The following is a 57,671-nucleotide window of genomic DNA, read 5'->3' as shown; positions in this document are numbered from 1 at the left end:
ATGAAATGAGCGATGTAAAACACGCTAAGTTAATGATTTTGGGTTCCGGCCCAGCAGGCTATACGGCCGCAGTATACGCAGCACGTGCGAATTTAAACCCTGTAATGGTTACCGGTATGCAAATGGGTGGGCAACTAACCACCACAACGGAAGTCGACAATTGGCCAGGTGATGATCAAGGTGTTCAAGGCCCTGAACTAATGGAGCGTATGCGCAAACACGCAGAACGTTTTGAAACAGAAATTATTTTTGATCATGTGAATAAAGTCGATCTGAAAAACCGCCCTTTCCGTTTAGAAGGTGACAGCGGCGTTTATACATGCGATGCGCTGATCATTGCCACCGGGGCCAGTGCTCAGTATCTGGGTATGGAAAGCGAAACGAAATTTATGGGGCAAGGTGTATCGGCCTGTGCAACATGTGACGGCTTTTTCTATCGTAATCAAGACGTTGCTGTTATCGGTGGTGGTAATACCGCCGTTGAAGAAGCGCTATATTTAGCCAATATCGCGAAGACAGTGACGGTGATTCACCGTCGTGACAAGTTCCGCTCTGAGAAAATTTTGTCTGATAAATTATTGGAAAAAGCCAAGAACGGTAACGTGAAAATTGAATGGTACTCTGAACTGGATGAAGTACTAGGTGATGATGCCGGTGTCACTGGGGTTCGCATTAAGAACAACCAAACGGGCGAAAAGAAAGAGTTGAATGTTGCCGGTTTGTTTGTTGCCATTGGTCACAAACCCAATACAGACATCTTTGAAGGCCAGCTGGACATGAAAGACGGCTACATCACGGTACAAACGGGTTCTCACGGTAACGCCACTCAGACAAGCGTAGAGGGCGTTTTCGCAGCGGGCGATGTGTCTGATCATATTTACCGTCAAGCCATTACATCCGCTGGTACAGGCTGTATGGCAGCGTTAGATGCCGAACGTTTCTTAGACTCGCAAGTCTAATATAAGACTCATACATTCTGATGGGCTGATACCCTAAGGGTGTACTGAGCCCTAATGAAGCGTAAGCACTGAGCATAAAAAAACCGATCTTGAGATCGGTTTTTTTGTTTTGCGCGTTGTAAAAGCGAATTATTTAGCGTTAAACGCTTCGATGCCTTCAACAATGGCTTTTTTCGCTTCTTCGATGCCAGCCCAGCCTTCAACTTTTACCCACTTGCCTTTTTCAAGGGTTTTGTAGTTTTCGAAGAAATGTTCGATTTGGTCGCGAAGAAGTTGAGGAATGTCTTGTACGTCTTGGATATGACCGTACTCTTTGCTTAGTTTCTCGTGAGGAACGGCAACCAGTTTAGCATCCATACCCGCTTCGTCAGACATGTTTAGTACACCAACTGGACGGCAGCGAATAACAGAACCTGCTACCACTGGGTAAGGAGTGATAACCAACACGTCAACTGGGTCGCCATCATCTGACAAGGTGTTGTTGATGTAGCCATAGTTGGCTGGGTAAAACATGGGAGCCGTCATAAAGCGGTCTACCACCAAAGCGTCCATTTCGTGGTCCACTTCGTATTTTACGGGTGTGCTTTGAGCGGGAATTTCGACGATAACATTGATGTCATTTGGGGCATCTTTACCCGCAGGAATTGTATTGTAGCTCATTGTTTTATCTTCCAATGGTTGTAAAAATTGTTGTAACTATGTCCGGCATTATAAAAGCTCAGTATGTAGGATGCCAGTTATCAAATCCCCAGACTCGATAAATATTTGCCCAATATTGCAAAAAAAGCGCATTAATTGCCCTTTGATCTCTTTAAGTGATTGCTTTCTTTCTAAATTTAGCTAGTCTTACTATGTGATCAAAATATAGTCGCGGAGACGAGAATGACGAAATCTGAGCTGATAGAGTTGTTAATCGATCAGCAATCACATTTGCCAGTGAAGGATGTAGAGCAAGCCATTAAAACTATGCTTGATCATATGTCCGATTCTTTGGCGAATGGTGAGCGCATCGAGATCAGAGGTTTTGGTAGTTTTTCCTTGCACTACCGTGCGCCTCGAATAGGTCGTAACCCGAAGACTGGAGAGTCTGTTGAGTTATCTGCTAAGTACGTCCCTCACTTTAAACCGGGAAAAGAATTGCGAGAGTTGGTAAACTCTCCGGATGATGGTATTAACGAACTCAACTAAATTTACATCTTTATACCTCGAATTTTCTTAGCTATGACGGCATAATGTCGCCATTCTAATTTAGTAGGTTGCTTTATGCTTAAATGGCTGAAAAGGGTTGTATTAATCATCCTGATTGTCTTCTTCTTGGCTGTCGGTGTGTTTTTTGCCATCCGAAATCCACAGCTTATTCGTCTTGACCTTGTTTTTTGGCAAGGGCCAGAGTTGAGTGTTGCTCTTTATTCGATATTATCTTTCTCTTTTGGGGCTTTCGTTGCCTTGTTGGTAAGTTCGATTAGTTATTTACGTTCAGAGCGTCAGGTTCGTTTGCTGAACAAGCGCCTTGATAAGGCAACTAAGGAATTGGATCAATTACGCAAAGCGTCCATTACCCAAGAATTGTCTTCAGGGAAGGAGTAGCGGCGTTGACCGAAGTTGGGTTATTTATTGTTCTATTTGTCGCGCTTTTTATCGGCTGGGCAATGGGGCGAAAGAATCCGGCGAAAAAGCCAAAACGTGAAAAGAAAAACGTACCACCTGATTATTTCCGAGGTTTAAATCACCTTTTAAATGACCAACAGTCCGAAGCCATCGATGCGTTTGTTGAGTCGTTAGAAATTAATTCTGATACGTTTGATATTCATTTAACGTTGGGCAGCTTGTTTCGCAAAAAAGGCGAGATACAAAAAGCCATTAACGTTCACCAAAGCTTGTTAGCGCGTCCTGAAATATCGTCTCGAGAAATGCGTATGGTGCAATTAGAGCTCGCCAGTGACTTTATGTCGGCGGGTTTATTGGATCGTGCCAGTCGGTTGTTGCTCAACATGGCAACGGCGTCTCGTAAAAGTGAGTTTCATCCCAAAATTTTAACCCTGCTGGTGGATCTATACGAATTCGAGCAAAGTTGGGACAAGGCCATTCAAATTGGCACTGAACTGGTCAAAGACTCGCCGAATAAAAAAGAAATCAAACGCTTGGCGCACTTTCATTGTGAGATGGCGCAAACGCTGTTTAAAAAAGATCAGCCAAAAGAGGCCTATCAACATTATAAACAAGCCTTGGGAGTCGATCCCAGTTGTGTTCGAGCAAGCATTGGAGCCGCAGATGTACTGAGCAGCCAGCGTCGTTACCGAGATGCCATTAAAGAGCTAAAGCAAGTGGCTGAACAGGATGTGGAATATATATCCGTCGTAATCCCTAAGCTAAAAGATTGTTATCAACGGGTGTGGGGCAGTAGTGGTTTTGTGAAGTTTCTACAAGAGCAAAACCAGAAAAAGCCTTCCGCGGCGCTTATCTTGGCATTGGCTGAACATTACATGGTAGACGACAAAGAATATGCCGAAATGTTTATGGTTGAGCAAATGCGCTCTCATCCCACGGTGAAAGGCTTTAAAGCGCTTATCAGCTTGCAAATGGATTTATCTCGTGGGCAGAATCAACAGCACCTTGAAGTATTGTATGAGCTGATTGATCAACTTGCTAACTCCAAACCTCAATACCAATGTCGTCAGTGCGGTTTTTCCGGTTATCAGTTGCATTGGCAATGTCCTAGTTGTAAAAACTGGGGGACGGTGAAACCCATACACGGTTTGGAAGGCGAATGATGTTACTGAAAACTGTCGACCGCATTGTTAGTGACCAATCAATTAACAGACATTGAACGAATAATAGTTGTAAAAAAGAGGACGATAAATGAACTGCCAATCCCCAATAGTGGTTGCCCTAGACTACCCAACCATGGCGCAATCTCTTGAGATGGCGAAACGCCTCGACCCAAGTCAATGTCGAGTGAAAGTGGGTAAGGAACTGTTTACCACAGCAGGTCCTGCCATTTTAGACGAACTCCATACACTGGGTTTTGAGATTTTTTTAGATCTTAAATTTCATGATATTCCAAATACCGTGGCCAATGCCGTGTGTGTGGCGGCCAAAGCGGGAGTTTGGATGGTCAACGTCCATGCTTCTGGTGGCCGTCGTATGATGGAAACCTCCGCCAATGCTTTACAAAAACTGGATCATAAAACCTTGCTGATTGCAGTGACCGTCCTGACTAGTATGGATCAGTCTGATTTAATCGAAGTGGGGATTGATCTAACGCCTGAGGAACATGTGAAACGTCTTGCAAGGCTGGCTCAGTCGTCCGGTATGGATGGTGTGGTTTGCTCAGCGCAGGAGTCTTCTATCTTATCATCAGAGCTTGGTAAGGACTTTGTGTTAGTGACACCAGGCATTCGTCCCGCGGGTTCCGAGCAGTTAGACCAAAAGCGCATTATGACCCCCACGCAAGCCATGGCAGCGGGAAGTCATTATTTAGTAATGGGACGACCTATCACTCAAGCGGCGGATCCGATTGCAGTATTAACACAAGTCAACCGTGAGCTTGGTGTTTGTTAATATAGACTATGAACAATACATAACGCCTGTCTTGTCATCTTAGTGGTAAGACGGGTGTTGTAGAAAAGGGGTGGCACATTGCCCCTTGAATTGATCAAAAAAAGCTTTTACCCTAAAAACGATCCTGACGTATTCATAATACTCAGGGTCGTTTTTTTATTGGCTGGATGCCGAATATTAACCAAAAAAAGGATGTTATTATGACCACGTTGTCTTTTTTGCGCACGTTACTTTTCCGTTCTCTTCTTCTACTCGCTTTGTCTCCAATGGCTTTGTTTGCCGCAACCCCTTTGAATATTAATGTGGCAACGGCCGATCAATTGGCAGCCGTTATGTCCGGTGTGGGTGAGAAAAAAGCACAGGCGATTATTGATTATCGTAAAGAACACGGTGCGTTTAAATCGGTTGATCAGCTTGTGAAGGTAAAAGGTATTGGTGAGGTATTGCTAGAGCGCAATAAAGCATTGCTGCAAGTGGCGAGCCCTGCTAATGCGAAAAGTGCGTCCTCTAAGCAGTAACCCATGATATCTAGTCGATCATTCTAGTATATCGACATCGCTAAAAAACAAGCCCAGCACGGTTTTAAAATAACCGGATGGGCTTATTTTTTATTATCGGCTAGGGTAATTGAAGTCTGGGGTTTTATTTATCCCCTTGTTCATCTCCACAGCACTTTTCCAACTTTTGTATGGCTTGGTGTTGTGTTAAAAATACCTCGCCGGTGAGGGTGTTGAGCAGCTGAGAGCCTTTTAATTTGTCCATCACCGGGCCTTTTACTTCCGATAGATGCAGCTTCACTCCTGAGTCAGATAAGCGGATGACGATTTTCTCTAAGCTTTGCATCGCACTGGCATCGATCATGTTCACAGCGTTACACATTAAGATTAAGTGTTTAACGTCGGTATTTTGGGAAACGATGGTTTGTAGTCGGTCTTCTAATACGCGAGCGTTAGCAAAAAATAGATTCTCGTCGATGCGAATAGTGAGAATATGAGGGTGCTTTTCGACCGCAAAACGCTGCTCATTACGGAAGTGCTCTGTTCCCGGCACTCGGCCGACAATGGCAATATGAGGATGGCTTGTGTGCCAAAGAAAGAACAAGAGTGATAACACCACACCCGCAATTAAGCCCGTTTCCATACCACCAAACAGCACAACGAAAAACGTCACCAATAAAAGAATGGCTTCTTTTTTAGAAAATCGCCAAAGGTGTTTTGCATCCTCTAAGCTAATCAGCTTTAACATCGAGATGGAGATGATGGCGGACAAAATCGCCGTCGGTAAGTAATAAAACAGCGGTGTTAAGAAGAGTAAGGTTAGCAGAATCAATAACGCTGAAATAATCCCTGTCATCGGGCTTTTTGCCCCAGATTCCGCATTCAATACCGTGCGTGAAAAACCGCCTGTAACGGGAAAAGCACCGCACAAGGCCGAGCCAATATTCGCCATTCCAAGTCCCATTAACTCTTGATTCGGATCGATGTCTTGACGGTATTTCGCGGCGTAGGTTTGGGCGACTGATACTGAGCCGACAAAGCCGACAATACTAATCAAAAACGCGCTGGGGAGCAGCTCTTTAAGTACGCCGAGATTCACCGCACTGATCTTGAGAGTGGGAATAGAGCTTGGTACCGCACCAATAATGCTAACGCCTAATCGATCTAAAGAAAAAACACCAACGGCAATCGTTGTGCAAGCCACTACCAATATGGCCCCTGATTTGCCAAAAAGCTGGACCGTTTTGGGAGAACAACCAAGGGTATTCAACAAGGAAGGGAAATACCGCTTCATCAGCACCAGAGCCGTCATAGATGCAATACTTAGCACGAGCGTAGGAATATTTGTGTTATGAATATGCTTGGCTAGGCTGCTCACTAGCGGAATGAGAGTATCGCCATAGGCATGAATGCCGAGGAGGTGCTTTACTTGCCCTAGAATGATTAACAGCGCAGAGGCACTAATAAAACCAGAGATCACAGGATGGCTCAGTAGATTGGTTAAAAAGCCTAGGCGCAAAACGCTCAATATCAATAACATCGTGCCTGATAGCAACGCCAGTAAAATGGCTATCGTGGCGTATTGACCTGTTCCCACGGTTGCAAAAGGCAATACGGCGGATGCCGTCATGACCGAGGTGATGGCAACGGGCCCAACCGCTAAGATGCGACTCGTGCCAAAAAGGGAATACAAAATAGAGGGCAAGATGCTGGCATACAATCCGGTGATCGCTGGTAGACCAGCTAGCATGGCGTAAGCCAAGCTTTGTGGAATGACCATGATAGTAAAGACGATACTGGCGATCGTATCAGCCTGCATATCCGCCGCTTTATAAGTCTTTAACCATTGCCAAGCGGGAAGTAATCGAACAAGCGTATTATTTTTCACAAAAATATCCTTTATGGCAACGAGTGCTCTTTTTTCACACTGCCTTTTTCATAAGTATTCCCACTACTTTTGGGTGATGTCTTTAGGCAGATTGATTGGGATTTTTAAATAACCTATACCATTGCTTTCTTGGGGAGGCATATTACCCGCACGCATATTGACTTGCACACTCGGCCAGATCAGTTTGGGCATATTGAGAGTGGCATCTTTTTGTTGGCGCATCGAGCAAAACTCTTCTTCGGTAATCCCTGAATGGATATGCAGATTATGATTTTTTTGTTCAGCGACGCTGGTTTCCCAAACATACTCATGGCGGTTAGGGGCTTTATAGTCATGGCATAAAAAGAGTCGTGTTGTATCAGGAAGGCTGAAAATCTTTTGAATAGACTGATACAAAACACGAGCATCGCCACCTGGAAAATCACATCGTGCTGTGCCGTAATCGGGCATAAAGAGTGTATCGCCAATAAAGGCAGCATCGCCAATTAAATAGCTCACACAAGCCGGTGTGTGACCAGGCGTGTGTAGTACACGAATAGAATCTTGACCAAATGGAAGCATGCTGGACTCGTTAACGAGAAGGTCAAACTGAGAGCCATCATGGGCAAAGCTATCATCGGTATTTAATAGCTTAGAGAAAGTGTTCTGCACTTGGGATATGTGCTCGCCAATAACCGTTTTACCCCCCAGTTGTTCTTTTAAATAAGAGGCGGCAGAAAAGTGATCCGCATGGACATGGGTTTCTAAAATGTATGCTAGCGTAAGGTTTTTGCCTTTTATGAACGCAATGATTTTATCCGCATTGAGTGTGCTGGTATGGCCTGATGCTGGGTCAAAATCCAAGACGGAATCGATGATGACGCAGGTTTGCTGATGACGGTCTTCAACGACATAAGAAGCGGTAAAAGTGGTCTCATCAAAAAAAGCCGTAATGGTATGAGTGGAAGAGGGCATGCCTGTTTGCCTTTTTAAATATAAAGTTATTCTATAATGTTATATAAGGATTGATAGTTAGTAAAGAGGCCGTTTGTTTGAGTGTTGCCGTTGAAATAAGTCGTTGGAATAAATGGCACGATTTCTCGGACGACAAGGGGAAAATTTGTTAATCTAATGAGTCGTTCCCATCACGAAGGAAGTAAGGTTGTGTCGCAAGAATTTGAAGTCGTTTCCTCTTATGCCCCCGCTGGTGATCAGCCAAAAGCCATTGAAAAATTAGTACAGGGAGTTGAGGCTGGCCTTGCCCACCAAACATTGTTGGGGGTGACAGGATCGGGTAAAACTTACACCGTTGCCAATGTGATTTCGCAAGTCAAGCGACCAACCATTGTCATGGCACACAACAAAACCTTAGCGGCGCAACTGTATGGCGAATTTAAAGAGTTCTTCCCGAATAATGCCGTCGAGTACTTTGTTTCTTATTATGACTATTATCAGCCAGAAGCCTATGTGGCTGCGTCTGATACCTTTATTGAGAAAGACGCCTCAGTCAACGAGCACATCGAACAGATGCGCTTATCGGCCACCAAAGCCCTATTAGAACGGGAAGACGTTATCATTGTGGCAACCGTCTCAGCGATATACGGTTTGGGGGACCCACAATCTTATTTAAAAATGATGCTGCACCTTGATCGTGGTGATCGTATCGACCAACGGGCTGTACTACGCCGTTTGGCAGAATTGCAATATAGTCGCAACGATATGGTGTTTGAGCGCGGTAACTTTCGTGTGCGAGGTGATGTGATCGATGTGTTTCCAGCCGACTCCGAAGACACCGCCATACGCATCGAATTATTTGATGACGAAGTGGATAACTTATCTATGTTTGATCCACTCACGAACAAAACGATTCGCAAAGTACCACGGGTGACAATTTACCCGAAAACCCACTATGTGACACCGCGCGAAACAGTAGAAAGTGCCATTGCACGCATTAAAGTAGAGCTCGACCAACGATTGGAACAACTTAAGTCCATGAACAAACTGGTCGAATTACAGCGCTTAGAGCAGCGCACTCGATACGACTTGGAGATGATGCAAGAGCTAGGCTACTGTTCTGGCATTGAGAACTACTCACGCTATTTATCTGGCCGAGAAGAAGGCTCGCCACCACCAACCTTATTCGATTACCTCCCTGCGAATGCGTTATTGGTCATTGATGAATCCCATGTGACCGTACCGCAGATCGGCGCCATGTATAAAGGTGACCGATCACGGAAAGAAAACTTAGTGGAATATGGATTCCGCTTGCCCTCAGCTCTCGATAATCGCCCCATGCGTTTTGAAGAGTGGGAACAAATTAAACCACAAACGATCTTTGTCTCCGCCACACCTGGTAAATACGAAGAGGAGCATCAGGATTGGGTCGTTGAACAAATTGTTCGCCCAACCGGTTTGATTGACCCGATTTTAGAAGTGCGTCCTGTGGCCACACAAGTGGATGATTTGCTCTCGGAAATCAACAAGCGTGCCCCCATTGGCGAGCGCGTGTTAGTCACCACCTTGACCAAACGCATGGCCGAGGATTTAACCGATTACCTCAACGACCATGGTGTACGCGTTCGCTATTTGCATTCGGATATCGATACCGTAGAGCGTGTTGAAATCATTCGAGATCTACGTCTAGGAGAATTCGATGTATTGGTGGGGATCAACCTATTGCGAGAAGGGCTTGATATTCCAGAGGTCAGTCTGGTTGCCATTTTGGATGCCGATAAAGAAGGTTTTCTGCGCTCAGAACGCTCCTTAATTCAGACCATTGGTCGAGCCGCCCGTAACGTGAAAGGGATGGCGATTTTGTATGCGGATCGTATTACCGGTTCCATGGAACGTGCTATCAGCGAAACCAACCGCCGTCGAGCCACCCAAGAAGCCTTTAATACAGAACATGGCATTGTACCAAAAGGGATTACCAAGTCCGTAGAAGATATTCTCGAAGGCGCTTACAACCCCGGTGCAGGGAAAGGCCGTGGTAAACAAACCAAGAAAGTGGCAGAAACCGCTAAAGATTATCAAGTTGAAAGCATGGAAGATGTGGCGCAAGTTCGTAAAGCCATAGTACAACTGCAAAAAGAAATGATCGTCGCCTCAGAAGAGCTTAAATTTGAATTGGCGGCGGGTTATCGCGATCAAATCCGTCAACTACAGAAAAAGCTGAAAGACGTGGGTGAAGGCTAAAGCTAAGGCTAAGGGAGAACCTGCTTGTCGCCTCTATTTATCTGAGTAAAATAGCATCAATCTGATGGCGCAAATAACAGTAACAACAAAAGAGGAAGTGGGGTATGGCGATAACATTAAGAAACTACAATATCGTTCGTGTGATCGACAACGGCGTTATCGTCAATTGCACAGTTATCAACATGTTCTACGACTACGTTACGGTTAAATTTAAAGGCCAAGAATACAAAGTGCCTTACCATTTGATTGACGAAGTGATCGGCCACGAACTACTGATCCCAGCCTAGTTTGTGTGTAAAAACAAAGATTTAAAAAAAATGAAACAAACCCTTGTCAAACCAAAAAGGCTGGGTATAATAGCCAACACTTTTTAGGACTATAGCTCAGTTGGTTAGAGCGCTACCTTGACATGGTAGAGGTCGGCGATTCGAATTCGCCTAGTCCTACCAAAATTTATACTTACTACTCAGTAAGTTACGAAAGCCGAACCTAGTGTTCGGCTTTTTTGTATCTGAATTGGGACCAAAAAGGGACCAGATTGATACCACTTTGATCCCATCTTTGTATTTTTGCTGCTTTTTAGTGACCTCTACCCTTTAAGCTAGTTTAATTTTTTGCGTTCTTAATCTTGTAATATTTTTAATATTTTGAATTGATTCGCAAGTTTTTCAATAAATCCATCTACGTGTAGAACTCCCCAATTTCGTGCTACAAAGTAGCCTTCGTTGTTGAAGATAATTTCGGGCTGTTTTTTATAGCGGTACTTAGAATATTTTTTTTCATTGTCTGTTATTTCATCTAAAGTTTTAAGCAACTGAAAACTACAGGACTTATCAGCTCTTAAAAATTCGAAAGCAGCTTGATCAAGCAAGCCATATTCGTTTAATGCCGTAACAGCTATGTAACCTAGATCAGATTTTTTAAACCCTTCTTCATACACTTCATTATTCATAAGCAGTGTATAAGTGGATCTGTCTTTATTTGATTCTTTGGCGGCTTGTATTTCTCTACGTTTCTCTCTAACTGCTATTTGATAGCTTTCAGTTTCGGGTAACGGAATGATCTGTTGAGAGTTGATGATGAGCTCATTATTTAGCTTAAAAAGTTCAAGTCGTATGCAGGTGATATCAAGGTCCATTTGATTCAGCCATAGAACTGATGTTGTAATCTCTTTTGAAAAATCCGCAGAGGTTAAAATAATACGAATACGGTTCGCGAATTCATCCCTTTTAGGCTCATCCCACTTTAGAAAGTCGAGTAACTTCGTTTCTGCATCTTCTATAGAGTCCAAATATTGGTCGTACGCATCAATGGCATTCTCCCACGTCATATTTGCAATCATTGCAGCGTAACGAATAGCTTGAAGCTCCATATGACCGCCATCAGAAGTGCGTTTGATTTCTATTACAACTAGGTTGGCATCGCTATCAACTGCTAGAAGATCTATGCGTCGGCGCGATTCTTCGAATTCTCCATACTCTTCTGAAATGACTAGTAAGTCACCTTCTAACACTTCAATATTCTCTTTAAGAAGTCGCTGTATATCTTGACGCTCTCTTAATGCTTCCTGTTCGAAAGCTGTTTTTCTGATTGGAGTAAGTGTGTTTTCTCCAATGTGGTAAAGTGCCATACAGCTACTCCTTTTTCTGTAATAGATATGTTTTATATGGTGATGCTTCTAAAAGGGCGATTTTTTAGCTACACCCGTAACATTCATTAATGGTGACAATGTCTGTAGCACATGATTTATCTGCACTGTAATCGCTTCCCAAGTTGTCCATAGTGGATATCCTTTAGTGGTGACAAATAGGTAATTATGTCACCACTAATTTAGCCAATAGTATTTTCCATTTGTTCAATTTAAGCAGCAGTTGGTTTGCCAACTGCTGTCATTAGTTGGTCGAAATTCGTCACAACATCGTATTTCACTTTATCGCCCGCACCAGCTTCTTCTAGTTTCTTGAAGAATTTTCTAGCGCAGTCTATCTTCCTGCCTTCGATGCCTCGTAAATCAAGTGACGACATAGAGCCTTTGGTTTCGGCAATAAAATAAACATGCTTTACCGAGCCTTCTTTAAAAGAGATCGCCCAGTCTGGGTTGTAATCACCAACAGGCGTCGGAATAAAGAAACCGCCCGGTAGTTTGGCATAAACGACAACCTCTTCACTCACATCCAGTCTTTCAGCAAAGTCTTTTTCAACTTTCGAGTCGGTTATCACATAATCATAGATATGGCGTTTTAGCGGCTCTGTGGCTTTACTGAAGTCTTGCTTGCTTTGTGATGCCGTGAAGATATTGGAGTCAAAGGTTTGATCTGTTTCATCATAGCTAAGCTTATTGATAATAATGCTCGCCTTTTGCTCTTTGATAAGACGCGATACTTCAGAAATAAATTGTTCGGGGTTCTTCTTAAACAAACCAAATTTATAGTCTTCAATTCCTGTTAAAATATCCGCTGCCGTTTTACGGGTTAAAACCGTGGCCTCGCCTATTTTACCCAGCAGGTCATATTCCACCCTTGAATGAACACTGCCGCTGGTTTTATCATCATAACTTTCTTTAATGGCAAAACCCTTGCCATCCCTTAAGGCACCATCAGTAATGCCGCTATTCATTTCACCTGATTCAACACGATACGTTAGCTCAGTGACTTTAAGCTCTTTATTGATCGCAAAAATAGCGTTATCAATCAGCTCTTGAGAATCAAAGTCTACTTTATAGACCGCTTTCTTGTTAATTCGATTCCAAAGCTCTTTAAATTCTTTCTTATTAAAGTTGTCATTCAACGGGTTGGTTTTGGGCTTGCGGCCATCACCAAAATCAGGCATTTGATTAACATCGAATACGCCATCAACCAGTTTTAAAATGGCTTCGGTATAAGGTTGTAACTCAGTCGGTAAATCAGGCAACTTTCCTTCGGATTTGGCAGAATGATATTCTGGGGTTATTTCATCGGCATCGTTAGTAAAGTCGTTTTTCATTAAATAGCGATAGATTTGATTCGCCATTATCTCCGTGACAACTATCTCACCCGAATCCGTTTTTAAGGTCTTGCCATTAAAGTATTCTTTATCTGCCTTACGCGGTCTTGCGGCTAGGGTATCTGCAATCTCAGTTTGCAGATTAGTCACGAAGTCTTGATAGCTTTCGCTGGCAACCACTGTCAGTACGTTTATATCGTGAACCGTTGACGGTTGATCTTGTCGATCACCACTTTGATTAACAGAAATACGCAAACCACGGCCGACCTCTTGGCGGCGTGAGATGGTGTTGTCACTGTTTTTAAGCATGCACAGGGTAAATACGTTAGGGTTATCCCAACCTTCACGTAGTGCCGAGTGAGAGAATATAAAGCGCAGGCTTTTCTTAGCAAACGCTTCTTCACCATCGGTAGGCTTTGGTAACGACAGTAAAGCCTCTTTATCTCTCAGGATTAAATCATAAGCATCAATATCGGTGCTTTGTGTCTTTTCTGACTTGGCCGATTTAACGCTATCAACCATCTTGCCTTTTTTATCGATAGAGAAGTAACCCTGATGCGTAGCCTCAACTTGAATGTTTTTTAGGTAAGTGTGATAGTCAGGGTTAAGTTCCAATTGATCTAGTTTATAGGCAATTTGCTCGGTGTATTCTTCCTCAAATATCGTCGCATATTGGCCTTTATTATCTGGAACATCGTAATCACGATATTTGGCCACTTCATCAATAAAGAACAGAGATAACACCTTAATGCCTTGCTTAAACAACTGCTCTTCTTTTTCTAGGTGGGCCTTAATGGTTTCACGAATCTGAATACGGCGGCGCACAGCTTCATCTACGTCACCAAAAGCATCGCCAGCCGTTAATATCACGCCATTGGTAAATTCAACGGTATCGGTATTGGCGTTTATATCAACGACGACATAGTGCTTATATTGATCAAGCTCACCACTTTTAATATAGAGATCATCGCCTTTGCCAATGAGTTTTCGTTTCTTTTTAATCACACCCGTCTTTAATTTTTCTTCAATCTCTACCCAGGCTTTAGGTGCCTGTTTTGAAATTTCGATATTCTCTAAATACAAATAAGATGCCGTGCCACCTTGACCCTTTACACTGATACCGCGCACCGCAATTTTCTTAACCAGCTTTTGGTTGTAGGCATCCAGCGCATCCAATCGGTGAATCTTTAAATGATTGGTTTTATGGGTAGCCGAATAGCGAATCACCATTAGTGGCTTGAATTTAGCTAACGATTCAAGGGTTTTGTCACCCTCCATCTTTTGTGGTTCATCTAAGAATAAGATGGGACGGTTGGCGCTGATCACATCGATGGGGCGGCGCGACTGAAAGTCATCTAGCTCTTCATAAATACGCCGATTATCTTGGCCCGTCGCATTAAATGCCTGAATATTGATTATCATCACATTAATGCCACTGTCTGACGAGAAGCTCTCTAGCTCGTGCAGCTGCTTGGAGTTATAGGTGAAGAAGCGAACCTTCTTACCATAACTGTCAGTAAAGTGGTCAGCAGTAATTTGCAGCGATTTTGTCACGCCTTCACGAATCGCAATACTGGGCACCACAATGATGAACTTACTCCAACCGTATTTTTGATTCATTTCGAACATGGTTTTGATGTAACAGTAAGTTTTCCCCGTTCCAGTTTCCATTTCGACATCTAAGTGCACAGGTGCGATGGCGCGTGCATTTTTCAAATAGGCTGCTTTGACTGGCTCAATCGTTTTTTTCTTATCGTTCTTTAGCGTAAATTCAGTCAGCGATGAACTTACCGGCAAGTTTTGACGACTTTGTACTTGCTGTATATTGCGCAGCAACTCAGCCTCATCGAGCTTGATATCCGGGTTACGAAAACCTTCATCACTGTCGATAGCTAGATTTACTTGCTGGCCAGCGCTATTAGAAACACCTTTATCTAAACGATAATTGAGTGGATTGATTTTCGGCTGACCTTGAAAGCAATCGACCACTGCTTCAACCGCTGCGGTTTGGTAAGTTTGGCTTTTAAATTTAATCTTCATCGCTTATAGCCCCTTATATCGCTTTGATATCGGTGGCCGGAGCCAGCTGTTTGAAGATTTGCTCAACATTGATTTTCACACTATCAGAAACAAAACCATCATCACGGAAAACCACGCGTAATGGCGCTTTTGCAGCAAGGGCTTTAATCAAAACCTCATCAATGCCTTTATCGAAACAGGCGACTAAGTCATCGTCGTTAACAAAATACACAGCTTTGCCTTCGATAGATTCCTTGCGAATGGGAAGAGATAAATCCACGCCCCAATCGAGCATAACTTGGAATAATAAATCCTCGCTGCTGCGGTCGGTTTTAATGTGTTCCACTTGATTGAATAGGTCGTCTTTGGATATTGAATCAGGCGTGTAATGCACTTCGTTCATGTTACTGGAATCGATTTTTAGAACGCGAAAGCCTATGTCTAAATCAGTGGCTTCTGGGTTTTCTTCTTTGATTTTTTTACCTGCACGGCGGATGCGTTCTTTGCTTATATCGGATATATTCAAATAACCTTCTTTCGATGCCTGGCTTTTTTCAGAACAATGCTCTGGTAGTTGCACCAAAATAAATTTAGTTTTCAAAGAATCTGTTATGTTTGTGGCCAAAACAGCATGTGCCGTAGTTGCTGAACCGGCAAAAAAATCCAAAGCTATATCTCCAGCTTCCATATTTGCAATACGAAGCATTTGTGAAATCAATCTAACTGGCTTAGGACTATCAAAAACCCCTTTGTCATCAAATAATTTTTTGACTTCTTGGCGACCTTCTTGGTTGTGGCCAACTTCCTTATGAAACCATATTGAATTTGGTCTAAGTCCATCCTGAACTTCACTCAGAAAGGTCTTAAGTCTAGGTATTCCATCACCATTCTTTCCGAACCATATGCGATTATCTTTTACTAAATCATCAAATCGATCTTTATTAACACTCCAATACCTCCCATCAGGCGGCACACACTCTCTACCGGAGGGAGTCGTAATAGTATATAAAAGTTTTTCAGTACCCGATTTTGCAGAAAGAACTACTGACGTCCATAAGTCTCTAGGATCGTTGTCTGGGTTTGAATAGCCACTCGGAATTTCACTACCTCTTGGAAGAAGCTTCAATTCCCAAGAATCTTTATTGCCACCAAGTTTTGAGTTCTTTGCATAACAAAAAATATGGTCATGCATAGTTGAAAAATAAGATGCATCATTTGATCGTGAGAATTTCTTTTGCCAAACTATATTCGCTATGAAGTTATTTGCACCAAAAATTTCGTCGCATAACTTTCTTACACTACTAGACTCGACATCATCAATACTTATGAATATAACCCCATCATCTTTAAGTAAGTTTTTCGCTAGCCGTAATCTTGAGTACATTAAATTCAGCCAATCGGAATGAAATCTCCCATTAGACTCTGTATTAGCCACAAGTCTATTTCCTTCATCATCTTTCTGGTTAGACCTTATTAGAAAGTTATCAGTACTCTCAGAAAAATCATCTTCATAAACAAAATCGTTCCCTGTATTATAAGGCGGATCGATATAAATCATCTTCACCTTAGACAAATAGGTCTCTTGTAGCAACTTTAAAGCATCAAGATTATCGCCTTCAATAAATAAATTTTCTGTAGTATCAAAATGTACCGATTCTTCACGACAAGGGCGTAATGTTTTGGCTATGGGTGCATTAGCAGTTAAAAGTGCTTCTTTTTTACCTGGCCAATTAAGCTGATAGCGCTCTTGAGGCCCTTCAACAATATTTTTAGAAAGCTCTTGCTTGAGCAGGTCAAAATCTATCCCAATGCTCAGCTGGCCGTTATCATCTTGCTTTTCAGTTTTGCAATTGGGGAAGAGTTCTAGCAACTTATCAATATTCTGTTGCGCGATGTCGGGGCTGTGCATTTTTAGCTTATCCATATTAGTCTCTAATCTTTTAAGTTTTGTATGCTGTAAGGTTTATGGCTTAAGTTTTAAGTAATCACTTAAATTGTTGTATCATCTTATTAACCCAGCGGCAATAATTATCTGATATAATCACTGAATGAACGAAAAAATAGACCCCCGAAAACTGCCCACTTCAGAGCTTGCTAGACTACGAAAACAAGTTGTCAAACTGCGTGATAAAGGTTTCTTGTTTAAAGACATTTCAGAAGTGACTGGAGTCCATGCTGACACCGTTGGTCGTTGGTATAGAGACTACTTAAAACGTGGAAAAGACAGCTTTAAGTATAAGAAGCGTGGCCGCGAAGAAGGCCTATTTCGCAGCTTAACCAAAGCACAAGAAGCTCGCATCCAGCAAGAAATCACAGACAAAATGCCGGATCAGTGTAAGTTGAATTTTGCTTTATGGACGCGGCGGGCGATCCAACAACTCATCAAACAATTGTGGGGAAAGGATATGCCTATTAGAACGATAGGAGACTATCTAAAACGCTGGGGTTTTACACCACAAAAGCCATTGAAAAAGGCTTACGAGCAGAATCCGCAAAAAGTGTCTAAATGGCTTGAAGAAGAATATCCCTTAATCAAAGAAAGAGCGGCAAATGAAGGCGGGGAGATACATTGGGGTGATGAAACAGGCATTCGTAATGACAGTCAACATGGACGCAGTTTCGCTCCCAGAGGCAAAACACCAGTTCAAGTGATTCCAGCGAAGCACTGCCGCCTCAATATGATCTCTTCTGTCACAAACCAAGGAACAGTTCGCTTTATGACCTATTCCGATACAATGACCGCTAAAGTATTGATGCGCTTCATGAAAAGACTCATTTCCTCGTCGAAGAAAAAGATTTTTCTGATACTCGATAACCTTCGAGTCCATCATGCCAAGTTAGTAAAAAACTGGTTGGCTAAGCCAAAAATCAAAGAGCAAATAGAAGTCTTTTATTTGCCAGCATACTCACCTGAACTTAACCCAGATGAATACCTAAATTGTGATCTAAAAGCAGGTATCCACACTGATGATGCACCAAAGAATGAACAAGCTTTAAAAGGAAGAGTGATCTCACATATGAGAATGTTACAGAAGCACCCAGATCGAGTTAAAAAGTACTTTAAGCATAGGTTAATTTGCTATGCCGCTTAGAAGATATAAAATCCCGCCGGGTTAATAATCACCATGAAGCGCCGCCAACTGTTTTTTTAAGGCTTTAAACTGGTCATTCAGTTCACGCTTACGGTTAAACTGTTTTTCTTTATCACGCTTGGCTTTGGTCTGTTCAATTTGTTTGTTCAGTGCTTCTATGGCGGCTAGGTCGACGAGCTTATCCTCTAGGCTACGCTTTTTTTGTTGTGACTTAGTATGCTCATTGGCACTTTTCGATTCTTGAACATTGTGTTCACCTTGAAAACCTAAAGGTATTAGCGCTTCCAGCAACTGGTTATATAGGCTCTCTAAACTGGTTGCTGCCGGTAATGGTGCTGCATGTAGGCAGCTTGGCACTAACCACTGGCTTTTTAGGTACGCGCTTTGCTGCCATTTCTCTTTATTGCTTTGCGTGATTGTTTTAAGTTTATGGGCTGCTTGATAGGCAATTTCTTGCTCTACTGGTTCTTCCTCGTTTTCACCCCTTACCTTATCACCCTGTTTTGAATCACGGGTCAGCATAAATATGGTGGGGTGCGGTATGGCTTTGTCGATGGCGGTTAATATTTTTTCATCAAGGGTTTGCGCTTTAAGTTTTATATGAATAACTTCTAGTTCATGTACTTGCTCGGTTTTAGCTAGGTTGATGGTGCTTTCGGCCAGCTTATACGCCCACTTAATTTGGGCGACTTGCTCAACAAATAATTGTTTTAACTCGGCGTTAGCACCCGCTTGGCTGTAGATCTTTTCTTTGGGGATAACACGGCCAAACTTGGCAGCTTCTGGAAACTTCCAATGGATACGTGGTTGGTTTTGTTTGTTTGCATCATCCATCATTATTATTCATCACAGTTAGCCATATCCGCTACTAACGGCTCGCCTTGTATGACTATAAAGGCCAATAGCTCGAAGTCGCCTAGACCTCGAATACTATTCACTAGCGCGGTGGTTTCGCCACTGCTGAATAAGCTGTCTAGGTCTTTCTCTTCTTTAACGTCGACCATGCTGCGTATGGCATCGCTAAGTAGGTTTGAGTAAGGTTCCATATTGCGGCCATCTTGAGTGACTGAGTTAAACAGGGCACAGACATTGGCAATAGGGCTAGTTTGGTTTTTACAGCAGCTTCTTGTCAAATCCAGTAGACGCTTCACTTCGGTATGGTCAGCAACAATCTCGCCGTCATTACTAATGTAAACGAGGTAATAAGGGTGCAGCCAGTTTTGCTGGTCGGTATTTACTGTGTCATTAATATTCTTAAGCGCAAAGATCACCCCTGGGTTTAAGGCCTTTTCTGGATTGGCTGGCACAACGGCATGCATGCCATTGGGGGCGGTTGTAGGCTCGCCATATTTTTCGACCATACCCATTAAGTCCATCCGAAAGTCGTTAAGGCCGAGGTCGGTTATGGATACACCGGTTTTCAAGTCCTCTAGTTCAACCACTTCTTCTTGTAAGCGTTTAAGCTGTTCTTTTCGATAACTTAGATCGTTAGCTTTAGCGCTTAGTACATTGTCATCACCGGTTGCGGTGACATCGACAATGGTCATGCGACTTTCAACACGATCTTTTAGATTGATATATTCATCGAGCGAAATATCAGGCCAGTAGTTAACCAGCTGTATGGATTCGTTCGGTGAGCCAATACGGTCAACACGACCAAAACGTTGAATGATACGAACGGGGTTCCAATGGATATCGTAGTTAATGAGGTAGTCACAATCTTGTAGGTTTTGACCTTCTGAAATACAGTCTGTGGCAATCAGCACATCTATCTCCGACGGTTCTTGCGGAAGAATGGCCGCCTTAGACTTTGATATGGGCGAGAAGAGCGTGAGTATTTCTTGTATATCATAGCCACGTTTTGCACTTTTAAGGGTGCTTTTAGGTGGACTAGAGCCTGTTACCATCGCTGTGTGTAGTTGCTGTGTTGACCATAATTGGGGCGCTAATTGCTCGTAAAGGTATTGGGCCGTGTCGGCAAAGGCGGTGAAGATAATAACTTTTTTATTCCCTTTGCCCTCTATGGTATTGATTGGCTGTTCAATCTTGCTGTCAACATGCTTTATTAGATGCTGTAGCTTGGCATCGTCCGCTGGTTCAATTTTTGAAACTGACGTTAGTAAGTCGTCAATTAATTCAAGATCAACCCTTAAATCCTGCTGCCAAGAAGGCAAGTCAATGTCCATAAGTTGGATTTGTACTTTTTTACCTATGCTCATTTCTTGAAAGGCTTCGCCATCATCGTCATCCAGCAGACCCATTGCTTCTTCAAGATCGCTTATTTCTGTTACTCCGCCCTTGATATAGAATTTATCAATTATTAACCCGGCGGCAAGAATTATCTGATATAATCACTGAATGAACGAAAAAATAGACCCCCGAAAACTGCCCACTTCAGAGCTTGCTAGACTACGAAAACAAGTTGTCAAACTGCGTGATAAAGGTTTCTTGTTTAAAGACATTTCAGAAGTGACTGGAGTCCATGCTGACACCGTTGGTCGTTGGTATAGAGACTACTTAAAACGTGGAAAAGACAGCTTTAAGTATAAGAAGCGTGGCCGCGAAGAAGGCCTATTTCGCAGCTTAACCAAAGCACAAGAAGCTCGCATCCAGCAAGAAATCACAGACAAAATGCCGGATCAGTGTAAGTTGAATTTTGCTTTATGGACGCGGCGGGCGATCCAACAACTCATCAAACAATTGTGGGGAAAGGATATGCCTATTAGAACGATAGGAGACTATCTAAAACGCTGGGGTTTTACACCACAAAAGCCATTGAAAAAGGCTTACGAGCAGAATCCGCAAAAAGTGTCTAAATGGCTTGAAGAAGAATATCCCTTAATCAAAGAAAGAGCGGCAAATGAAGGCGGGGAGATACATTGGGGTGATGAAACAGGCATTCGTAATGACAGTCAACATGGACGCAGTTTCGCTCCCAGAGGCAAAACACCAGTTCAAGTGATTCCAGCGAAGCACTGCCGCCTCAATATGATCTCTTCTGTCACAAACCAAGGAACAGTTCGCTTTATGACCTATTCCGATACAATGACCGCTAAAGTATTGATGCGCTTCATGAAAAGACTCATTTCCTCGTCGAAGAAAAAGATTTTTCTGATACTCGATAACCTTCGAGTCCATCATGCCAAGTTAGTAAGAAACTGGTTGGCTAAGCCAAAAATTAAAGAGCAAATAGAAGTCTTTTATTTGCCAGCATACTCACCTGAACTTAACCCAGATGAATACCTAAATTGTGATCTAAAAGCAGGTATCCACACTGGTGATGCACCAAAGAATGAACAAGCTTTAAAAGGAAGAGTGATCTCACATATGAGAATGTTACAGAAGCACCCAGATCGAGTTAAAAAGTACTTTAAGCATAGGTCAATTTGCTATGCCGCTTAGAAGATATAAAATCCCGCCGGGTTAATAGTACCAAGCTCATAGGGCTTACGTCCTTTTCCCTGCCACTTTGGGTAATGAGGCGAGATCAACTCTTCTAAGCGCTTCCAAGGAATCACCTTATCCATTTCTAAAAGAAAGCGTTCGCGTTTTGTTTGTTTACGCTTGCTGTTATGTTCGGCATCAGAAAAGCTGAGTTGATCCATGGTATTGCCCCAAGTCGAAAGAAATAAAGAGAGTCATGCCATAAGTTCGTCTTTTTTCAGAGATTCCTTAGGTTTTGTACGGCTGCGCCAGACGCACCTTTACCGATGTTATCCAATTTGGCGATGTAAGAAACATAACTAAGTGATAATATAAATCAAATTCTACAGGTATTTAATAATGAGCAAGCCTTTTTATACGTCTGAAGCTCGAAAGATAGGAATCACCAATAGAAGTGTTTCTGGAGTCGTACCAGATATTGGCTCTTATGAATCAACTCTAGAGCGTGATTTCATGGAAAGACTGCGATTTGAGTCTAACTTTGAAAAAATCATTCCTCAGCCAGTTACTATCCAGTATGAAAATAGTAAACAAGAGCCAAGATCCTATACGCCAGATGGCTTACTACATTTCCAGCAAGATTGTTACATCAGCCCAATTCTATATGAAATTAAATACCGAGAAGACCTTAAGAATTTATGGAAAGAGTTACTTCCGAAATTCCGAGCAGCTAAGCGGTTCGCCACATCGCGAGGGTGGACGTTCAAGGTGTTTACTGAAATAGAAATTAGAACGCCATTTTTAGACAATGCAAAATTTCTTTGGCCGTATAAAAACACCATTATCGAAACAGAAATGGAAAACCATATTCTGTCAATACTGAGTGACCTGCAGGAGGCTGACCCGGATTTGCTACTAACAGCTCTATGCAGTTCACCTTACAACAGAGCAAAAATGATTCCTATGATCTGGACTCTCATTGCGAACCGAAAAATTGACTGTGATTTAGATCAGCCACTAACCATGAACAGGGGCCCCGTCAGCAAAGTGCTAAACTACTTGCCTAACACTTTTATTTAATACATTCCTCCACCAAGCTAGCAACGACATGCTAGTCGTTTCTCTTCGTCTTAAACTGGGCTAAAAGCGCATTTACTTACTGTCTTTTCTGTTTTTTTTGATGGCAACTCGTGAAAAGTGGAGTTGAATTTATTTTTTGTGCTTGGAAAGCAATCGAACTTATTGATGTACTAGTTTTTTGGAATACATGAAAGTGGGTGTTTTTCAGGTGTGTATCTTATCTCCTGATCGAACCGTTATTCAGAATAAACAAGTCTCACGAACTAAGTTAACCCGCCTTTTAGCCAATCAAGAAGCCTCGATTGTGACGATGGAAGCTTGTTATTCCAGTCATTACTGGGCACGTGTGTTTTCTGCTATGGGGCATGAGGTTCGTCTTATTCCCGCCCAACACGTGAAGCCTTTTGTACGAGGTAATAAGAATGATCGTAACGATGCATTAGCCATTGCTGAAGCCTCATGGCGGCCTAACCTTAAATGCGTTCCCCTTAAAACGGTCGAACAGCAAGACATTCAAGCGTTACATCGCATTCGCGATAAATTAATTGCCCGTCGTACTAGTGTTGTTAATCAGATACGCGGTTTATTAAGTGAATACGGCGTCATCATTCCCATGGGGTTAGCAGGATTTAAGCAGCATGTTTCCCTTTTACTTGACCCAGCTGAATCACGTTTAACGTCTCGTATGAAATTGCAGTTAGCGGAGGCCAAAGAAGAGTTTGATAGCCTGAGCCGACGGAGCTTGTCGATAGAAAAAGAGCTAAAAGTCTACGTGCAAGACAACCCTCTGTGCCAACGGCTAATGACCTTACCCGGTATTGGTGTTCTTAATGCTACCGCCTTGTTTGCCTCCATTGGTAACGGCAGCCAGTTTGGTAAGCCAAGAGACCTGTCTGTTTGGCTTGGCGTCACACCTAGCCAATATGCTAGTGGAGAAAAGTCGAGAAATGGGGGAATTACGAAACGAGGGAATCGATATCTGCGAAAACAACTGATTCACGGTGCTCGTACCTTGCTGCACAGAACAAAAGGCAAAACAGACAAACTGTCGATATGGATCCAACAGATTGTTGAGCGTCGAGGGAAAAATAAAGCCGTTGTCGCCATTGCCAATCGCCTTGCTCGATTAGCATGGATACTACTTCAACGAAACGAAGATTATCGAGCTACCACGGCTTAATGATCATAAATAAAAAAAGAAATAGATAAACTGAAAACGATTTACCTATGTCGATGAAAGCATGATGTAAAAGCGGGTTTTCCGCACTTAGCAATAGTCTGTACGAGACAAGGTTTTTAAAACCGAGTGGGTGTTTGAGACAGCTAAGTACGGATCTCATTAGGGCCAGAAACATACTAAAAAGTGTTTCATAAATAGGCCGGATATATGTCAGTACGACCCTTCATCAACGATGATCGACTAGAAAAGATCAAGATCAGTTAATAAGAAAACAAAAAATCACCCTAAGAAAGAGTGATTCGATTCAGTACGGCCTTGACCTAGCCGGAGCGTCCATATATGTCTCGCAAAATAAGAAATGGTCAATCACATTAAAAAGGCGGTACTTACGACCGTCCGCTAGCTGATCATGCATGAAGTCCATTGACCAAACCTGATCTGATTTGGTCGGTTCTTTCAGAGGCTCCGGTACATTTAGTTTCAGCTGTTTTCTTGGGCGAATACGCAGGTTCAAAGCCAGCTCACAGTAAATGCGGTACACGCGTTTATGGTTCCAAAGATAACTCTTTGTATTGCACAGGTAATGGAAGCACTGACCAAAGCCCCAATCCGTTTGCTCTACTGTGAGATCAACCAACAGCTCTGCAATCTGTGTATTTTCATCGCTGTTTTGACTCTGATAACGATAGCAGGTTTCACTGATTGAAAACGCCGAGCAAGCCAAACGAATACTAACTTTTTTATTCGCTACTGTATCCCAAGCCATGATTCTCCGCTCAGACGGCTTTACCACTTTTTTCCATGGCTTCCTGCTTTAACCGTTCCTCAGCATACATCTTTTTAAGACGACGATTTTCTTCTTCAAGCTCTTTCATTCGTGCCATTAAGGATGCATCCATACCGCCATATTTGGTACGCCATTTATAAAATGATGCAGCACTCATACCATGTTCACGGCAAAGCTCGTGGACCGGTGTTCCGGCTTCGGCTTGTTTCAAAATCGCCATGATCTGGCTGTCTGTATAACGTGACTTTTTCATGCAGAACCTCCTGCGTTTAGATTACGAGAAAGTTCTACTTTTGACTGCTATTAATTTTCGGGGGGATTACCACCTCAGGTGGGCCAATTTTAAATTGTTGTTAGTGGGTCAGTTTTGCATTGCCAGTGAAAATATATGTCCTGCTTAAATTCTACAGTCCACTACTTAAGTGCTATTTTTTTGCATTTTTTTAAATGAAAAAGCAAAGAAAGTTCAAAAAAAAAGAACTTGTATATAATTTATGTTCTTTCCTGTGTATTTTTTGAACACTACCTGCGATACCAAGTTATATGGGGGAATGGTAGCTTTGGATTTTATTTGATTAAACTTTAAGGAGTAATTATGAATAAGAATGCAGCTATTGAAGTAAAAGATAATGGAACTGTTATTTTGGTAGATGACTCATTTGAACCGATTACCGATCAGGAGCTTTTAGATGAGATTGGAGGAGGCTTAATACATGAAGCAGCTCATAACTTTGGCTGTCAATCCAACGATGGATGCACTCATAACGTATCATGTCTTTGACAAAAACAAGCGAGCCTAGTGCTCGCTTTATTTTTTAAATATTCATTTGAAAACAAAAAATATTAATTGATATTGGATTCTATTTGCTATTAGAAACGCACAAATATTATAAAATTAAAATTTAAGGACAAATATATTATGTATACAAATGAAAAGAAAATTGCTCTCGCATCTACTAATAAAATATTAGAATTAACAATATTACCAACAACTCAATGTAATTTTAGGTGCAAATATTGCTATATTGATTTTAATAATTATAAAATGAAACTGGAAGAAAGAAAAGCAATAAAAGAAATGATAAAATTAAAACATGAACAAAATGGCTTGTTACTTTTGAATTTAAAATGGTTTGGAGGAGAACCCCTATTAGGAATGGATGTAATTAGAGATATAAGCGATTTCGCGTTAGGATATACACAAGAAAATGAAATTCAACTAAGAGGTGATATTACTACAAATGCAAGTCTTTTGACACCCTCTGTCATTGATGAGCTTTTATCTTATAATGTGAGATCTTATCAAATAACAGTTGATGGAGATGATACTTATCATAATATACTCAGACCATATAAAGGAGGAAAAAAGTCTTATGAAAAAGTAATAGCAGGCTTGAAAAATCTAAAGGATAATAAATCATATTTTTCATGTATTATTAGACTTAATGTTTCAAAAGAAAATATAAAATCAGTAAAAAATGCAATAAATACATCCCTAAAAACATTTCTAAGTGATAGTCGGTTTTCTTTTTCAGTGCATAAAATTGGAAATTATTCCGGAAACTTAGAAATGGATTTATTTGGCAATGAGTCTGACCCAATTTTTGGTGGATCTGTAAAGTCTGACTATATATGTTATGCTGCCAAATTAAACGCATATGTAATATCCCCTCATTTAGACTTGTTAAAATGTACTGTCAAATTAGACAGTCCATCAAATAAAGTGGGAAAAATAAATCCTGATGGAAGTATTAGTTTAAATATAGAAAAAATAAGAAAATGGAGTAGAGGGATTATTACAAGAGAAGATAGAGCTCTACATTGTCCTGCATCCAAGGATTAAGGAATCTCTGAAAAAAGACGAACTTATGGCATGATTCTCTTTATTTCTTTCGACTTGGGGCAATACCATGGATCAACTCAGCTTTTCTGATGCCGAACATAACAGCAAGCGTAAACAAACAAAACGCGAACGCTTTCTTTTAGAAATGGATAAGGTGATTCCTTGGAAGCGCTTAGAAGAGTTGATCTCGCCTCATTACCCAAAGTGGCAGGGAAAAGGACGTAAGCCCTATGAGCTTGGTACTATGCTGAGAATCTACTGTTTGCAGCAATGGTACAACCTAAGTGATCCTGGGATGGAAGAATCACTTTACGAAATCCACTCGATGCGTCAGTTTACCAAACTTTCCCTTAGCAGAGGGGCTATTCCAGATGAAACGACGATTCTCCATTTTCGTCATTTGCTTGAGAAACATCAACTGACGCAGGCGATTTTGTCTGATGTTGTCGAGTATCTAAACGAAAGAGGTTTGATGCTACGCACAGGCACCATCGTGGATGCCACGATTATTAACGCTCCCCCTTCGACTAAAAACAAGCAAAAAGCAAGGGATCCAGAAATGCACCAAACGAAAAAAGGCAATCAATGGTACTTTGGTATGAAAGCGCATATCGGAGTCGATGCTCGTAATGGTTTGGTTCACAGCGTCCACACCACCGCCGCCAATGTCCATGATATTGTGGTGGCAGAACACATATTACACGGAGAGGAAGCGTTTGCTATAGGGGACTCAGGGTATCAGGGAATCCAAAAACGAGACGAATTTAAATACAGTGAGACGCAATGGCAAACGGTGCCACGCCCAAGCCGTTACCAGTCCGATAAGCTGAGCGATAAGGAAAAAGAGGTAGGGCAAAAAACCGCCAAACTCTTGTCGAGTATCCGAGCCAAAGTAGAGCACCCTTTTCGTATCATCAAACGTCAATTTGGCTACACGAAAACACGCTATAAGGGATTGTATAAAAATGGCGTTCAGCTACATATGCTGTTTGCCTTAGCGAATTTATATCAAGCGCGTAAGGCGTTGTGATGGGAGTTAGGGGGTGGAGTGCGCCTAAAAATAGGCAAAGAGCAATAAACTGAGCGAAAATATGACGATCGATCCGAAAAATGCACCTTCTTAACACAAAATGAGCAATAAGTTATACACAAGGGAGGGATGTTTAATTAGAGCAGAGGTTCCTTAAATATATGTCTTCAGAAAATATACAGTATCCAAAGTTAATAGACATTGATAGTTCGACTAAAAAAAAAGATATATACTTTATAATATTAATTATTTTTTTTCTTTTTTTGTTTTCTTTTGGTGCTTTTAGTTCTTCTGAATTAATAGTGAATGCTAAATTTATACGCTCTGAAAATATAAGAGAATTTTTCGCCCCTTTTAATGGTTATATTAAAATTCTATCTTCTGTAAATGGAGTAGTGAATGTGGTATTTTTAGGGGATAATATTAAAGAAAAAAAAGTAGAGGTAAGGCAATATCAAAAAAAACTTTCTCTACTTTTATTGAAAAAAAATATTTTTTATGAAGAGAGAATAGAAAGGATTAACAATAATAAATATAAAATTTCAAATATGGAAAAAAATAAAAACTTACTGAGAGAAAAGATAAGCATCCTTAATTCTTTATTGAAATCTTCTAACAACTCAATAAAAAAGTATAAAAAAGTCTTAGGTGTTGCTATATCTGAATCTGATTTTCAGTCACGCAACACAAAAAAAGAAAAAATGGAAGTTGATTTACTAACTTATAAGCAAAACTTAGATAACATTGAAAACAATATAAAAGAAATTAAAAATGATCACCTTAGTGATTTAAGAGAGAAAATTTCCAATGTGAATTTGGATATACAAGATATAAAATCCAAGATAGAGTTTTTAAATATTCAAATCAATGGAATTAAAATAACCATTAAAAATAACATTTATAATTTTGGAAGAAAAAGAATTAGAGATAATACATACTTTGAAAAAGGAGAGAAAATATTTTACTCAAAAGAAAACGCCAAAAAATCGAGAATCGTCGCTGAAATAAATAAAGATAATTTTTATCAAATAGATAATGCTACTTGTGCTGAGATTATATTTCCAATAGGCTATCACTTGAAAAATAAAAATAACAGTATTATATGTTCTTTTAGAAAAATCAGTCAAATTATCTACAATGATAAAAAAAAGGAATATTATTCTGAATTTTATTTAGAATCTTTATTACCAGAAAAGAGTTTTAGAGGACTTTTAGATGGAACTAAAATAAAACTAAAATTCAGATCCAAAAACTTTATTAAAGGAAAGCTTCTTGAAAATATTTAATATTTTTTTGGGGAAAAATAAGATTGTCCCTATAAGACAAAGTGAACAAAACGAATGTGGTCTTAGCTGTATCGCAATGATATTTGGTTATTTTAATCATTATATATCACTTGATTCAATTAGAGAAATAACAGGTCCATACACCTATGGCATGTCAATACTTAATGTGATTGATACATTTGAAAAGCTTAAAATGAAAGCAAAAGCCATTAAGTTTAACAAAGAAAACTTTAGCAAACTTTCTCTACCATGTATAATACATTGGGATAACTCACATTATGTTATTCTCGAAAGGATTAGCAAGAAAAAAATATATATAATTGATCCAATCATAGGGAGGAGAATAATAGAAAAAGAAGAGTTTTTTGATAGCACATCATTCATAGCAATACTTATATCAAATTATCAAAAAGTGACAATTGATATTGAAAATGATTTCATCAAAAAAAAAGCAGAAAGATTTAAAATTTTTGACGTTGAAAAAAATATTCTTTTAGTTGTTTTTTTAGTGTTCATTATCCTCGAATTACTTAACTCAATATTGCCTATAGCTTTTGCCAAAACGTCTATGGATATAAACATGGCTGAAAGTGATTTAAATTATTTGTTTTCTTCGCCATTTCTATCAGTCATATCTTTGTTTTTTTTGCAAATTATTATTTCTCATTACTCTAAAAAAACAATATTAATATATGAAAAACAATTGCAATTAAACTGGAGTGAAAAATTTATTTCAAAGCTTTTAACAAGAAAAATTTCTTTTTTTGAGAATAGAGGTAGTGGAAATATAATAACCAGATTACAGTCCATAGAAGTTGTAAAAAATTTCCTTAGAAGTTCATTTTTAATAATTATTATAAAAGGAATAACCTCCTTATTTATAATATTGTTTATTTTTTATATTAATATATATATTTCATTTTCTACTTTTTTTTCAATTGTTTTAATGTTTTTAGTTAGATATTATTTTTCCGAAAAAATAATATCTTTGGAAAATGACTTTGTCATTCATCAGTCAAAGCATATGAGTTCGATAATTGAATCAATCAGATCCATCTCTGCTATTTTTGTAAACAATTGTTCTCAAGATCGAATCATAAACTGGGCTTTTCATTTTTCTAATCATATGAATTCATCTATTAAATTAGATAAAATAATAAATAAAGAAAACTTTTTTTTGTCTTTTATAAATTTTTCTAATAGGGTTTTTGTAATAGTTTATTCACTGCATCTTTTTAAATCAAAAACTATGTCTTTGGATGATTTTGCAATAATTATATTATACAGGGAGGCTCTTTTTTATAGAATTCTTGATACAATAACGCAGTCATTGATTTTTTTGAGAATAAATGGTCATTTAGAACGGATCGAGGAAGTTATAAACTATCCAGAGGTTATATATAGTAAAAATAAAATTGAAGAAAAATCAGTTGGATTATCAATTAAAGATCTATCTTATAAGTATCCAGGTTCTAAAGACTTTATTTTTAAAAATGTGTTTTTAAGAGTAGAGCCGGGACAATCAATTGCAATAACAGGACGTTCAGGGATAGGAAAAACAACATTTTTTAAGACCATTTTAGGTTTTTATGATGACTATGAAGGAGAATTTTTTCTTGTGAATGAATACGGTAAGGAAACCAAGGTTAGTTCACATACAATACGTGAGATATCAGGAATTGTACAACAAGATGATCATTTGTTTACTGGCAGTATATATCAAAATGTATCTCTTTTTTCAGAAAATATAGATTTTGATAAAGTGAGAAGGTGTTTGGAGATTGCCTGTGTTAAAAGTGAAGTAGAATCGATGAAGCTAAGCTACAATACGATAATCACTGAAGGAGCTAAAAACATATCTATTGGACAAAAGCAAAGAATATTATTAGCAAGGGCTTTATATAAAGATCCTTTGATTATTTTTCTTGATGAATCGACAAGTAATCTTGATATTAATTTGGAAAGAAAAATTTCTTTAAAATTAAGGAACCTAAAAATAACAAAGATATTTATTGCTCACAGGCCTGAGACTATTCAATCTGCAGATATTGTGCTTACTTTAGAAAATAGTAATTTAAAAACCACAAATCATAAGGTGAACTCTAATGAGTGATTTGCAAAGTGTATTTTTATTCTGGAAGAACATTCATAAATTTTATAGTAACTTCATTGACAACAATCATATTAAAATATTCGATGAGATATTTTTTGATAGTATATTAAAATTTGAATCTTATAAAGCAGATTGTCTTTTCAAAAAAATGTGTCATTGCTTGAATGATGCTCATACTAATGTGTATAATAAGCGCAGAATTAGACCTAAGAATTATGGAATTAATGTGAAATGCCATGAGTCAAATTTTTTAGTAATAGGTACATCTTATAGTTTAAGCGAAAAAATACCATTGGGTTCAAAGGTATTAAAAATAAATAACAAGATTCTATCAGAAGTGATTGATGATAACTTAAAAAACTTCTCCTACTCACGCTTAGATCATGGCATATCAAGGACTTTGAAGTTTATTTTTAGTGATCAGTACTCCAAAACCCCTACTATTACATTTACTGATAAAAATAATAATGAAAAAAGTATACAAGTTAATGAATTATATAATGCAAGCGAGTTTTCTTTAGATGGTAGCATTCCATCTTTTACATCTAAGGAAAATGTATTTAACAAACATGTTTCTTATATTTATCTTTCATCCTTTTCTAATGAAAATGAAATCTATAATATTTTAAAAGAATTTAAAAAACTTCGAAGTGTTTCGAAATTGATTATAGATATAAGAGGTAATTGTGGTGGAAATGGTCTCTTAGCAATAAAGTTACTAGCATCTTTTTCTAATAAAAAATTAGATGGCCCGTACTGGAGGACATTATCCTTTAATGCATTTCATACTGCTTGGTTTCATAATATGGATCCTAAGCAAAATTTAGCTAATAATTCTGATTGGTATATGGGAAAATCAGAGTCAGTCTTTCCAGATATGTCAGTATCTGTTAACAAAATCTGCATATTGATAGACTGCGAAACTATTTCAGCAGCAGAAGATTTCCTATTATATGCTAGGCAACTGGATAATTGTACTTTAATTGGGGAAACTACGGCTGGAAGTTCTGGCTTACCTATAAATTTAGATTTGGGAGCTAACTATTGGTGCCAAATCACCGTTAAGCATGATTTTATTAATCAACCAAACGATTTTATCCGTGTCGGAATAGCACCTGATTATATTGTGCACCATACGACAGATCTCCTTAGTCAAGGAATTGATTCCCCTTTACAGTTTGCTTTTGACTTTCCTTAGCTTGTGAGTTGAAAAAATGATAACGAAGAACTAATCAAGACGTATATAATACTCCCGCTAGGTCAAGTCTAAATTTGATCCAATCATTTTTTCAGGGTGATTTTCTCTTAGCTAAACTTGATCTTTTGTAAGCGTGTGGCAAACCACACATTTTAACCTTCTTCAAACTCTCTAAAGTCTGTTGTTTTCTTGAATAGGAACAACAGGCTTATGTTTACAGCATCTTCCCAACTTAACGTCACGCTCATTTGTGGCCCAACCGACATGCGTAAAGCCATTGATGGATTATGCAATATTGTCGCTTACGATTTGGAAAAAGAACCTTGTACAGAACAGTTGTTTGGTAGTAAGCGTTCATTCTAGGGAGTCATTGACAATCATAGCAATGTAAGCGTTCATTCTACGCCGTTATTTCATCCCATCTTTTCGTACTCTAAACTAGACTCCGTTTTCATATCATAACCGATAACGGAGTCCAACCCATGACCAAACCCTATGCCCGTCGTTCTTCTTCTGAATGGCAACAAATCATTAATGATCAAGCTCAATCTGACTTATCTGCTCCTCAATATTGCCAGCAACACGGCGTCAGTTACGCCAGTTTTAGTAAATGGCGTCAGCATTTCTCCAGTCTTCGCACACCGTCAGAGGCTCCCCACTCAGACTTCATCGATCTCAGTCAGGTTCCTACTCTATCAGGTTCTGGGCGCTGGAACATTACTCTGTGCCTAGGTGATGGTGTTGAACTTCGGCTGAGTCGTGACTGATGTTCCTGCCCGATCCCAACGCTAAAATTTGGTTGCATACCCAACCCACTGATATGCGCAAGTCCTATCGTGGTTTGTTAGGACTGATTAAACAACACCTCAAAGAGAACCCTCTCATCGGGTATTTTGTGTTCATTAACCGGCGCAAAACGCAGATGAAAATCCTCTATTTCGACACTTCGGGTTACTGCATTTGGTGCAAGCGACTGTCTCAAGGGCAGTTCAATTATGCGCCATCAGTAAATGCCAAACACGCCCTAAGTGTGATTGAATTACAGCATCTGTTGGCGGGCATAAAAGTCGAAAAATATCGTCAATTTAAGCGCTACAAACACGCATCTTAAAGGGTTGGATGGTATAATCCAACCCCATGAACGACGCCACTTATCGACCTATTTTACCTTTTAAAAACACTGATTTGCTTCACACGAATGAGGTCGAAAAACTGCGCACTGAAAACGAGGCGATGTCTTCAAGAATCCGACAATACGAAGCCGAAGTGTGGGCACTAAAACGCGAGCTGTTCGGGCCGAAAAGCGAACGTCGAGGCTTACTCACTCCTGAACAACGAGCCCTCGCTGATATCGTGGGCCCCATGCCAGCCGAGCCAACGCCAGCAGAAAAAGCGTCTACGGTTGAGAATAACAAGCCTGAGTCTGCCAGCGTTCGGGGCAAAGCCCCCAAGTCCCGCAAAGGCAATGAAATCAACATCACCGGACTGCGTTTTGACGAGTCCGTACCGGTTCGTGAAAAGGTGATTCTAGCGGATGAACTACAAGGCCCAGAGGCCGATCATTACGAAGCAGTGGGCTTCAAAGAAGTCAGCCGCATCGTACAAAAAACCAGTGCTTACGAGGTGGTGATTACCAAGCGCCAAGTGGTCAAACACAAAGCCAGCAAACAGCTTATTACCGCGCCACAGCCCGATGTGATTTTTGACAGCTCTGTCGCGGATGTCAGCTTTATCGTTGGCTTACTGGTCAACAAGTTCCTTTATCATTTACCCCTCTATCGTCAACACCAACAACTTAGTGCCGCTGGCATCACCCTCAGCCGAGCGACGCTGACGAACCTCACTAAACGCGGAATCGAACTGCTGCGGCCTATCGTGATAGAGCAACTTATCAGTGTACTGGACAGCAACACACTGGCCATGGACGAAACGCCCATTAAAGTCACCCGGCAGCCTGGGGTAGGCAACCAACCCGGCAAAATGAAACAAGCGTATTTTTGGCCGGTGTATGGTGACAAAGACGAAGTGGTGTTTACCTTCTCCCAAAGTCGTGGCATGAAACACATCCAAGACTTGTTGGATCATGTTTGGCAAGGCACCTTGCTGACCGATGGCTATGCCGCTTACAGCCGCTACGAAGCCAAATCGCCAGACATCACCCATGCCCAGTGCTGGGTGCACATGCGTCGTCAGCTATTGAAAGCCGAAAGGGAAGAAACCGACGCTGTCACACATGCCCTAAACCTGATTGCCGCCTTGTATAAACAGGAAAGTTATATCCAACAGAAAAGCTGGACGGGAGAGAAAAAACAAGATTATCGAGCACGACACAGCAAACCCTTAGTGGACCAGTTTTTTGCCTTCTGCGAAGAACAAAGCCAACGAGCCGACCTACTGCCAGACGATAGCTGGATGAAAGCGTTGAACTACACCTTAAAGCGCAAGCGCCAACTGATGGTCTTCTTAGAAAATCCCGATGTCGCCATGGACACTAACCACCTAGAGCGAGAGATAAGACCTATCCCAATGGGTAAGAAAAACTGGCTCTGTGTGTCACGAAGGAGGCATTATGAAGTAGAACATCTTGCAGCATAATGACGCCATGTTCTAAGTTGGATGGAGGTAGGCCCTCCGGTCAGGGTTTTCAGGAACACTGATCAAACTGCCTGATGCTGCTATTGACTAAGGTCTTTGGTGGTGAGCGATTCAGGAAAAGGCGGAGACACTACCGTCAAGTGAGGTTAAAAGAGTCGAACGAAAGTGAACGGTTCGAAGACGCATCGAAATCTTAGGTGATGTCAAAAAGGGGTTGTATGGCCACCCCCTGATTAGTGTAGCAGCAACCTGATTACTGGCTACATGGCATCCGGTGTTAAGGCTGCGAGACTTTTAACTAGGCCAGCTTAGGAAACGTGAGAACCTACTGTTAGCACGTATCGGGCAGTAGGGACGGACAGACTCGTAGTAGTGTTGAACGCGCTGTAATGGCGCTGGAGCGAAGGGGTCTGGGTCGCCGAATTGATTAGAACACAACTTTTTTTTAAGAGGATGACGTTTTAATGCAAGGCAAAGCATTTGAGATTCCCAAATCTCTCGTGTGGCAATCGTATAAATCGGTCAAGCGCAATAAAGGTGCACCGGGCTGCGATGGCCAAACAATGACGCAATTTGATAACAACAGAGATCGTAATCTTTACAAAATATGGAACCGTATGTGTTCTGGTAGTTACCTGCCGCCACCAGTTCGTGAAAAGCGAATTCCGAAAGCGGATGGTTCAGACAGAATACTGGGTATTCCAACAATCAGTGATCGTATCGCGCAAGGGGCAGTCAAGATCTATTTGGAAACGCGATTGGATAAGCTATTTCATCATAGCTCATTTGGTTATCGTCCTAATCGATCAGCGCATATGGCGTTAACGCAATGTGAGCGTAACTGTCGCTTTAAAAGCTGGGTATTAGAGGTGGACATTAAGGCCTTCTTTGATCATGTCCGTCATGATCTGGTGGTGAAAGCGTTAGAGCACCATGATCTGCCGCGCTGGGTTGTATTGTACTGCCGTAGGTGGATGCAAGCGCCCATGACAGATCCAAGCAAGCCAGACACCCTAACTCAAAGAACGCGCGGCACACCGCAAGGTGGGGTTATCTCACCCATCTTGGCGAACTTATTTCTTCATTACGCTTTTGACCGATGGATGGCTAAACATTGGCGCTATGTACCCTTTGAACGGTATGCAGACGACATTGTATGTCATTGCAGTCGAATGTCAGAGGCAGTGAAGTTAAAAGAAGCGATCCAACGACGAATGGAGGAAGTGGGGTTGAGTATCAATGAGGCCAAATCGAATGTGGTGTACATAGATACGTTTCCACGCCATAACGTAAAGAAAGTGTTCACGTTCCTAGGCTATGACTTTAAGGTTAGAACGCTTAGGCGAAAAGACGGTTGTTTGTTCAGAAAATGTGCTGCGGGTGCCTCAATGAGCGCCATGAAACGAATCACTAAAACGATTACGTCGTGGCGAATACATCGATCATCTAGAGCCACATTGAAAGAACTTGCACAGAGGTACAATGCCTCGCTAAGAGGTTGGATACAATACTATGGCAAGTTCTGGTATCGACATTTTAGCTATCGTCTCTGGTCTGTCTTTCAATCAAGGTTGATTAAATGGACAAGATGCAAGCTAAAAATCGGTACGCGAGAAGCGGAGCGAAAGCTTGATCAAGTACGTAAACGCATGCCAACGCTTTTTGCTCATTGGGAATTACTTCGTGCATCAAATGTGCGACCAAGAGCCGTATGACGGGAGACTGTCACGTACGGTTCTGTGAGCAGCTTGGGGGCGAAATTCCCCCTTGCTGACTCGACTCTGTTGGACAGAACTGGGGGCCGAGCACGTTGGCCTCATCCAAAGCCTAATCAGCACGTGTAAACTGCATGACATCACTGCTGTCCGGTTAAAAATCGGAAGAAGATTTGAAGGGCCTGAATTCAATGAGATACGATAGAATGTAGACAACGACGACTTCAATTTACCCCCAAGGAATTCAGGCATGTCACATTCTAATACGATCTTTCATCAACTGCTAAAATTTTTACCTCATTCTTGCTTTCAAAAAACGGTTGATCGTTATAACGGTGACTACCGACGACGCACATTAAGTTGTTGGGATCAGTTGTTAGCCATGCTGTTTTGCCAGCTTTGCGGGCGACAATCGTTACGCGATATTGTTGAAGGGTTTAACAGCCAGCATCGTCATCTTTATCATCTTGGTTCTCGAAAAGTTCATCGTTCAACCTTGGCGGATGCGAATAACAAAACGCCTACTGGGATATTTAAAGAAGCGTTTTTTTATCTCTTGGGGCAAGTTCGAACTGGCCTTCCGTCGAAGACATCAAAAGAAATGATTCGTCTTATTGATTCCACAATGATTGATTTGAATCTCAACCAATTCGAATGGGCAAAATTTCGTTCAAGTAAGTCTGGTATAAAACTTCATACAGTCTATGATCCAGAATCTGAGTTGCTCGTTTATTTTGAAATGACGTCCGCTAAAACCAGTGATAGCAAAGCGGTAAAAAATCTGCCCATACTCCCTAAAGCCACGTATGTCGTGGACCGAGCTTATAATACTTATAGCTGGTACTACTCGCTGACACAGCAAAAAATCATTCTTTGTTGGTCGGATGAAATGCAATGCTCGCTACGAAGTAAAAGAAACGCGAGAGACTGATTCTCCCCAAGTCATATCGGATGAAGTGATTTCTTTTTGTGCACCAAAGGCCCAAAAAGACTGTCCGATCTCGCTCAGACGAATCGTATTTTTAAGGGAAGAAGACAAGAAAACCCTGGTATTTATTAGCAACGATTTTGGGCGTTCTGCCCAAAAGATGGCCGATCTCTATAAGCAGCGCTGGCAGATTGAACTCTTTTTTAAATGGATAAAGCAGAACTTAAAAATTAAGCGTTTTGTTGGTCGAAGCGAGAATGCCGTCATGATCCAAGTACTCGTGGCGCTGATCTCGTATGTGCTTTTAAAGCTTGCTCAAACGAGCTATCCGAGTTCATTTTCGTTGCAGCAAATTGCTCGACTTATGGCCGTCAACCTGATGAATAAGAAGACAATGGAAGAGCTTCTAAAACCAGATCGAGGAAAAGAAAATGATGAGAAAACCTGTCCTCAGATGGAAATCAAGCTAGGATATTTTTAACCGGACAGTAGTGATCCGAGTTCATTTTCGTTGCAGCAAATTGCTCGACTTATGGCCGTCAACCTGATGAATAGGAAGACAATGGAAGAGCTTCTAAAACCAGATCGAGGGAAAGAAAATAATGATGAGAAAACCTGTCCTCAGATGGAAATCAAGCTAGGATATGTTTAACCGGACAGTAGTGGCATGACATTGATCCCAACGTCTACCTGACGGATATACTACAACGAGTCAGCGAGCATCCAGCCAAAGACGTCGCCGATTTAACACCAAGACGATGGAAACACCTGTTCGCAGACAATCCGTTGAAATCGCCATTGCTCTGAGTGTCAATAACGGCGTAGAATGAACGCTTACAATCCAGTGACTCAGATTACCTTCTTTATTTTGTGTGTGCCGAACCACAGAACGGGCACCATGGACCAATAACTTTCTCAGGTAACTATCTCCCCGTTTAGATATTCCCAACAAACGGTCTTTACCCCCTGTACTATGCTGGCGGGGCGTCAACCCCAACGAAGCGGCAAAATCACGACCACGACGAAATTGTTTTCCGTCTCCTATTATTCCGGCTAATGCGCTCGCAGAAAGTGGTCCGATTCCTCTTAACGCTAAAAGTTTATTAGCCACAGGATCACTCGCCGCATGTTGCTCTATTTCGGCCGTGATCGATGTGACTCTTTGATCAATGAAGATCAAATCCTCTTGAAGGCCTGCTAGCAATAGACGGAATCGATCAGTAAGACCGTTCGTAGCATCCTCTAACCAGCAAGGTATTGCTTTTCTTAATGTGTGAATCCCCATGGGTGCAACAAATCCGTATTCTCCCACTAATCCTCGAATCTGATTGGCTTTTGCGGTTCTCTGTTTAACCAGCTCTTCACGGACACGATGAAGCGCTTGTATATCTTGTTGATCTACGCTTTTAACAGCCACATACCGCATATGAGGGCGGCTCATTGCTTCCGCGATAGCGGCCGCATCCGCTGCGTCGTTTTTATTACTTTTAACATAAGGTTTGACAAATTGAGGCGCAATCAATTTGACTATGTACCCGTGTCTCATAAGGACTCTTGACCAATAATGAGCAGACGCGCAAGCTTCCATTGCTATCTCAGCCTCTTGAGGGACTTTTTTCTTAATCTGATCGACCCATTTAGCACGAGAGTATTTGCCAGACCAGCAACATTTCCTCTGACGATCAACGCCATGTACGTGAAAAACAGATTTTTCGATATCAACACCAACACGAATAATAGTCATCACTCAAGCCTCTTTAAATACAATGTTTTTACCCGTGGTGCATTTAGGAAATGACCACCTTCAAATTGTTGATTTTGTTTCCCTGACGCTGATTAAACCATTGTATCAAGGTCAGGGAAGTGACTTTTGTAACAATTCGCCGACTCATCCCACTAAACGACTTAGCGTAATTTCGACGGATCATAAATTGATCGCATAATTGAGAAAAAAGCGTTTCTATCCGTTTTCTTTGTTTACGATAAGCTGGACAAAATGCCTGAAAATTATGCTAATTTTTTCTCATAGGCGTTTGTAAATCTATCTTGTTTGAATCAAATAAGTCCTGTTGCCACGCTCTGCTTAAATATCCCTTATCTCCGACCAAAACACAGCGCTCTAGGTGATCTTTTACATCGTTTAGGTAATGAATATCATGCACAGAAGCCTTTGATATATCGTACATTTTTATGATTCCGTTTGAACTGCATACCGCGTGAAGCTTATAGCCATAATACCGTTGCTTTTGTGCCGCGCAGTAGCCAAAACTAGGGGCACTTTCTTCATATTCCTGACAAATTTTCGTTCGCCCACTGCGACTAAGTTTACACACTTCAAGTGGCATACTATCGACAAGATGGATGTCACTAGGATCATCAATCAGTGTGACAATGACTTGCCTGATTTCTTCTAACTTTGATCTTAATCTTCGCAATCGTCTGTTATAAACCGAGCGTTCAATCTTCCCCTCAACACTTTTAGGTAGCTGTTTGAATAAAAAGTGTTCTGAATCAATTCCTAGCATTTCCGCTACGAGACTCAACGCGAGTAACCTTTTATCTGAGAGTTTTGGCTGCCGGATCTGATTAAGAAGGTTCTCTTTCGGCTCGATATCGTGCAAAAGTTCTAGTATTTTGTTATAAACAGTTTGTAAGTCGCTCATATTGTTACCGTTTTTTTGATAACTAATGATAACTAATGATAACTAATGATAACTAATGATAACTAATGATAACTAATGATAACTAATGATAACTAATGATAACTCATATATGAGCGGCTTATTTTTTTAGTTCTCCAAATGCACCACGGGTATGTTTTTAACTCTATTTAGAGTAGTGCATCGGAGGTGAGGATGAGTCCATCCCATTGCTTACCTTTGCCTTTGGATATGCAGTCCATATTAGGTTCATGCAAGCTATACAGCTTGTTTTTGCTCTGGCGAGTTTGTTTTAGTAATCGATAGGCTTGGTTGAGTGTGTCTTCTTGCTTTTGAGTGAGCGTTAATCCTTGTCGTTTTACTTGCCGATCAACATCTCGCAGGACTCGCCCTAAAAAGCCTTTGACTTGCTTGATCGCTTTTTTCATCCGCTTATATTGTTTGGCATGTAAGCGTGTGGCAAACCACACATTTTAACCCTCTTCAAACTCTCTAAAGTCTGTTGTTTTCTTGAATAGGAACAACAGGCTTATGTTTACAGCATCTTCCCAACTTAATGTCACGCTCATTTGTGGCCCAACCGACATGCGGAAAGCCATTGATGGCGGAATAAATCCTTTTGCGGTATGGTCTCTGTCTGACGAGGCTTCATAAAACTCACCTGTTCTGCAACTTTTTGGGCCTTATGGCGTATTTATAGCAAAATTTAGGTAGTCGTCCCTGAATAATGGCGTTTCAGGCAAGAAGCGCCATGCTATTTTTAGGTCTTTCCAGTGGAAAAATTATTTTCAGCCATAATCGCCTTAAAAATGACTCCAAATATGGAGTACAATAAAGCCACTTGAGTAGCTTACGCAGGTTCTGACCACAGGCGCTTAAGATCACGTTAATCACATCGCCTAGTATGCCTTTTAAGAAGCATCGTTTGAGTTTTCCATCTGATTTAAGATACCCTATGATGGGCTCCACGCTATTTCGTCTCCCCATCCATGGCTTCTCCTTCTTTGGTACGCCGCGCTTTTGACCAGCAATCAACACCTTAATATCTTCTACGCCCGATCCTTTATACCCTCGGTCAACAAAACAGGTTTCCGGTTTTTTTCCTGTCAGGGTTTCAACTTGTTGAAGTTGATCTTTTAACGTATGACCATCATAAGGATTATCTGGATAGCTTCTTGCTCCCACAATGAAGGATTCTTTAGCCGTCACGGCGATGCTTGCTTTCACACCAAACTCATAGTGTTTATGCGCTTTGCCTTTAGAGATACAATCCACATTGGGTTCATGCAAGCTATACAGTTTGTTTTTGCTCTGGCGAGTTTGTTTTTAGTAATCGATAGGCTTGGTTGAGTGTGTCTTCCTGTTTTTGAGTGAGCGTCAACCCTTGTCGTTTTACTTGTCTATCAATATCTCGCAGGACTCGCCCTAAAAAGCCTTTGACTTGCTTAATCGCTTTTCTCATCCGCTTGTATTGTTTGGCGTGACCATAGCGTCCAATTTTTGGCATTAACTCATGACAAGCTTTGTCATAGGTTTGTCTTAACGTGATGTTGTGTTCTTTGGCGACCTGAGTGAGCTGCTGTCGAGCCTTGTTGTAGAGCTTGGCATCCGTTGGGAAGGTGATGTTTTTTTCTTGTACCGTGGTGTCTACCACGACACGTTTTAGGCTCGCTGGCTTGATAACTTTTAGCTTTAGTCCTGCTTGTATCGTCTGGGTAAGCAGCCATTCGCAACCTTCTTCTCCTAACCGTTTTCGCCATTTAACAAGACTCGTTGGATGGCACGGGAAGTCGTGTTGGAAAAAGGTTTCGCCGCAAAAGTATTGGTAATAAGGCGATTCAAGCCATTGCTCTAGCACCCTCTCATCAGACAAATTATGCAAGTGCTGCAAATACAGCAATCCTCCCATAAGACGCGTTGGCAATGCGGCCGCACCAACGCTTGAAAAATGGGTGCTAAGCATTGAGTCCAATTGCTTCCAATCAATGATTTTAGCCAGTCGTACTAAAGGATGATAGGGGTTAATGATGTCAACGAGCTGGGGTTGGAATAAATCCTTTTGCGGTATGGTCTCTGTCTGACGAGGCTTCATAAAACTCACCTGTTCTGCAACTTTTTGGGCCTTATGGCGTATTTATAGCAAGATTTAGGTATTAACTATCTTATAAAAACACATTAGATTCAATAGGTTGAGAGTTTTTCAGGGGTGACTAATTGTCTTGAGAGAATTAGCCACATAACAAGAGAGTAACGTATTCCCCAGAAGTCTGCGAATGTGTAGTTTGTATGGTTTTGATATCAGATCATGAGCATCCTTCGAGGTGGACAGCCTTGGTTTCTGTTTTATCTAAAGTCGGTTGTACTAGTAGTGGCAGAGTCTTGATCATTTAGTAAAAAGTATCCTGTTGTTAGTTTTCATTTGATATCGCTATATTTTTTATATGCAGGATGTAGAAAATTATCCATATGAATGACAGACGCTTGTGTCGCTTTCACAAACTCAGCATCATGAGATGTAAATAGTATTGTGCTATTTTTCGATGTTTCTTGAATAAGGCTGATGAGCTCTGTTTTTGCTGATACATCAATGGCGTTACTAGGTTCATCTATCAGTAATACTTTTGATTCTCCTATCCATGCAGCACAAAGCATAAACTTTTTTTGTGTTCCAATAGACATGATAGAAAATCGGCTTTCAAGGTGTGATGTTAGCCCAAAATTTTCAACTATCTTCATTACCTTATTATCGAGTGTTGTTTTTTTAGCCAAGGCAATAAATTCCAGAAAGTCTTTGCCAGTTATAAATGGGTAGACTGGGCTTTCATCGGGAACATAAGACAGGTAGCTTCGAGCATTTTTGGGAGACTCAGTTAAATTAATATTATTGATCCAAATCCTGCCACTGTCGGCAGGAATAGCGCCGGCAAGTATTTTCAGTAACGTTGATTTCCCTACGCCATTTTGTCCCTGTAGAGTATATGTACCGCGGTCAAAACTATGGCTTATACCATTAAAAATCGTATGGCTAGTAAAGGATTTATAAATATCTTCGAATTTCAGCATAGATGAACTCATATTAAAGAATAGCGAAAAAGACCGAAGCTGCCCAGCTGGCGGTCAGCACAACACTTAATAATATCGTATGACGACCACCATATAATAAAGGTAAACGAAGGGTTGCCAACAGTAAACCATATGTGAAAAAAAGAAATAGAGTTTTATAAAGATCTATTTGAGACTGCCATAAAAAAGGTGAAAGTATCAGAGCTAGATACGTAATCCCTATGCTAGTAACGAAAATAATATCTCGAATCACCCAAAAATATTGGCTCAAGGGTAAGGTGTTGCTGTAGTTAAGCATTTGAATATGAGACGAACAAAGTGCCCTATAAAATCCGCTGAGCATAAAAGCGATGCCCCCTATAATCATTACCAATGTTGGTAATGAGGGAGGATAGAAAAATGTTGCTATCGTTAAGCTGAGTGTTGAGACTATGAGCATAACGCTATGGTTTGCTCGACTAGTCAGTGCTTTAAGTTGAATGGTTAATGTGACTGGAAAAAATGCTTTTTGTTTGTATTTAGATGAATTAGGGCGAGGCTGTCTATTGAATCTTTTTCTGATTCTCTTGGGAAGTGGTGGTAAGAAAACGCCAATAATAGACAAAATGATAGCGCATCCAGTGATTAACCCAAAAATGATAGCGTTATCGATAGTTAAGCTGAAGGCGAATAACCAGTCAGCAACAAAAGTTAAAGGCAAAATAGTCAGTGTTTTTTCTAGCGTGGCTAGTTGAGCAACTAGTGTCAATACAAGCAAAGTGACAACCGATAATATCTCCAAATTGTTTTTTAACATCATGCTAAAAGAGGATATTAGGACAGCACAAATCATGATGATTGACAAAATGCTATTAGCCATGAGCAATAGTGTTAAGTTTACTTTTGTGCGAGTTATAGGAGACATAGGAAGCGTAGAGATAAACTCCATGAATTGCCCTCCCTGAATAAACCTTTTTTGTAGAAGCACCCAGGTGATAGCAATTGCCTGTAAAATCAGGATGTAGCTAAAATACCAGACGATACTTTGGTTGGGCGAGAAAAGTGCTAACAGGGGAAATGCTGCTGCTTGTAACAATCTGCTTAGTGTCATTCCCATAGGAATGAATAACATGGAAAGTATCACCCAGTGCCAATGTCTCATAATAAGGCGGGCGGTTGAGAGTGAATACCAGCGAATACGTATAGATAACAGTGTGCTGTATGTTGTGCGCATAAACGGTTCTCCCTCCTTAGGCTGGTTTATGCAAGTCAGTTATTGTTATTTCTTTTTACTTTAATGTCCAGATAAATTGAAACCTAGGGAGCCTCTGAAAAAAGACGAACTTATGGCATGATTCTCTTTATTTCTTTCGATTTGGGACAATACCATGGATCAACTCAGCTTTTCCGATGCCGAACAGAACAGCAAGCGTAAACAAACAAAACGCGAACGCTTTCTTTTAGAAATGGATAAGGTGATTCCTTGGAAGCGCTTAGAAAAATTGATCTCGCCTCATTACCCAAAGTGGCAGGGAAAAGGACGTAAACCCTATGAGCTTAGTACTATGTTGAGAATCTACTGTTTGCAGCAATGGTACAACCTTAGTGATCCTAGGATGGAATAGTCACTTTACGAGATCCATTCGATGCGTCAGTTTGCCAAACTTTCCCTTAGCAGAGGGTCTATTCCAGACGAAAAGACGATTCTCCATTTTCGTCATTTGCTTGAGAAACATCAACTGACGCAGGCGATTTTGTCTGATGTTGTCGAGTATCTAAACGAAAGAGGTTTGATGCTACGCACAGGCACCACCGTGGATGCCTCGATTATTAACGCTCCCCCTTCGACTAAAAACAAGCCTGTTGGATAGGTTGCTGCATCATGCCCATATTGCTCAAATATCAGGAAACAGTTACCGATTAAAAGATAAAAAAATGGCAGGGATAGCACCTCATAGGGATGATGGCGCTACCAAATAAATAGTATTAATCGCTAAAGGTGGGTCAATTTTCAATTGCCGTTTAAAAGCAATAAGTGGGTCAGTTTTCGATTACCGTTGACATTTGATCGCTCTAGTAATTGTTCCACCGTTGGTGGTTCATAACCGATTTACTGACGACCCAAGTAATCCGGTAAATTATTTTCTCAAGAAAGTCTCGGCCAGCAGCAATGAACTTGTTTCGTACGCGATTCGCTGGACTCTAGATGTGCAGCCCTTTTTGCATCCTCTTGGTTTGGTATTTGAAAAGCACACGCACCTATACGCAAACTTCGCACCAATGGCAGATAAGCTTGATAAGTATGATAAGTATGATAAGTATGATATTGATGCAAATAAATTGGGGACTGAAGATGAATCGCTAAAGGTGCTCAAAGCTAAGTTAACCGTCCAAAGTAATGTGAAGAATGCTACAGTCCGAATAATGAATATAGGGCCTCATTTCGAGCAAGGCATGAGGCTTGATCCGGGTAGATACGATATAGAAGTGTCTGCTCCTGGCTATCAGTCGCAAAGAGGTTGGTATTCTCTTAAAGCTGGAAGCCAAACACTCAAATTTGAATTACATTAAAGCAAATCTTCTTAAGGATAGTACGAACAAGTCGACCCTGTAACAGATTCTGTGTAACTGCCATTTAGTTAAGGTGTTTGTCGGGTAGCCGGACGCGGTTGCCCGCGTCCAGCCCCCTAAGAACCGTGCATGCGCCTTTCAACGCACACGGCTCAAGCCTCCACTAAGGCATCTTTTGACACCCGGTTACCCAACTTCATTTTTGGCGTGTTGCTGACTTCTACGGCAATTGAGATGGTGCATTTGCAGATTGCTTGCTGCATCTGATCCACCGTCAGTCCGTTTTACAATACCGCGAACACCCCAAGGGGTGTTCTTTGTGATTGGATTCTGACAGGTAGAGCACATGCCATCTTGCCTCCGCCAGACACGGTAAAGCTTCCCGCGACCTTTCGACGAGTTCAGCATTTTCTTGCCCCATCGGGACTCGAAATACTGCTCCCATTGTGGGTCGTGTGGGTTCGCGTCGGCTTTGATCTTGATGTGCCGTTGTATCGGAGTATCCGATTCTGCAAGCAAGATACGCTCCCTTTTTGCTCCATCTCCTTTTTCTTCTGTTGCGGCAAATACCCAAGTTCGGGTGCCTCTGGTCTTGAAGTAGCGCTCCTTGACCCAGCGGGCTCCTTTGTTCGGGTGCCTTCTTACCGCCCATCGCCATAGCATTGACCAGACGTTGGAGTCGATTCGAGTAAAGGTTTTCTTGGCGACTACATGGCTGTGATAATTCGCCCATCCTCGTAGAACAGGATTGAGCTGTTTTATCAGGTCAGTCTGTTTAGCCGGTCTGTTGGCCTTTATGACTTCGCGGATTTTGCTAATATGCGCTTTGGCGTTCGCTTTCGACGGTTTCATCAACAGCTTACCGCTGTACTTGCGAATGTTCCATCCGAGGAAGTCAAACCCATCCTTGATATGCGTTACTCTGGTTTTTTCAGGTGACAGGACTAGTCCACGTTCCGCCAGAAATTCAACCACTGCGGGCTTGACCTCTTGTTCCAGCCACTCCTTCGAATTACCAGTAATAATAAAGTCGTCCGCGTAACGCACCATGTTCATTTTACGGCCCGTTCTCTTCGCTTTCGGGAACTTCTCCGGGAGCATCAATTCGAGGCCATCCAACGTCATGTTTGCCAACACTGGCGATATTATGCCCCCTTGCGGGGTGCCAGAGTCGGTGGGGAAGAGTTTGTTTTGATATACGAATCCCGCCTTGAGCCACTTCTTTAAAACCACCTTGTCCGTTGGGATATTGGCGATCATCCAGTCGTGACTGATTCTGTCGAAACAGCCTTGAATGTCAGCCTCCAGCACCCACTGCGCGCTCGCTTTTCGCGCCAAACAAGTGAAGCATTGTTCACCGGCATCGGCAGTTGAGCGTTCCGGCCTGAACCCATAGGAGTTCAGGTCGGCGGTGGTTTCCGCAATCGGTTCCAGGGCCAGCAGATGCAACGCTTGCATAGCCCTGCACTTCATCACGGGGATGCCGAGTGGCCTCGTCTTGCCATTTTTCTTCGGAATCATCACTCTCCGAAGCGGAAGAGGCGAGTAATTTCGCCGCTTCAACGACGCAATCGCGTTGGTCTTTGTCCTCGGCGTTTTCCATGTCACCTTGTCCACGCCGGGGGTATTCTTGCCTTTGTTTTCAGTCACTCGCTTAACGGCTAATGCCTTGCCGCAAAACGAGTGGGTCAGCAGCCATTGCAAAGCTTTCGCCTTGTTATGCCTGCCGGCCTGGGTGGCCTTCACAATACGCGTTTGCAGCTGTCTTACATGGCGCTGGACATCGGCCCAATTAATGCCGTCCCATGCCACGCCGGAAGGTGCACACGCCCGTGTTGCAGCATTCATTTGCTCTCCTCCCGTTCAGATGGTTCTAAAAACTCTCTTGTGAAGAGAGACCAAGAGGAAGTCTGCCCGCTTTCGCGTGGAGTGATGTTGCAATCCCTATCCGTCCCATTACAGGGCGGCGTTCGCTTTGTCCTCGATCCTGTTCCCGCACCGCCATTGGCAAGCCTTGCGGCCCGCTGTCCCCGAAAGGAGCGATACGGGGTTCCCACGTTCCACTTGCAGAAGTATGTCGGGTTAGGTGCCTGCTATGAGCCGGGAGGCGTGCGGGTCACGAAGGCGCACTTGAAAAACGCTCTTCCCACCTCCGTTACCATTTGGTTCAAGCGCAATAGCCATTTCCGCTTGTTCAACTTAACGACCTTTATCGCAGATTCACATGTGTTCACCATACCAACTATCTAGCACTACACCGGCGTATGGCTGCCAGAAGAGTACGCCTCTCGCGATTTGTACCCCGCACCTTACAGTGCCTCGTTGCATTGTCAGAGTCGCTCTTTATTCAGACTCCTAGATTCACCAAGTGACATTGGTGGTTCCCTCAGTTGAAGCGGGAACAACTTCTACAAGCGACTTCGTGTCGCACTTCAAGACAGTTGTCGCCTAAATTGTTAAGCAGCTTCTTTGTGTTGCTCTGGATTTAACTCCACAGCGCCTATGGGCTGCCATTTTCGCTCTTCTTTTGACGATCGCTTTGGATGCTCGTTGTTGTACCAATAAACAAATACATTTACCCATTTATGCGCTTCCATCTAATGATCTAAAACCTTCACTCTGCAACGCAGCAATGTAAAAAATGCCATGCATGGGACGTATCATGCGATCAACCTTAAACATTTGCCGCGTTATCTTGGTGAGTTTTGTTTCAAGTTCAATAGGCGCTTCAACCTTAAAAATATGCTGAACAACTTATTTTTCCAGTATCAAAACGGTACCGATGCCGGAGCGATTGCTAAGCTAGCGGAAGCTCGGTGGCAATCAGTTAAGCTTTTATAAAACTTTTCATTCACTTCTATGTACTCACTCGGTTTATATCGGAGTTGTATAATAATATGTTAGCTATATAGCGAATTTATTTTTTTTTTGCTAATATGTTAGCTATATAGCTAACATTCATGGAGTTGTGTTGTATGGCCACTAGAGAACAGATAGGAAAATCAATTCAAGAAAAAAGAAAGTCCCTTCATCTTACTCAAGAGGTTGTGTCGAAAAAAGCTTGTGTTCATAAAACAACAATATCTGAAATTGAAAATGGTCGGTTTACTGGATCATTCGACATATTTGAGAGGGTTATTGACGTGATAGGCTTGCAATTCGTTGTCGCAGAGAAAGATCATAAACTACCAAAATGGAACGAAATCGACGCTCTTTTTTCTGAGGATCAATAATGACTTCACTTACAAAGCTACCAAAGAGCATTAATTCCATAGAGGTGTTTGTAGGAGATTCTAACGTAGGCCTATTAACACATGGCACTAGACATCACTTTCAACCTATTCAGACAGTCCAAAATGTGTCTCTTACCATGACACAAGAAGGATTAGATGGTTTTTATTCTGGCTCTCTTCACCCCATTTTTGCACAGAACCTTCCTGAGGGTTTCAACCGCCATTATATCGCTGAAAAACTAGCCAGATACGCAAAAGTGAATGACATGTACCTCTTAGCTCTTCAGGCTAATCATGGCATTGGCATGTTAACGTATCAAAGCGAATTGAACTTGCCCGAGCCTGAATCCGTATCGTTATCTGATATTCTGACTTACACTGGCTCTGATGCCCTATTTCCCCAATTGCTAGAAAAATACTATCTACGGAATGCATTAGCAGGAGTTCAGCCCAAAGTTAGTATTCCAACTCAATTAGAAACAGAGAGGACCATCGAACAAAAAAATCTCATTGTTAAGTCTTACAATCAAGAATTTCCGTTACTCACAGTTAATGAGTTTGTATGTATGGAAGCGGCCCGATTTTGTGGTCTAGAACCACCTAAAACGTACCTCTCAAATAACCAAGAGACGTTTGTTATTGAAAGGTTCGATATAAGTGTAGATGGATCTAAATTAGGTTATGAGGACTTTACAACACTCTTGAAAAAGCCAAACGAGCCTGACGCGAAATATTCTGGTAGCTATGAGACGTTGCTTAATGCAACTCAGGTTTATACTAACTCACAAGAAGAAGTTGAAAAAGTTTACTGCTTTATTGTGTTCAATTGCCTCATAGGCAACGGAGACGCACATCTCAAAAATTTTGCATTACAGTACACACCTGACATGTCCACCGTATTCGTCTCTCCACCATTTGATATTACTCATACGCTCATATATGACACCATAGATAACAAAATGGCGTTAAAAATGGCTGGTTCTAAAGACTTCCCTGATAAAAACATCTTATTGAAATTAGCCGAAGGTCGGACATATAAAATACGAAATGCAAAGTACATCATAGAGCGTTTAGCCCAGGGCATACTTGACTATTTGGAACGATCTAATGAGGTATCATTATTTGAAGGCCTTCGAGTTTCAATCGAGTCAAATGTAGCAAGCGTGATGGCCGTAACCCCAATAAACAAAAAATATCGCCATACCCCGCGACGAAAGTACGACTAAATGCCCCGTCTCGTTTGTTGCCATAGGTTAAATTCGTCGTTACAAATACCTTCCGTCGCCTGAGTACGTTCACTATCACTATTCGTGTATCACTAGTGGTCAATCCATTATATAAACGATAAAGGTAGGCCTAAAATGATCATTGTTGATATTAGTGGATACTTTATAAATTCAAACCATCTATTATCCCTAACTTTCTTCAGAGGTTACAGGAATAAGTTATAAGCTCAATTCCTTCAAAAAGTAGGCTGAAATCTAATCCACAGAAAATAAAAATGTCCAAAAAATAGCTTTGAATCAAAGCTTAATAATTGGGGTTTGAGAGCAGATTTGCTTAATCGATTATTGATTCGTGCAAAATACTTTGATTCATAGGTAAAGGTCATTCACATATTTGGTCTCAAAATGGGACAAAATGCTTCGAAGTGCAGCTTTATTGCCAAATCTTGCTTTGATTCAAAGCTTGTTCACTTGATAAGATGTTGAAATGCTTATATAAAGTCCGGATAGGGTAGATAAGGCAATATTCTTTATAACCTTGACATGGTAGAGGTCAGCAGTTCGAATCTGCTTAGTCCTACCACTGAATTAAGTAATAAAATCAATGGCTTACATTTATTTGTAAACCCTTTTTTATGCCTGTTTATCCTTACTTTATCCATTCCTTATCCTTATCCTTATCCTTATCCTTATCTATCTATTTTTTGGTAGTGTTTAGCATTAATTTGGCTGTATTTGTATGTTTCTAAAATTGCCTTTTTTAATGTCATTTTCGTTCAAGCATATAAAAAAGAGAGCGGCTAGCTTTCTTCTTCGTCGATAAGTTTAGCTAGTCCGCCTCATTTTTGGTCAAAAATCGGAAATCCTTCTTCTTACAAAAAATTCACTTGGCGATTGCTAGAGCTTAAATCTATATTGTATGTATATGCAGTATTTTAGCGTTTGGTAAGCAACTAAAGGCGAAGGTCGACAAGTGGACGGGTATTACGGTGGACGTGGGAATTGCGCCTTGGTTTTAACCCTTTTTTTCGACCTAATGCCAAGCCCTTATAAATAGGGGCTTGGCATTTCTTGTTTAAAAAAGGGTATTTTTGCTAAAAATACACAAAGCTCTTTAATAATCAAATAGTTAATGCTAATTTTGTCTACTTCACCGCCGAACAGGCGGCTTAGAAAGCCGTGGCGGCAAGACCAATGTATTTGGTTGGCTTCACCGCCGAACAGGCGGCTTAGAAACATTACCGCCGCAGACCTTGACGACTTTGTAACTTCACCGCCGAACAGGCGGCTTAGAAATGGTATTGCAAGCACACGTCTTGGGCTAAACACTTCACCGCCGAACAGGCGGCTTAGAAATCTGTCGTATCTGGGGGTTAAGCCATGCGATTCTTCACCGCCGAACAGGCGGCTTAGAAAGGGCGGTCCAGAAATGTTCTCGGCGGAATGGTCTTCACCGCCGAACAGGCGGCTTAGAAATGTAGTTGTCAAATGTCTAGCCACTGGTTTGGCTTCACCGCCGAACAGGCGGCTTAGAAACCTATCGCTATGCAACAGAAGACGCAGTATTACTTCACCGCCGAACAGGCGGCTTAGAAACACGGCCATAGCCGCTTTAATTTCGGCATCGTCTTCACCGCCGAACAGGCGGCTTAGAAATGGTATTGCAAGCACACGTCTTGGGCTAAACACTTCACCGCCGAACAGGCGGCTTAGAAATCAACCATTGCCTGAGGCCAATAATATCAAGGCTTCACCGCCGAACAGGCGGCTTAGAAATAGATCAATTACGTGAGTATGTTGTCGTGCCACTTCACCGCCGAACAGGCGGCTTAGAAAATTCAATGTGAGGGTTGACTGACTATTTGGATCTTCACCGCCGAACAGGCGGCTTAGAAATGTGTTGTTTTGCGCTGTTTGTCGCTGTGGCACTTCACCGCCGAACAGGCGGCTTAGAAAATAAAGACCAAAGATAACAGAGACGCCCAAAACTTCACCGCCGAACAGGCGGCTTAGAAATCCAATAATAATTTTACCCAGCGCCGACAAAGCTTCACCGCCGAACAGGCGGCTTAGAAAAAACTGGTTTCAACATAATCACATCCTCCGAACTTCACCGCCGAACAGGCGGCTTAGAAAATTCCGGCAACAAAGCCCCGTACTTGATCAAGCTTCACCGCCGAACAGGCGGCTTAGAAACATTTGCCTCCGCCAAACTCAGTATCATCTACCTTCACCGCCGAACAGGCGGCTTAGAAAATGTGGCTGGCTCGCACCGCGTTACTTGCGTTCTTCACCGCCGAACAGGCGGCTTAGAAATCTAACGGTTCGCAGTTTATCAATTCGTTGAGCTTCACCGCCGAACAGGCGGCTTAGAAAGCTAATGAGCGGTCTCTGTGTTCTTGTTCTAGCTTCACCGCCGAAAAGGCGGCTTAGAAAAGCGGCCTCAGTTGACTGGGGGCATAGCATCACTTCACCGCCGAACAGGCGGCTTAGAAAAGAGTTAGAAAAGTTACCCAAAGACCTACGCCCTTCACCGCCGAACAGGCGGCTTAGAAAGCTAATGAGCGGTCTCTGTGTTCTTGTTCTAGCTTCACCGCCGAACAGGCGGCTTAGAAATCACATAATTCAGGGATAATTCCTTCCCCGCCCTTCACCGCCGAACAGGCGGCTTAGAAAGTTAATCCGAACGGCGGTGCCATTGCATTAGGCTTCACCGCCGAACAGGCGGCTTAGAAACCTGATACACCGAGGCGCGTTAAATTTATTATACTTCACCGCCGAACAGGCGGCTTAGAAACAGCAATAACTGTCCCGTCGGACTCGATACCTCTTCACCGCCGAACAGGCGGCTTAGAAAAATAACCAAAGGACTAAAAATGGATCGTTTAACTTCACCGCCGAACAGGCGGCTTAGAAAGAGGCGGCGCAATTCACGCCAAACCGTCACAGCTTCACCGCCGAACAGGCGGCTTAGAAAAACCGTAAGGCTCTTGCATCTGTAATACGCGACTTCACCGCCGAACAGGCGGCTTAGAAATCACTAAAAGAAGACTTCAAAGAAAGTCGTCACTTCACCGCCGAACAGGCGGCTTAGAAACACATGGGCTACATCCTCGTCACCAACGACGCCTTCACCGCCGAACAGGCGGCTTAGAAAAACCACTACATAGACGGCCACGAACAAAAAGACTTCACCGCCGAACAGGCGGCTTAGAAAAAACATGGCCGAAACGTCTCAACGCTGGCAACCTTCACCGCCGAACAGGCGGCTTAGAAAATTTCACGTTGCTGCCACTGCCCTTTAATTCTTTTCACCGCCGAACAGGCGGCTTAGAAACGACCCCATCAACATGCTGAAAGCAGCCCACTCTTCACCGCCGAACAGGCGGCTTAGAAATCTGAAAATTTGATTGTTAATTACGAAAATGACTTCACCGCCGAACAGGCGGCTTAGAAATAAAACTAAAAAGCCCACTAGAAATGAATCAGCCTCAAGTTTCACTTGCAAGTGATCCGCGCCTTTGACGACGACCAACTCCAAAGCTCCCCGCATGGGTAGATGAAACCATCGAACGTGTCAAAAACGCCATAGGCCGAAACTTTGGAGAAGGTTAAATAAACGTCTGAGCTAGTCTATTTTGATAGTAGGAATCACCTTGCCACTTTAATAGGATTAAAATGAGTAAATCAATTTTGCAATATATGACGAGCCGGTGAATTTCATAACATTCCCATTATCATTTAAGTAAGGTGTGTTGTCATAAGAGCGGCGGAATGACTGGTTTGGTCCACCTGCTAAAGTGATACTTAGTCCCTTCACAGCTTGTGGTGAGTAAATCCCAACGGCAATAAGTTCATATTCAGAAATATTTGCCCCTTTATATTTGAATCCAAAACCGTATTGAGTCATGAAGCCCATTTTTAACTCATCAGTAACATCATGAAAGTACATTGCTGCAATGCTAGTTTCTCCGTTATTCGTGAAGTCTTTGGTGAAACCATGAGCCATGTAGGTGTTATTGCCAACAGAGTTTCCGGACAAATCATTTTCAAACTTACCGAGGCTGTATGAGCGTTTTGCTTGCACATGATCGATTCCAATCGCTAAATAATTCGATCTTGAGAAAGACTCAAACTTAATTTCACCTAAGTAAGCATGGTCTTCAAATAAACGGTTATAAGGAGACATATCTTTATATTTTGATAATGCCGTCGCAGATACAATTTTTGCGGTGATGGCTTTATTCTCAAAGCCGTATCTAAAAGACAGCATCTGAGAGCGCATGTAGTCTTTACCTTCGCCAATGTAATAGCGAAGTGACTTATTATCTTTGCTATACGTGGTATCGACAGTGTAGATATAGTCGATTTTTTTATTATCTTTTGTTTCTAGGTCTACTTTGTGTGGGGAGTTAGCTTCAGAGTATTGAGTTATATAGCCCGATTTGATATCCCATTTTTTAGATTTAGCTTCTCCTGTGAGACCGTAGTAGGCGCTCTCAGTAAACTCATCGGTCCTATTCAATCCGCCAAAATCGTGTAAGACTCTTTGTCCTTCATAAAGGTTGACATTAAAGTCTGACATTTTAAATTTCTGCTTTAGTACAGCAGTTTGAACTTTCGCAAACCCTTTTGGATGAGAGTTGCCATTACTGTCGATGGTGTAATTTAATACTTTTATATACTGAAATTTGTTACCAGTCTCAATTGGGTCAATAGCATACAGACCTAAATCGAACCCAAAAGTATCATTGATATAGCCAGATTTAAAATCCATTGAGGCAGTTTGAGCCCAGTTTAAAAGACTGTCTTTTCCAGTTTTGTTATATCTACTGCTTAAGATTCCATTGTATTTATTCTGTAACTCGAAATTTAATTGGCTATCAGAAAATAATGAGTTGGTATTCGCATATGTAAAAGGCGAAATAAGGGATGTGATAATTAAAAGTTTCTTCATTTTTATCTCTCTTGTTGTTTTTGTCGAGATTTGTTTTTTATTATTCGAAGATTGCTACTGCCCTTATGAATCCGGCAGAAGCGTGTTTGATTTTGTAAGGGAAGCAAGAGACTAAGAATCCTTTGCTTGGAAGTTGTTCTAGATTGGAAAGTTTTTCCATCTGCCCATAACCAATATCTCTACCCGCTTTATGCCCTTCCCAAATAATTGATGGGTCACCTGTTTGAGCAAATTTCTCACGAGTAAATTTAAATGGAGCATCCCAACTCCAAGCATCGGTTCCAACAATTCTGACCCCTTGGTTTAATAGGAATAGAGTGGCCTCTCTTCCTATCCCTACACCGGCCTCTAAATAACCATCTTGCCCATAAATGCTGCCAGCTCGGGTATTTACTAGAACGATGTCTAGAGGTTTGATCTCGTGGTTTATGCGTTTTAATTCAGCTTTGATCTCATCCGCTGTGATGACATGTCCATCCGGGAAATGTCTGAAATCAAGCTTTATACCGGGTTGTAAACACCAATCTAGCGGGATCTCATCAATGCCGTAAGCAGGTTTTCCTCCATCGGTGGTAGAAGCGTAATGCCATGGAGAATCCATATGAGTACCGTTGTGGGGGCTCAATTGCATTTTCTCTACTGCCCAAGCCTCATTGCCTGGAAGGTCTTCTTTTTTAAGGCCTGGAAACATAGTTTCCATTTCGGGCCAACCCTGTTGGTGATCTATATAATCAATTTTAGGGAGCAATGGTGGTGGATCTGTATAAGGATTGTTGTCGAGTGTCACAGACAAATCGACAATTCTTCTATTTTGAGAAGGTTTCATCTATTAATTCTCCTGCTTTTGAATAGCGACAACTTGATCGATGCCGCCGAAAATGGATTGCCCAGACTCGTCATACATATCCATTTGGACTCGATCACCGTTGGACAAAAAGTGTGTTTTAGCCGTACCTGTCTCAATCATCTCGATCGCCCTTCTTTCTGATATACAGGCGGAGCCAGCGGATCTGTCTGAGTTCGAGATGGTTCCAGAGCCAATGATGGTTCCAGCTGAGAGGCGTCTTGTTTTCGTAGCATGAGCGATAAGGTCATGAAAACCAAAATGCATCTCCTTTGCATTTGGGTTGCCGAACCATTCGCTGTTCCATGAAACATTAAGAGGGAGGTTTACCCGACCGTTAAACCATTCTTGACCGAGTTCGTCAGGTGTGACAGCGATTGGCGCAAAACTGGTTGAGGGTTTAGCGTGGATAAAGCCAAAGCCCGTGGATATCTCTCTTGGCGCGAAAGCTCGTAAACTGATATCGTTTAAGAGAACAATGAGCTTGATATGATCAAGGGCTTTGCTGGATTCACAATTCTGAGGTGTATCATCAACAATGACCGCAATCTCACCTTCGAAATCAATCCCTTGGTTTTCGTCGATGGCATGAATTGGCTCAAAACCGCTAAAGAAATCATCACTGGCTCCCTGGTACATAAGAGGTGTGTTATCTATCCCAGGTATTGGATCTAAATTAAAAGCCTTCTGCATTAGCGCCGAATGGCTTAAAAAAGCGGACCCATCAAGAAATTGAAATGTGCGCGGTAATGGGGCTGAACACTTAGTTGGGTCAAATTGGAAACTGCTAGAAACTTCTCCCAAATTGAGTGAGTTATACAATTGAGCAAGTTCGTGCTGAACTTCATTCCAATTCTCTATTGCGGCCAACATAGTTGGCGCTATGTCTGTGGCCAGTGTAGCGAGCGTTAGATCTTTTGAGACAATAATCAAAATGCCATCTTTTCCATCTGACTTTAAGCTTGCAAGTTTCATGTATGTACCTAATTAATTCTTATAATTTAATGTCGAACTACTAATGTAAATTCGCTCCTCGGAGAGACAAAAATGTATCTTCTGGAGTCTCTGTCCTATACAGGGGCCATGGGTGCAGAGGCCGCTTTGAATCTCAAAACGTGCGCCATGAGCGAAACAAATAATTTGATCTTTTTTCTTATTCAAAAATTGGTTTTTTCTAAACTCCAAAGACACAGGCTCATGTGGACATCGATTTTGAAAGACATGGACTTCCCCTTGAAAATAGGTAGCGAAAACCGTGTCTTTTCCTTCATTCGTTGGGTCAAAACCCAAGCTCCTGCTTTGTTTCAAAGCAGCAAGCTTGCAAAGAAAGACGTATCCCTTCATCGATGCTGAGGAGTGTTAGTTTTTAGCTGAAGGAGGGCCGCCAGGAGCCCATTTTTCTTTTTGAGAAAACAGAAAAAGCTGTGATGCGTCAGCGGACATGGGGGCGTTTCTGGCAACCCATTCATCATCATGTTGATCCATATCTGCGTCATATTCGATGTGACAGCCCAATGGGCTGTTGAAATACCAAAACCAATTTGATCCAAACAGATGGCGCCCTGGCCCCCAAAAGCTTTGGTAACCTTTTTTCTGAAAACGAGTTCCGGCTAAAAGGACTTCTGTTCCACTCCCAAGGTGGAAGGTGAAGTGCTCACATCCTTGTACGAACGGAGGCGTTTCGATCATAAAAAGGCAATGGTGATCGTTGCTACCAGCTGGTCGCATAAATGGTCCTGTGCCTTGAAAGCGATCAGTCGTTTTGAAACCTAAACGTTGGTAAAACGCCTCCGCTTTGATGGCGTCATTTACGAAGTAAACAACATG

The 57,671-nt window shown here is 41.6% G+C and carries 45 protein-coding genes, 1 tRNA gene, 10 pseudogenes and 1 CRISPR repeat array (1 of these 57 running past the window's edge); of the genes and pseudogenes, 33 read left to right on the top strand and 23 right to left on the bottom strand.

Features of this window, described 5'->3' with window-relative positions:
- The first annotated feature begins 5 nt into the window (after positions 1 to 5).
- A complete protein-coding gene (gene trxB, locus AC0VYG_RS16900; RefSeq protein WP_475429095.1) occupies positions 6 to 959 on the top strand; it encodes a thioredoxin-disulfide reductase in 954 nt (317 codons plus the stop codon).
- A gap of 129 nt (positions 960 to 1,088) precedes the next feature.
- Here the strand turns inward: trxB and ppa are convergent, their stop codons facing one another.
- Positions 1,089 to 1,619 (bottom strand): inorganic diphosphatase, encoded by a 531-nt coding sequence (ppa, locus tag AC0VYG_RS16895; protein ID WP_475429094.1) that lies wholly within the window; start codon positions 1,617 to 1,619, stop codon positions 1,089 to 1,091.
- A gap of 204 nt (positions 1,620 to 1,823) precedes the next feature.
- Here ppa and ihfB point away from each other — a divergent pair, with 204 nt between their 5' ends.
- From ihfB to AC0VYG_RS16870, 5 genes are all read left to right on the top strand, one after another.
- Complete coding sequence (gene ihfB / locus AC0VYG_RS16890; RefSeq protein WP_475432555.1) at positions 1,824 to 2,147, top strand: integration host factor subunit beta; 324 nt, start codon at positions 1,824 to 1,826, stop codon at positions 2,145 to 2,147.
- A 75-nt stretch (positions 2,148 to 2,222) separates the two neighbouring features.
- Positions 2,223 to 2,546, top strand: a complete 324-nt coding sequence (locus AC0VYG_RS16885) for a LapA family protein (RefSeq protein ID WP_475429093.1) — start codon at positions 2,223 to 2,225, stop codon at positions 2,544 to 2,546.
- Positions 2,547 to 2,551: 5 nt separating this feature from the next.
- A complete protein-coding gene (gene lapB / locus AC0VYG_RS16880) occupies positions 2,552 to 3,730 on the top strand; it encodes a lipopolysaccharide assembly protein LapB (RefSeq protein ID WP_475429092.1) in 1,179 nt (392 codons plus the stop codon).
- A gap of 88 nt (positions 3,731 to 3,818) precedes the next feature.
- Complete coding sequence (gene pyrF, locus AC0VYG_RS16875; protein WP_475429091.1) at positions 3,819 to 4,520, top strand: orotidine-5'-phosphate decarboxylase; 702 nt, start codon at positions 3,819 to 3,821, stop codon at positions 4,518 to 4,520.
- Between the two features lie 200 nt (positions 4,521 to 4,720).
- Positions 4,721 to 5,038 (top strand): ComEA family DNA-binding protein, encoded by a 318-nt coding sequence (locus AC0VYG_RS16870; RefSeq protein ID WP_475429090.1) that lies wholly within the window; start codon positions 4,721 to 4,723, stop codon positions 5,036 to 5,038.
- Between the two features lie 124 nt (positions 5,039 to 5,162).
- On the opposite strand, the gene AC0VYG_RS16865 is transcribed toward AC0VYG_RS16870, so the two are convergent.
- Both AC0VYG_RS16865 and AC0VYG_RS16860 read right to left on the bottom strand, forming a co-directional pair.
- The gene (locus AC0VYG_RS16865) at positions 5,163 to 6,905 is read right to left on the bottom strand and encodes a SulP family inorganic anion transporter (RefSeq protein WP_475429089.1); all 1,743 of its coding nucleotides are present in this window, start codon (positions 6,903 to 6,905) and stop codon (positions 5,163 to 5,165) included.
- Between the two features lie 63 nt (positions 6,906 to 6,968).
- A complete protein-coding gene (locus AC0VYG_RS16860; protein WP_475429088.1) occupies positions 6,969 to 7,859 on the bottom strand; it encodes an MBL fold metallo-hydrolase in 891 nt (296 codons plus the stop codon).
- Between the two features lie 189 nt (positions 7,860 to 8,048).
- Here AC0VYG_RS16860 and uvrB point away from each other — a divergent pair, with 189 nt between their 5' ends.
- The 3 genes from uvrB (at position 8,049) to AC0VYG_RS16845 (ending at position 10,528) form a co-directional block, all read left to right on the top strand.
- Entirely contained in the window at positions 8,049 to 10,079 is a 2,031-nt protein-coding gene (uvrB, locus tag AC0VYG_RS16855; RefSeq protein ID WP_139063111.1) for an excinuclease ABC subunit UvrB, read from the top strand.
- A 104-nt stretch (positions 10,080 to 10,183) separates the two neighbouring features.
- Positions 10,184 to 10,366 carry a hypothetical protein gene (locus AC0VYG_RS16850; protein WP_199477115.1) on the top strand — a complete coding sequence of 61 codons (183 nt, stop codon included), beginning with the start codon at positions 10,184 to 10,186 and terminating at the stop codon, positions 10,364 to 10,366.
- A gap of 85 nt (positions 10,367 to 10,451) precedes the next feature.
- A tRNA-Val gene (locus tag AC0VYG_RS16845) sits at positions 10,452 to 10,528 on the top strand.
- Between the two features lie 173 nt (positions 10,529 to 10,701).
- On the opposite strand, the gene AC0VYG_RS16840 is transcribed toward AC0VYG_RS16845, so the two are convergent.
- The 3 genes from AC0VYG_RS16840 to AC0VYG_RS16830 all read right to left on the bottom strand — a co-directional run bounded on the left by AC0VYG_RS16840 (position 10,702) and on the right by AC0VYG_RS16830 (position 17,004).
- A complete protein-coding gene (locus tag AC0VYG_RS16840) occupies positions 10,702 to 11,709 on the bottom strand; it encodes a hypothetical protein (RefSeq protein WP_475429087.1) in 1,008 nt (335 codons plus the stop codon).
- Positions 11,710 to 11,939: 230 nt separating this feature from the next.
- A complete protein-coding gene (locus tag AC0VYG_RS16835; RefSeq protein WP_475429086.1) occupies positions 11,940 to 15,101 on the bottom strand; it encodes a type III restriction-modification system endonuclease in 3,162 nt (1,053 codons plus the stop codon).
- Between the two features lie 13 nt (positions 15,102 to 15,114).
- A complete protein-coding gene (locus tag AC0VYG_RS16830; protein ID WP_475429085.1) occupies positions 15,115 to 17,004 on the bottom strand; it encodes a site-specific DNA-methyltransferase in 1,890 nt (629 codons plus the stop codon).
- A gap of 124 nt (positions 17,005 to 17,128) precedes the next feature.
- Here AC0VYG_RS16830 and AC0VYG_RS16825 point away from each other — a divergent pair, with 124 nt between their 5' ends.
- Positions 17,129 to 18,172, top strand: a complete 1,044-nt coding sequence (locus tag AC0VYG_RS16825; RefSeq protein WP_475429084.1) for an IS630 family transposase — start codon at positions 17,129 to 17,131, stop codon at positions 18,170 to 18,172.
- A 21-nt stretch (positions 18,173 to 18,193) separates the two neighbouring features.
- Here the strand turns inward: AC0VYG_RS16825 and AC0VYG_RS16820 are convergent, their stop codons facing one another.
- Positions 18,194 to 19,009, bottom strand: coding sequence for a DUF4391 domain-containing protein (locus AC0VYG_RS16820; RefSeq protein ID WP_475429083.1), 816 nt, complete (start codon positions 19,007 to 19,009; stop codon positions 18,194 to 18,196).
- 2 nt (positions 19,010 to 19,011) lie between these two features.
- The gene (locus AC0VYG_RS16815) at positions 19,012 to 20,433 is read right to left on the bottom strand and encodes a C-terminal helicase domain-containing protein (protein WP_475429082.1); all 1,422 of its coding nucleotides are present in this window, start codon (positions 20,431 to 20,433) and stop codon (positions 19,012 to 19,014) included.
- 97 nt (positions 20,434 to 20,530) lie between these two features.
- Here AC0VYG_RS16815 and AC0VYG_RS16810 point away from each other — a divergent pair, with 97 nt between their 5' ends.
- Entirely contained in the window at positions 20,531 to 21,574 is a 1,044-nt protein-coding gene (locus tag AC0VYG_RS16810) for an IS630 family transposase (protein ID WP_475429081.1), read from the top strand.
- Positions 21,575 to 21,606: 32 nt separating this feature from the next.
- Here AC0VYG_RS16810 and AC0VYG_RS16805 read toward each other — a convergent pair.
- Positions 21,607 to 21,777: pseudogene (locus AC0VYG_RS16805) on the bottom strand (transposase); the annotation flags it as partial.
- Positions 21,778 to 21,955: 178 nt separating this feature from the next.
- Here AC0VYG_RS16805 and AC0VYG_RS16800 point away from each other — a divergent pair.
- Together AC0VYG_RS16800 and AC0VYG_RS16795 are read left to right on the top strand one after the other, a co-directional pair.
- A complete protein-coding gene (locus AC0VYG_RS16800) occupies positions 21,956 to 22,636 on the top strand; it encodes a TnsA endonuclease N-terminal domain-containing protein (RefSeq protein WP_475429080.1) in 681 nt (226 codons plus the stop codon).
- A gap of 187 nt (positions 22,637 to 22,823) precedes the next feature.
- Positions 22,824 to 23,816 (top strand): IS110 family RNA-guided transposase, encoded by a 993-nt coding sequence (locus tag AC0VYG_RS16795; RefSeq protein WP_475449866.1) that lies wholly within the window; start codon positions 22,824 to 22,826, stop codon positions 23,814 to 23,816.
- Between the two features lie 355 nt (positions 23,817 to 24,171).
- Here AC0VYG_RS16795 and AC0VYG_RS16790 read toward each other — a convergent pair.
- Positions 24,172 to 24,856 (bottom strand): annotated as a pseudogene (locus tag AC0VYG_RS16790) (transposase); the annotation flags it as partial.
- 342 nt (positions 24,857 to 25,198) lie between these two features.
- Between AC0VYG_RS16790 and AC0VYG_RS16785 the strand changes: the two are divergent.
- The 13 genes from AC0VYG_RS16785 to AC0VYG_RS16725 all read left to right on the top strand — a co-directional run bounded on the left by AC0VYG_RS16785 (position 25,199) and on the right by AC0VYG_RS16725 (position 37,792).
- Positions 25,199 to 25,384, top strand: coding sequence for a hypothetical protein (locus AC0VYG_RS16785; protein WP_475429078.1), 186 nt, complete (start codon positions 25,199 to 25,201; stop codon positions 25,382 to 25,384).
- Positions 25,385 to 25,522: 138 nt separating this feature from the next.
- Positions 25,523 to 26,446 carry a radical SAM protein gene (locus tag AC0VYG_RS16780; protein WP_475429077.1) on the top strand — a complete coding sequence of 308 codons (924 nt, stop codon included), beginning with the start codon at positions 25,523 to 25,525 and terminating at the stop codon, positions 26,444 to 26,446.
- A 67-nt stretch (positions 26,447 to 26,513) separates the two neighbouring features.
- Positions 26,514 to 27,476, top strand: a complete 963-nt coding sequence (locus tag AC0VYG_RS16775; protein ID WP_475429076.1) for an IS5 family transposase — start codon at positions 26,514 to 26,516, stop codon at positions 27,474 to 27,476.
- Positions 27,477 to 27,637: 161 nt separating this feature from the next.
- Positions 27,638 to 28,762, top strand: coding sequence for a hypothetical protein (locus AC0VYG_RS16770; RefSeq protein WP_475429075.1), 1,125 nt, complete (start codon positions 27,638 to 27,640; stop codon positions 28,760 to 28,762).
- Positions 28,749 to 30,875, top strand: a complete 2,127-nt coding sequence (locus tag AC0VYG_RS16765; protein WP_475429074.1) for a peptidase domain-containing ABC transporter — start codon at positions 28,749 to 28,751, stop codon at positions 30,873 to 30,875. Before AC0VYG_RS16770 ends, AC0VYG_RS16765 begins: the two co-directional genes overlap by 14 nt.
- Entirely contained in the window at positions 30,868 to 32,073 is a 1,206-nt protein-coding gene (locus tag AC0VYG_RS16760) for a S41 family peptidase (RefSeq protein WP_475429073.1), read from the top strand. Before AC0VYG_RS16765 ends, AC0VYG_RS16760 begins: the two co-directional genes overlap by 8 nt.
- A gap of 210 nt (positions 32,074 to 32,283) precedes the next feature.
- Complete coding sequence (tnpB, locus tag AC0VYG_RS16755) at positions 32,284 to 32,436, top strand: IS66 family insertion sequence element accessory protein TnpB (protein WP_475429072.1); 153 nt, start codon at positions 32,284 to 32,286, stop codon at positions 32,434 to 32,436.
- 119 nt (positions 32,437 to 32,555) lie between these two features.
- Positions 32,556 to 32,840, top strand: coding sequence for an IS66 family insertion sequence element accessory protein TnpA (tnpA, locus tag AC0VYG_RS16750; RefSeq protein ID WP_475429071.1), 285 nt, complete (start codon positions 32,556 to 32,558; stop codon positions 32,838 to 32,840).
- On the top strand, positions 32,840 to 33,184 hold the full coding sequence (gene tnpB / locus AC0VYG_RS16745; RefSeq protein ID WP_475429070.1) for an IS66 family insertion sequence element accessory protein TnpB: 345 nt from the start codon (positions 32,840 to 32,842) through the stop codon (positions 33,182 to 33,184). The genes tnpA and tnpB (AC0VYG_RS16745) overlap by 1 nt, the downstream gene beginning before the upstream one ends.
- A gap of 26 nt (positions 33,185 to 33,210) precedes the next feature.
- A complete protein-coding gene (gene tnpC / locus AC0VYG_RS16740; RefSeq protein ID WP_475429069.1) occupies positions 33,211 to 34,668 on the top strand; it encodes an IS66 family transposase in 1,458 nt (485 codons plus the stop codon).
- 464 nt (positions 34,669 to 35,132) lie between these two features.
- On the top strand, positions 35,133 to 36,383 hold the full coding sequence (gene ltrA, locus AC0VYG_RS16735; protein ID WP_475429068.1) for a group II intron reverse transcriptase/maturase: 1,251 nt from the start codon (positions 35,133 to 35,135) through the stop codon (positions 36,381 to 36,383).
- Positions 36,384 to 36,633: 250 nt separating this feature from the next.
- The gene (locus AC0VYG_RS16730) at positions 36,634 to 37,314 is read left to right on the top strand and encodes an IS4 family transposase (RefSeq protein ID WP_475429067.1); all 681 of its coding nucleotides are present in this window, start codon (positions 36,634 to 36,636) and stop codon (positions 37,312 to 37,314) included.
- On the top strand, positions 37,268 to 37,792 hold the full coding sequence (locus tag AC0VYG_RS16725) for a transposase (RefSeq protein WP_475429066.1): 525 nt from the start codon (positions 37,268 to 37,270) through the stop codon (positions 37,790 to 37,792). The genes AC0VYG_RS16730 and AC0VYG_RS16725 overlap by 47 nt, the downstream gene beginning before the upstream one ends.
- A 375-nt stretch (positions 37,793 to 38,167) precedes the next feature.
- Here AC0VYG_RS16725 and AC0VYG_RS16720 read toward each other — a convergent pair.
- The 3 pseudogenes from AC0VYG_RS16720 to AC0VYG_RS16710 all read right to left on the bottom strand — a co-directional run.
- Positions 38,168 to 39,055, bottom strand: a pseudogene (locus AC0VYG_RS16720) (IS110 family RNA-guided transposase); the annotation flags it as partial.
- Positions 39,056 to 39,098: 43 nt separating this feature from the next.
- Positions 39,099 to 39,974, bottom strand: a pseudogene (locus AC0VYG_RS16715) (IS982 family transposase).
- 215 nt (positions 39,975 to 40,189) lie between these two features.
- A pseudogene (locus tag AC0VYG_RS16710) lies at positions 40,190 to 40,420 on the bottom strand (IS5/IS1182 family transposase); the annotation flags it as partial.
- An 82-nt stretch (positions 40,421 to 40,502) separates the two neighbouring features.
- Here AC0VYG_RS16710 and AC0VYG_RS16705 point away from each other — a divergent pair.
- Positions 40,503 to 40,625: a hypothetical protein gene (locus AC0VYG_RS16705; RefSeq protein ID WP_475429065.1), complete on the top strand. Its 123-nt coding sequence runs from the start codon at positions 40,503 to 40,505 to the stop codon at positions 40,623 to 40,625.
- A gap of 81 nt (positions 40,626 to 40,706) precedes the next feature.
- Here the strand turns inward: AC0VYG_RS16705 and AC0VYG_RS16700 are convergent.
- From AC0VYG_RS16700 to AC0VYG_RS16690, 3 genes and pseudogenes are all read right to left on the bottom strand, one after another.
- Positions 40,707 to 42,063, bottom strand: a pseudogene (locus AC0VYG_RS16700) (IS5 family transposase).
- Positions 42,064 to 42,386: 323 nt separating this feature from the next.
- Positions 42,387 to 43,034 (bottom strand): ATP-binding cassette domain-containing protein, encoded by a 648-nt coding sequence (locus AC0VYG_RS16695; RefSeq protein WP_475429064.1) that lies wholly within the window; start codon positions 43,032 to 43,034, stop codon positions 42,387 to 42,389.
- Positions 43,035 to 43,047: 13 nt separating this feature from the next.
- Positions 43,048 to 44,247, bottom strand: a complete 1,200-nt coding sequence (locus AC0VYG_RS16690; protein ID WP_475429063.1) for a hypothetical protein — start codon at positions 44,245 to 44,247, stop codon at positions 43,048 to 43,050.
- 154 nt (positions 44,248 to 44,401) lie between these two features.
- Between AC0VYG_RS16690 and AC0VYG_RS16685 the strand changes: the two are divergent.
- From AC0VYG_RS16685 to AC0VYG_RS16675, 3 genes and pseudogenes are all read left to right on the top strand, one after another.
- Positions 44,402 to 44,872: pseudogene (locus tag AC0VYG_RS16685) on the top strand (IS5 family transposase); the annotation flags it as partial.
- Positions 44,862 to 44,993 (top strand): annotated as a pseudogene (locus tag AC0VYG_RS16680) (ATP-binding protein); the annotation flags it as partial. The pseudogenes AC0VYG_RS16685 and AC0VYG_RS16680, both read left to right, overlap by 11 nt.
- 84 nt (positions 44,994 to 45,077) lie before the next feature.
- On the top strand, positions 45,078 to 45,584 hold the full coding sequence (locus AC0VYG_RS16675; protein ID WP_475429062.1) for a carboxypeptidase-like regulatory domain-containing protein: 507 nt from the start codon (positions 45,078 to 45,080) through the stop codon (positions 45,582 to 45,584).
- Positions 45,585 to 45,770: 186 nt separating this feature from the next.
- Here the strand turns inward: AC0VYG_RS16675 and ltrA (AC0VYG_RS16670) are convergent, their stop codons facing one another.
- Positions 45,771 to 47,432 (bottom strand): group II intron reverse transcriptase/maturase, encoded by a 1,662-nt coding sequence (ltrA, locus tag AC0VYG_RS16670; RefSeq protein WP_475429061.1) that lies wholly within the window; start codon positions 47,430 to 47,432, stop codon positions 45,771 to 45,773.
- A gap of 608 nt (positions 47,433 to 48,040) precedes the next feature.
- Positions 48,041 to 48,203 (bottom strand): annotated as a pseudogene (locus tag AC0VYG_RS16665) (IS3 family transposase); the annotation flags it as partial.
- A 9-nt stretch (positions 48,204 to 48,212) separates the two neighbouring features.
- On the opposite strand from AC0VYG_RS16665, the pseudogene AC0VYG_RS16660 reads away from it, so the two are divergent.
- From AC0VYG_RS16660 to AC0VYG_RS16650, 3 genes and pseudogenes are all read left to right on the top strand, one after another.
- Positions 48,213 to 48,425 (top strand): annotated as a pseudogene (locus AC0VYG_RS16660) (transposase); the annotation flags it as partial.
- A gap of 134 nt (positions 48,426 to 48,559) precedes the next feature.
- Entirely contained in the window at positions 48,560 to 48,817 is a 258-nt protein-coding gene (locus AC0VYG_RS16655) for a helix-turn-helix domain-containing protein (RefSeq protein ID WP_067341362.1), read from the top strand.
- The gene (locus tag AC0VYG_RS16650) at positions 48,817 to 50,043 is read left to right on the top strand and encodes a type II toxin-antitoxin system HipA family toxin (RefSeq protein WP_067341358.1); all 1,227 of its coding nucleotides are present in this window, start codon (positions 48,817 to 48,819) and stop codon (positions 50,041 to 50,043) included. Before AC0VYG_RS16655 ends, AC0VYG_RS16650 begins: the two co-directional genes overlap by 1 nt.
- 1,148 nt (positions 50,044 to 51,191) lie before the next feature.
- A CRISPR array of direct repeats spans positions 51,192 to 53,500; the repeat unit is 28 nt; unit sequence CTTCACCGCCGAACAGGCGGCTTAGAAA.
- Positions 53,501 to 53,716: 216 nt separating this feature from the next.
- Here AC0VYG_RS16650 and AC0VYG_RS16645 read toward each other — a convergent pair.
- The 5 genes in view from AC0VYG_RS16645 to AC0VYG_RS16625 are tightly spaced (at most 40 nt apart) and all read right to left on the bottom strand, a layout consistent with a single transcriptional unit that may run on beyond the window.
- Complete coding sequence (locus AC0VYG_RS16645) at positions 53,717 to 55,000, bottom strand: hypothetical protein (RefSeq protein ID WP_475429060.1); 1,284 nt, start codon at positions 54,998 to 55,000, stop codon at positions 53,717 to 53,719.
- A gap of 40 nt (positions 55,001 to 55,040) precedes the next feature.
- Complete coding sequence (locus tag AC0VYG_RS16640; protein WP_475429059.1) at positions 55,041 to 55,826, bottom strand: cyclase family protein; 786 nt, start codon at positions 55,824 to 55,826, stop codon at positions 55,041 to 55,043.
- Between the two features lie 3 nt (positions 55,827 to 55,829).
- A complete protein-coding gene (locus tag AC0VYG_RS16635; RefSeq protein WP_475429058.1) occupies positions 55,830 to 56,819 on the bottom strand; it encodes a fumarylacetoacetate hydrolase family protein in 990 nt (329 codons plus the stop codon).
- A 12-nt stretch (positions 56,820 to 56,831) separates the two neighbouring features.
- On the bottom strand, positions 56,832 to 57,188 hold the full coding sequence (locus AC0VYG_RS16630) for a Rieske (2Fe-2S) protein (RefSeq protein ID WP_475429057.1): 357 nt from the start codon (positions 57,186 to 57,188) through the stop codon (positions 56,832 to 56,834).
- A gap of 15 nt (positions 57,189 to 57,203) precedes the next feature.
- Positions 57,204 to 57,671: the 3' portion of a VOC family protein gene (locus tag AC0VYG_RS16625; protein ID WP_475429056.1), read on the bottom strand. The gene runs 456 nt beyond the window's last position; 468 of the gene's 924 nt are visible here — the last part of the coding sequence; its start codon lies off the right edge, out of view — the gene reads right to left on this strand; the stop codon is at positions 57,204 to 57,206.

This window comes from Marinomonas sp. 63XJN7_7_ISO-PGPR-S23-202 (genome assembly GCF_056173505.1).
Note: the sequence above shows the minus strand (reverse complement) of the source record. Positions and strands in the feature narration are given on the sequence as shown.

Bases quoted from the DNA above. Each gene is read 5' to 3' on its own strand.
- AC0VYG_RS16760 (WP_475429073.1), top strand. From the start codon at position 30,868: ATGAGTGATTTGCAAAGTGTATTTTTATTCTGGAAGAACATTCATAAA.
- AC0VYG_RS16830 (WP_475429085.1), bottom strand. From the start codon at position 17,004: ATGGATAAGCTAAAAATGCACAGCCCCGACATCGCGCAACAGAATATT.
- AC0VYG_RS16770 (WP_475429075.1), top strand. From the start codon at position 27,638: ATGTCTTCAGAAAATATACAGTATCCAAAGTTAATAGACATTGATAGT.
- AC0VYG_RS16640 (WP_475429059.1), bottom strand. From the start codon at position 55,826: ATGAAACCTTCTCAAAATAGAAGAATTGTCGATTTGTCTGTGACACTC.
- AC0VYG_RS16835 (WP_475429086.1), bottom strand. From the start codon at position 15,101: ATGAAGATTAAATTTAAAAGCCAAACTTACCAAACCGCAGCGGTTGAA.
- trxB (WP_475429095.1), top strand. From the start codon at position 6: ATGAGCGATGTAAAACACGCTAAGTTAATGATTTTGGGTTCCGGCCCA.
- AC0VYG_RS16825 (WP_475429084.1), top strand. From the start codon at position 17,129: ATGAACGAAAAAATAGACCCCCGAAAACTGCCCACTTCAGAGCTTGCT.
- AC0VYG_RS16850 (WP_199477115.1), top strand. From the start codon at position 10,184: ATGGCGATAACATTAAGAAACTACAATATCGTTCGTGTGATCGACAAC.
- AC0VYG_RS16650 (WP_067341358.1), top strand. From the start codon at position 48,817: ATGACTTCACTTACAAAGCTACCAAAGAGCATTAATTCCATAGAGGTG.
- AC0VYG_RS16800 (WP_475429080.1), top strand. From the start codon at position 21,956: ATGAGCAAGCCTTTTTATACGTCTGAAGCTCGAAAGATAGGAATCACC.
- AC0VYG_RS16645 (WP_475429060.1), bottom strand. From the start codon at position 55,000: ATGAAGAAACTTTTAATTATCACATCCCTTATTTCGCCTTTTACATAT.
- AC0VYG_RS16795 (WP_475449866.1), top strand. From the start codon at position 22,824: ATGAAAGTGGGTGTTTTTCAGGTGTGTATCTTATCTCCTGATCGAACC.
- tnpC (WP_475429069.1), top strand. From the start codon at position 33,211: ATGAACGACGCCACTTATCGACCTATTTTACCTTTTAAAAACACTGAT.
- ppa (WP_475429094.1), bottom strand. From the start codon at position 1,619: ATGAGCTACAATACAATTCCTGCGGGTAAAGATGCCCCAAATGACATC.
- AC0VYG_RS16730 (WP_475429067.1), top strand. From the start codon at position 36,634: ATGTCACATTCTAATACGATCTTTCATCAACTGCTAAAATTTTTACCT.
- AC0VYG_RS16820 (WP_475429083.1), bottom strand. From the start codon at position 19,009: ATGATGGATGATGCAAACAAACAAAACCAACCACGTATCCATTGGAAG.
- tnpB (WP_475429072.1), top strand. From the start codon at position 32,284: ATGTTTACAGCATCTTCCCAACTTAACGTCACGCTCATTTGTGGCCCA.
- ltrA (WP_475429068.1), top strand. From the start codon at position 35,133: ATGCAAGGCAAAGCATTTGAGATTCCCAAATCTCTCGTGTGGCAATCG.
- AC0VYG_RS16690 (WP_475429063.1), bottom strand. From the start codon at position 44,247: ATGCGCACAACATACAGCACACTGTTATCTATACGTATTCGCTGGTAT.
- AC0VYG_RS16840 (WP_475429087.1), bottom strand. From the start codon at position 11,709: ATGGCACTTTACCACATTGGAGAAAACACACTTACTCCAATCAGAAAA.
- AC0VYG_RS16655 (WP_067341362.1), top strand. From the start codon at position 48,560: ATGGCCACTAGAGAACAGATAGGAAAATCAATTCAAGAAAAAAGAAAG.
- AC0VYG_RS16870 (WP_475429090.1), top strand. From the start codon at position 4,721: ATGACCACGTTGTCTTTTTTGCGCACGTTACTTTTCCGTTCTCTTCTT.
- tnpA (WP_475429071.1), top strand. From the start codon at position 32,556: ATGACCAAACCCTATGCCCGTCGTTCTTCTTCTGAATGGCAACAAATC.
- AC0VYG_RS16635 (WP_475429058.1), bottom strand. From the start codon at position 56,819: ATGAAACTTGCAAGCTTAAAGTCAGATGGAAAAGATGGCATTTTGATT.
- ltrA (WP_475429061.1), bottom strand. From the start codon at position 47,432: ATGAATGCTGCAACACGGGCGTGTGCACCTTCCGGCGTGGCATGGGAC.
- AC0VYG_RS16785 (WP_475429078.1), top strand. From the start codon at position 25,199: ATGAATAAGAATGCAGCTATTGAAGTAAAAGATAATGGAACTGTTATT.
- AC0VYG_RS16780 (WP_475429077.1), top strand. From the start codon at position 25,523: ATGTATACAAATGAAAAGAAAATTGCTCTCGCATCTACTAATAAAATA.
- AC0VYG_RS16775 (WP_475429076.1), top strand. From the start codon at position 26,514: ATGGATCAACTCAGCTTTTCTGATGCCGAACATAACAGCAAGCGTAAA.
- AC0VYG_RS16630 (WP_475429057.1), bottom strand. From the start codon at position 57,188: ATGAAGGGATACGTCTTTCTTTGCAAGCTTGCTGCTTTGAAACAAAGC.
- AC0VYG_RS16725 (WP_475429066.1), top strand. From the start codon at position 37,268: ATGAAATGCAATGCTCGCTACGAAGTAAAAGAAACGCGAGAGACTGAT.
- tnpB (WP_475429070.1), top strand. From the start codon at position 32,840: ATGTTCCTGCCCGATCCCAACGCTAAAATTTGGTTGCATACCCAACCC.
- pyrF (WP_475429091.1), top strand. From the start codon at position 3,819: ATGAACTGCCAATCCCCAATAGTGGTTGCCCTAGACTACCCAACCATG.
- AC0VYG_RS16695 (WP_475429064.1), bottom strand. From the start codon at position 43,034: ATGCTGAAATTCGAAGATATTTATAAATCCTTTACTAGCCATACGATT.
- AC0VYG_RS16860 (WP_475429088.1), bottom strand. From the start codon at position 7,859: ATGCCCTCTTCCACTCATACCATTACGGCTTTTTTTGATGAGACCACT.
- AC0VYG_RS16705 (WP_475429065.1), top strand. From the start codon at position 40,503: ATGTTTACAGCATCTTCCCAACTTAATGTCACGCTCATTTGTGGCCCA.
- AC0VYG_RS16810 (WP_475429081.1), top strand. From the start codon at position 20,531: ATGAACGAAAAAATAGACCCCCGAAAACTGCCCACTTCAGAGCTTGCT.
- AC0VYG_RS16885 (WP_475429093.1), top strand. From the start codon at position 2,223: ATGCTTAAATGGCTGAAAAGGGTTGTATTAATCATCCTGATTGTCTTC.
- AC0VYG_RS16815 (WP_475429082.1), bottom strand. From the start codon at position 20,433: ATGGGTCTGCTGGATGACGATGATGGCGAAGCCTTTCAAGAAATGAGC.